This window comes from Shewanella livingstonensis (assembly GCF_003855395.1).
Taxonomy (GTDB): domain Bacteria; phylum Pseudomonadota; class Gammaproteobacteria; order Enterobacterales; family Shewanellaceae; genus Shewanella; species Shewanella livingstonensis.
The window spans coordinates 4,320,966-4,378,636 of record NZ_CP034015.1 but is presented as its reverse complement, the minus strand read 5'-3'; the positions used below and the strand labels follow the sequence as shown (position 1 = coordinate 4,378,636).

Here is a 57,671-nt window from a genome sequence, read left to right as displayed (position 1 = left end):
GCAGAACAATCCGTTTTAGGTGGATTGATGCTAGATGCTGAAGCGTGGGATCGTGTTTCTGAAGCGGTTGTGCCAGAAGATTTTTATTCTCGTTCTCATCGAATGATTTTTACGGCTATGCAGCGTTTAATGGAATCAGGCCAACCGCTAGATTTGATTACCGTATCAGAACAACTCGAAATTGAAGATCAGTTAGATGATGCCGGTGGCTTTGCTTACTTAGGTGAAATTGCTAAAAACACTCCGAGTGCCGGTAACATTTTATCTTATGCTGATATTGTGCGTGAACGTGCTGTAGTGCGCGACATGATTGCAGTTGCTCATGAAATTGCCGATGCAGGCTACAACCCTGAAGGTAGAGACTCTAGTGCATTATTAGATTTAGCCGAAACCAAAGTATTTAAAATCGCTGAAATGCGCACCAATGCCAATGAAGGCCCAGAAAACATTAAAAGCATTCTTGAAAAAACCGTCGATAAGATTGAGCAGCTCTATAATAATCCGCATAACGGGGTTACGGGTGTCTCAAGTGGTTTTAATGATTTAGATAAAATGACTGCAGGGTTTCAGTCTGGCGACCTAATTATTGTCGCCGCCCGTCCTTCTATGGGTAAAACGACCTTTGCCATGAATTTGTGTGAACAAGCAGCGATGAATGAAGATAAGCCTGTGCTTATTTTTAGTCTTGAGATGCCCTCAGAACAGATTATGATGCGTATGTTAGCTTCGCTTGGTCGAGTGGATCAAACTAAAATTCGAACTGGTCAATTAGATGATGAAGATTGGGCGCGCGTATCATCAACAATGGGCATTATGCTTGAACAGGGTAAAATGTACATCGATGATGGCTCAGGGTTAACCCCAACGGAAGTGCGCAGTCGTGCCAGACGTATTGCGCGCGAGCATGGTGGTTTGTCTATGATTATGATTGATTACCTGCAATTAATGCAGGTGCCGTCGTTAAAAGAGAATCGTACCTTAGAGATTTCAGAAATTTCTCGCTCATTAAAAGCCTTAGCCAAAGAATTAGAAGTCCCCGTTATTGCATTGTCACAGCTCAACCGCTCGCTAGAGCAACGTGCCGATAAACGTCCTATCAACTCAGACTTACGTGAATCGGGGGCGATTGAGCAAGATGCCGATTTGATTATGTTTATCTATCGCGACGAAGTGTATAACGATAACTCTGAAGATAAAGGCACCGCTGAGATTATTATTGGTAAACAGCGTAACGGACCTATTGGGCGTATTCGTCTGGTATTCCAAGGCCAATTCTCACGTTTTGATAATTACGCTGGCCCGCAATTTGAAGAAGATTAATCATTGATTACATTATATTTGTTTTTTTAGTATCGTTATTTATGATATTAGCCTATCTCTGTCTGTGAGGTGGCGTTTTAAAACGTTAACCGCCCACCAGGCAGCAAGATGTGGCATGTTATTTATTGTTTAATTAAGGCAACCTATTGAAACCTTTTCCTCGTGCAGAAATCAGTCGTTACGCACTACAAAGTAACCTAGCACAAATGCGCCTTATTGCGCCAAATAGCAAAATTATGGCAGTGGTTAAAGCCAATGGTTATGGCCATGGCTTATTAAATGTTGCTGAAAGTGTCGGCAAATATAGTGGCGGTGCGGATGGTTTTGGTTTAGCAAGACTTGAAGAAGCATTGCAGCTCAGAGAAGGCGGGGTAAAAGGTAAGCTTTTATTATTAGAAGGTTTCTTCCGTCAGTCCGATTTACCCCTATTAGTGACTCATAATATCGATACTGCGGTGCACCATGAATCGCAATTGCAGATGCTTGAAACGATCACCTTAGATAAGCCTGTTACCGTGTGGATGAAAATCGATACCGGTATGCATCGTCTCGGCTTTAGTTTAGAGCAGTTTGACGCCATCTATCAGCGTTTATTGGCTTGTCCGCAAGTGGCAAAGCCAATCCATTTAATGACCCATTTTGCCTGTGCAGATGAACCTGGTAATAAGATGACTCAAATGCAAATGAATGCCTTTGATAAATTGATTAGCGGCTTAGAAGGTGATCGCACCTTAGCAAACTCAGCAGGAACATTATTTTGGCCAACAAGCCAAGCTGATTGGATAAGACCCGGCATTGCGCTCTATGGTGTATCTCCAGTTGTTGGCGATAAAGGCGTTAATCATAAACTGATACCAGCAATGGAATTGGTGTCTAATCTAATCGCTGTACGTGAGCATAAAGCGGGCGATAGCGTTGGATACGGTGCATTATGGACCGCTAAACAAGACACTCGTTTAGGTGTGGTAGCAATGGGTTACGGCGATGGTTATCCCCGTAATGCACCAGAAGGCACACCAGTGTGGATTAATGGCCGTCGAGTGCCAATAGTGGGTCGTGTGTCGATGGATATGTTAACAGTTGATTTAGGCGCCGATGCACAAGACCGTGTTGGCGACAACGTACAACTGTGGGGTAAAACGCTTGCGGTTGAAGAAGTAGCCGAGCATATTGGCACTATTGCTTATGAATTAGTGACTAAATTAACCCCACGAGTGGTGGTGGAGCTACTTGACTAGCGGCTCAACGATTTTTATGTAATGCCCAATATGCAGTTGCGTCTTGGGCATTTTAGTTTATAGCTGTTTAACAGTGTTTTAGCCGGGGCTATTTTAAGCTACTAGTGACAGCCATTAAACCGATTTTACATCCTCAAAACAAATCTCAATAAAAGCATTACCGAATTCATGGGTAAAAGGCATCATGATTTTTTTACCACGCGCTTTATGAGAAATGGTATGATTTTTACCCGACACCACTGCTGGCGTCGCCATATCAAAATCATAGCCTTTTTCACTGAGTATATTTTTAGCACCCCCTGTCACCATGTTGGTGATTTCACCAACTAAATCAGTAACTTCGTCATTAATAATGCCAGGGTTTTCGCCTAGCATTTTATGCATAATTTCAAGAATTAAGGTTTTTTCGAAAGTAATAGAGAGCGACCCGCGGGTTTTAGGGCCCACCATACCAATCAAACCAGACACATCACCTTTAGCAAGGTCATGGTTTTTCAGTTGCGGTTTACCAGGTTCTAAATCCATTGTTGCCATGGTTGAGATAACATTGATCAAAGAAACAAGAAATGGGTTAATGAATTCAACGTTCATAGGCTAAGCGGTCCTTGTAGATTTAAAAAGTAGTGATAGCGTACAGATGGGGCTATAGATAGAGAATAGAGTGCATTACGTTACACGACCCAATCGTCATAAACCATCATAGTTGCTGATTATATCAGCAAAGTGGAATACTGACTCAAGCTTAGAACACAAAAACGAAATTGAAAGAGACATCAGTTACAAAAACAATTTTTAGATAGGTTTAGTGTAACAAGCCTCAAGCCAATGAATGGTCTTAATACATGTTAACTAAACTTAAAGATTTGATATTCAACCTCGAGAATCTGCAAATAACTCCAATTCACGTTATAATATTACATCTTTTTGATGATGCTTTGTTATGGAATACAATCGTGGACCACGATTGTATTTATGTTGAGTCAGCCATTCGATTAGCACATCCTATTTTTTAGTCGCCTTAACAAAGTAACTAATCGTTAAAAGCCGTTAGCAACGTGCACTATTAACCTAGATTATGAGTATAAAGAATTCAGTGAATACAACGCCAAAGCTAGTCATACCAACAGATGCGCTTGATCGCACCTTTTCCATAGCGCCTATGCTGGATTGGACAGATCGCCACTATCGTTATTTTGCACGCCTTATGTCGAGTAAGGCCTTGTTATATACCGAGATGATTACCACGGGCGCCATATTGCAAGGTAAGGGCGATTATTTAGCTTATAACGAGCAAGAACATCCTGTGGCGTTACAGCTAGGGGGTTCTAATTCGGTTGATTTAGCGGCGTGTGCAAAATTAGCTGCTGAGCGCGGTTATGATGAAGTGAACCTCAATGTAGGGTGCCCGTCTGATAGAGTGCAGAATGGTCGCTTTGGTGCATGTTTAATGGCAGAACCTGCGCTGGTTGCGCAATGTGTTGATGCGATGAAGCAGGTAACTGATATTCCGATCACGGTAAAAACCCGTATTGGGATTGACGAGCAAGACAGTTATCAGTTTTTAACGGATTTTATTGAAACAGTGAGCGCCCAGGGCTGTAGTGCATTTACGATTCATGCGCGTAAAGCCTGGTTACAAGGGTTAAGTCCGAAAGAAAACCGTGAGATCCCGCCGTTAGATTATGATCGGGTTTACCAGTTAAAGCGTGATTATCCACACTTGAACATTAGCATTAACGGTGGCATTAAAACCCTTGAAGAATCTAAACTGCATTTAGCCCAGCTAGATGGCGTGATGGTGGGGCGTGAAGCTTATCAAAACCCTTATATATTAGCGCAAGTGGATCAGCAGTTGTGTGGACTCGATACCGCGGTGATTACACGTCAGCAAGTTATTGAGCAAATGTTGCCGTATATTGAGGCTCATTTAGCTCAAGGCGGTCGTTTAAATCACATTACCCGCCATATGATTGGTTTATTCCAAGGTTTACCAGGTTCACGTGGCTGGCGTCGTCATTTAAGCGAGAATGCCCATAAGGCTAATGCTGATATTGGGGTGGTGCTTAAAGCCGCTGAGTTTGTTGATGCCGAAGCACTGGCCAGTGACGAATCTACTTTGATATAATTCTTTCTATTAATAGGTTATATACAGAGGTTATATCAGGTGGTTATGCCGCGAGGTATTTCAATAGGAAACGTTGTGAAATAAACGCTCAGACGGTCATGTTGAAACCGCTGTTAGCCTATAAAAAGCGCCTTTTATTAGGCGTTTTTTGATTTTGACTCCCTTGTAAAATCAACTCAAGAATCCATAAAGCCTGCTAGACGCTAGACAGTAGTGGCTAATACAATTACCTATGATAAGACCTAGTCACTTTTTCTGATATTTTCTTAATAATTGACTCACCCATTATCTCAATTATTAACTCTTTCAGCGTGACGATTAGACCTCACGTCTCACTCACCAACCATTAATCTCGCCGCTAATTCAACCACTAATCCAGTCACTTATTTAAGCTCTTGTTGTGTTGTAGCATCTCAGTGTTGCGCTGATATTGGGTTATTTATGACGACTTTTAGCCTTTCTTAATTACTTATGAAAATCACTGGTCATTTTCACTAACTATATGGTTAATTTTACTACCTGTTGGTTTTTTGAACGTGTTTTTAGTTCAGCCACATAAACTATAGTTAATTTATTTAGTCTACAAATTAAGTGGTTATGGTTATTTTTTAAAGTTGGCACGCAGCTTGTAATACCTATGGTGTAATCAACTAGACGGGTGTTTAGTTGCCATTAACCAACACAAGAAAGGATGCCATTATGTCTACATTAACTTCAACCAACGTGATTCGCCGTAGTGTTCAACTATCAATTGCAGCAGCATTATTGGTTACCGCCAGTGTTTCGGCACAAGCAGATGAAATTTCAATCTCTAATACAGTCGCTGCGCTAGAACAGAATATGACGCAAGCGAGCCAAGAGATGATTTCAAATGTAAAGCAAGAGTTAATGCTGTCGTTGCAAACTCAAATAGCACAACAAGTTTTTGAAATTAATTCAGCTTTAGAGTTTGCTAGCTTTGAACAACCACAAGTGAGTACCGCTGTAGCTGCCGAGAATAAGTAATGGATTGGGCGATGAATATAGGCTTGGTGCTGCCATTAATGTCGTTATTGTTATTGCCAGTTATCAGTTTTGCATTGTGTGCGATGTTAGTCAGCTGGCTGTTTTGGCCAAGCATTAATGACCAAGCTTAATCTTCACTCATTGCTTTTAGAATAAACCTTATTAAGTACGAGAGGATAATATGAACCGTTTAATCAATAGATTACAAGATGAAACTCGAATTGCATGTGGCGTATCTGCGAAGTTAGCGAAACAATATGGCTGGTCATTGCTTTGGACTCGTATTGTGACTGTAGGATTAGTGCTAACCAATCCAAGTATTAGTTTACTTGCGTACTTTGTGATTGCTGTGGTGATGAGCCAAAAAACATCTCGATTTTAAGGCTTGCCCAGTAATGGATAAGCGGGGGAAGTTTGATTACCCCGCAGACAGGTTACATTGAAATATGTGGTTATTTTTTTAAGAAAGCTTGGAAGCGTTGTTTTGCTTCGTCACTTTGTAAGCGTTCAGCAAACTCAACTAATTCTAACTTCATCTGAGCTTTAACTTCTGCCTGGTTATGACGTAAAAGCCGTTTTGATGCTTGCATAGATAAAGGTGGTAGTGCTGCTAATTTTTTTGCCTGGGTTAGACTAAAGCTTATCAGCTCGTCTTGGGCAACCACGCGATTAATAATGGTTAATTTTTCAGCCGTTTCAGCATCAAAGGCTTCGCCTAGTAAAATCAGTTCAGCCGCTTTTTGTTGGCCAACAATTAAGGGTAACAATATGCTTGAGGCTGCTTCTGGTACTAGCGCTAAATTGACAAATGGCATTTGGAATTTAGCATTATCGTCGGCATACACTAAGTCACAATGTAACAGTAAAGTTGTTCCTATTCCCACTGCAGCTCCTGTTACCGCTGCAACCACAGGCTTTTTAAGATCTAATAAACAAAACAAGAATTTAACGGTTGGATGATTATCATCTAACGCACCACTTTGCAGAAAATCGACGATATCATTGCCAGAGGTAAAACAGTTTTCGGTACCATGGAACAGAAAGGCACGAATATCATTGTCGGCTTCACCTTGGATCAGGTATTCTGTGAATTGCTGATACATTTCTAGATTAAAGGCATTGCGCTTTTCTGGACGATTAAAACTGATGATACGTACGCCTTGATCATCTCTTACCTGAATATGACTCATTCGTAGCTTCCTGTGGTGAACACGTGTGGGATTACATGGAGTTTAAGACATTGAAAGTAATATTCAAACATCTGTTTAACTTTTTAGTGTTATCATCGATATCATTCGCAGCCAGTGCTAACGTGGTTTTGGTCGATGGACATGTTAGAGCTATGCCTGCGAGTGTGCCCAATACTGCCGCTTATTTTACCTTAGAAAATCACAACAACAGCGATGTTAAGTTAGTTGAAGTGAAGACGAGTGTGGCAAAAGTAGCGCAGTTGCATACCATTTTAGAAGAAGATGGCATGGTTAAAATGCGCCAAGTCGAAGGGTTTATTATACCGTCTCACGGTTCGTTAACCCTTCAGCCTACTGGCGAACATGTGATGTTATTGTCATTAACTGCGCCATTAGTAATAGATGATAAAGTGGCTTTAGAATTAATTTTTGAAGATGGTCAGCAACTTATGATTGAGCTTCCGGTGCTAAAGCAAGCCGCGACTCAGCATGATGAACATGCAGAACATCATCACCATCATTAAGGAGTAATATTGATGCAAGTAACAAGGAATAAAATTTTAACAGTTGTTGGTGTACTTGGTTTAGTACTTTATGTTGTCGGTGTATGGTGGAGCGTGGCACCAGATCCGATCAAAACAGTATCGCTGCAAACTGACAACGGCAAGCGTATTGTAGGTTATGCCACAACTACTGCATTAATTGACACCATGGAAACCTTGCTGGATAAACCAGGTGGTTGGTTATCTAATGATATTATGCCTCCGTCGATAATGATGGATAACATGCCAGCATTTGAGTTTGGCGCATTAGAACAGGTGCGAGATTTAGCACTGATTATGCGTAAGGAATTTAGCCGTTCACAGTCGCAATCAACTGCCGATAATGATTTGTTAGCAGCACATTCGAAGTTAAATATCGATAACACCAGTTGGTTAGTACCAAGTGCAGAAGGTGAATATCGCGATGCGATTAAATTATTGAAGCTTTATCGCGCTAAAATTAGTGATACTGATAACAATAATGCTCAGTTTTATGCTCGTGCAGATAACCTCAATGAATGGCTTAAAGAAATTCAGAAGCGTTTAGGCAGTATGTCGCAACGTTTATCTGCCAGCGTTGGTCAAGAACGGTTAAATACTGATTTATCAGGTGATGCTTCGGCTCGTCAATCTACACCTGGTTTATCGAGTAATGAAATTAAAACCAGCTGGTGGAAAATTGACGACGTGTTGTATGAAAGTCGTGGATCAGCTTGGGCATTGTTAAACTTTATGCGAGCCATTGAAGTTGATTTTGCCGATGTATTAGAAAAGAAAAATGCTGAGGTTAGCTTACGTCAAATTATTCGTGAGCTTGAAGCCACTCAGCAAACTGTTTGGAGCCCTTTGGTTCTTAATGGAAATGGTTTTGGTTTAGTGGCTAATCACTCGTTGGTGATGGCTAATTATATTTCGCGTGCAAATGCCGCGGTAATTGATTTAACTAATTTAATCTCACAAGGATAATAATGAAAAAGACTCTTCTGGCTGCAGCTGTAGTGGGCCTATTAAGTGTGTCATCGGCTCATGCGGCAACTGTATTAGGTTTTAAAGTAGGCGCTGATTATTGGCAGGCAGACACCACAAATGCCTTTAATGATGATAGCGGAGTTGCACACAGCTTTAATGATGATTCATCACAAGGTAGCGTGTGGATTGCTGTTGAACATCCGTTACCGTTTGTACCTAATATTAAAATTCGTGAAAACCGTCTTGAGTCGAGCACGGATATTAGCAACGCTAACTTTAACTTTAATGGTCACAATTTTACTGGCGCGACCTCGGTGACGAATGACTTAAGTAATACTGACTTTGTGTTGTATTACGAGATCCTAGATAACGACTTAGTGTCTGTTGATTTAGGTGCTGCATATAAACTAATGAGCGGTTCACTTCGTGTTAACGATGCTGGTCACCCTGAAGAAGTGGATATCGATAGTGGTATCGTGATGGGATACGCGAGTGCACAAGTTGGCATGATTGGCTTAGGTTTATTTGGCTTTGCTGATGTTATGCTAGGTGTGGATGAATCTAGTGTATATGATTATGGTGCTGGTTTAGGTTGGCAGTTTGATGGTTTAGCTGTAGACACGGCTATTCGAGTTGGTTACCGTGAGTTTAATTTTGATGTGAGCAATTTCTCTGGTGTGTCACAAAATACTGATTTTAGTGGTGCATTTGCAGGTATTGAATTAGTTTTTTAATTCCATATAGTGCCAAACAGATCGTATAAAATAGTGTGTTAATCATTGTATGCTCATAAAAAAACCGCCAATTGGCGGTTTTTTTGTGGGAGCTTATTTTTGTCTAAGCCCTGTGACTATTGAGCAATGAGTCCACTATTAATCGAGATCACATCATCCTCGTTTAATGTACCAGCAGCCTGTTTTAGAGCTAATATAGAATTAATGTAACCATAACGCGCTTCAGATAATTGGCGTTTCGAATCATACAAATCACGTGTACGGTTCAATACATCGACAATCGTACGCGTGCCCACTTCAAAACCAGCTTGGGTTGCTTTGAGTGCACTTTCAGATGAAATGACTGACTGCTCATATGCTTTGATTGAACTAATAGATGCGGTAACGTTGTTAAAGTTATTACGAATGTTTTTAGTTACACTACGATGAGTTTGTTCTAATTTTTCGCTAGCTTCCACATATTGAAATTGCGCTTGCTTCACTTGGGAGGTCACTTTAAAACCTTCGAAAAGCGGAATGCTTAAGGTTACGCCAATATTGGTATTGTCATAATCTGGCCCTGGAGTTTGATCCATGCCTTTGTTATAACCAGCATTGAAATTTAACGAAGGCATATGACCTGCTTTGTACAATTTAATGGTTTCATTAGCGATATCTTTAGCAATCCGCTGAGTCATTAAATCGATGCTGTTAGTTTCGGCCATTGTTAGCCAATCAGCAGATGATGCAGGTGCAGGTGTACCAGCTGAAAAACGGTTAGTATCAAGAATATTAATTGATTTATGATCTATACCGGTAATTTCACGTAATGCTTCATAGCTGTTATCTAAGGTGTTTTGCGCTAGAATTTCCAATGCTGATGCTAAGTCATATTGCGCTTGTGCTTCATGAACATCGGTAATGGCTGTTAGGCCTACGGCAAAACGTTGCTTAGTTTGTTCAAGTTGACGTTCAATGGCTGCTTTTTCAGCGCCCTGGAATTCAAAGTTATCTTTAGCAGTTAGTACATCAAAATACGCTTTTGTGACACGTGTAATGAGCGATTGTAACGTTGAGGCATAAGCTGAATCAGCCTGAGATGCTGCCATTTCAGCAAGATCTAAACCTACCCATGCGCTATGATCGTAGATAACTTGCGTTAAGTTAACACCACCGATAAGACCATTGCTATCTTCTAAAGGGTCGTTCCACGCTTTAGCGTAGCCAACGTTTGCACTAATACTTGGTAGTAGCGGTGCGCGGTTTTCTTCAATACTTTCGTATAACGCATCACGTTGTGCTTTGGCTTGTAAAACGATAGGGTCGCTAGTGAGTGCTTGCTGATAAATTTGTAGTAAATCGTCAGCCTGCGCTGCCGGTGCTGCGATAGCAAATGCTAACGCTGCGTATAATGAACCAATTTTGAATTTCATTTGCTGCCCTTTTTAGACAATTCCTCGGTAAGATGAGGTGTTGATTAACTTATAAATTTGGTCATGCCATTCGTTAAGTAGTTGATTTAAAAATATTAAATCTTGACGCGGCAATCGGTGATAACACACTTTTTTAATGAGTATTCACAATAGTTTACAGATGATATCGTCGTTCAATATCGATAACCTATAGTCTACTGCATCATATGGCTGGGCACTAAGTGTTTACTTAATATGATGTACTACATATTGTGCACTACTTATACTTAATAATAGTGATTTTTTCTTTTTCAAGTCAAATTTGAAGTGTAACAGATTTTATTTTAATTAGGCCCGTTTTTGCTTATGTAAGCTTAAATGCTTAGTTATTAATTATGTTAATTTAAACTGTCAAAATGAGCAGATTGTTCACGTTTTGATGGACAAGGATAAGTATGTCTGAGCAACCCGTGATAACAACCTTTGACGCTGAGTCTGGTTTTAGTTTGATTTCCAAGAAAGTACTGTACAAAGGTTTCTTTCAATTAGATGAATACACATTTAAGCATAAGTTGTTTAAAGGCGGCTGGAGTGGCGAAGTCACTCGAGAAGTGTTTGAACGAGGTAATGCCGTGGTCGTGCTGCCTTATGACCCTGTACGTGATGAAATGGTATTAATTGAACAAATCAGGGTGCCTGCATTAGCAACTACTAAATCAATCTGGCTTCTTGAGTTAGTGGCAGGTATGATTGAGCCCGGCGAATTGCCAGAACAAGTTGCTGAACGTGAGTTAGCCGAAGAAGCCGGACTAAGTTTATTGGGCTTAACACCTATAAATAGCTATTTAGTCAGTCCTGGTGGCACCACCGAGCGTTTTCATTTGTTCTGGGGACATGTTGATACTACCAAAGCTAGCGGGATACACGGACTTGAACATGAAAATGAAGATATTCGTGTCCATGTTGTTAGTCGTGAACAAGCTTACGAGTGGGTTAACAATGGTCGTATTGACAATGCATCGACAGTATTAGGTATTCAATGGTTGATGCTCAATTATCAAAAAATTCGTGATGCACTTTAGTTTATTGAACATGTTATGAGCAAGATAGGAAAGATCGAGTGGCACAGTTTAACCTCAACAAAAAGCAGAGATATCAACCAAATATCAGCAGCTTCTTAGCTGTATGTGGTCGAAATTATGCGCATATTTTAAAATGGTTACCCGATCAAATCAATATCAATGAACCTTGGCAGGTAGAAGGTGAGTTTGGTAAATTGTCGATCAATCTTATTGAAAATACTAAGTATACTCAATTAGTCGAAATATCGCGCCCTATACCAAATGGACATTTTTTTAAATCTCCAAATGCAACTGTTCGTATTTATCATGACGCTCAATTAGCAGAAGTGTTAACTAGCCAACAGATTTATCGTTTAAAGCCAGTGTATGATTACCCTAATATACATATGCATCATAGCGATGAAAAATTTCAGGTGAATGCATTCCTTGAGGAGCTGTTGAAGATTGGGTCTCGGAGAGTGACTTGCCAATCATAGCTTTTTTATTCTTTTTACCATGTTAGGAATCTTTTGTGCTTAAAGACGCAGTGCATTATTCTGTTGCTGAAAATGAGCCTGTGCGGTTAGTACAAGTTACTGATCCGCATCTTTTTGCTGATCCTGAAGGTCAATTGCTCGGTGTTAATACGGCACAAAGTCTTCAAGCCGTATTAAACACGTTCATCGCAACGCAATATCCAGCCCATATCTTATTGGCCACGGGTGATATTAGCCAAGATTACTCTCCAGAGTCTTATGAGCACTTTGTGCGAAAGATTGAGATGTTAAATTTACCTTGCCATTATTTACCTGGTAATCATGACGACCCTCGCTTGATGAGCTTGCGTATGCAAGGTGAAAAAGTGTTTGGTCAACAACGGATTATTATTGGTAACTGGTTAATACTCATGCTTGATTCAACGGTTCGTGGCAAGCCTGGTGGTTATATGGGCGAACAGCAATTCGCTTTGATCGAGGCAGCAATTAAGGCGACACCAGATAAACATGTACTGTTAGTAATGCACCATAATCCTATTTTAATGCAGTGTGCTTGGTTAGATCAGCATTGCATGATGAATGGCGAAAACTTTTTGCAACGAGCAAGTCGCTACCCACAAGTTAAAGGCGTTCTTTGGGGGCATGTACATCAACAAGTGGATAATATTCATCCAGGGCCACATGGTCCAATTCAACTAATGGCGACACCATCAACATGTATCCAGTTTAAGCCATTATCCTCCTATTTTGCCTTAGATCATCTTCAACCCGGTTATCGTTTGCTGGAGTTAGCAGGCGATGGTAGCATTCGTACTAATGTGTATCGCGTGCCCGGAAATCGATTTGCGCCAGATAATGAGGCCAGCGGATACTAGTTTACTGTGTCAACTTATGTTAATAAGGAGGCGCTTAGTACTAATTAACCGTCTCGCGAGGGAATATGCTGCTTTATATACATGGTTTTAATAGTTCTCCTCGGTCAGATAAGGCCATTCAAACCGCACATCATATCCAGCAGCATTATCCACAAGTCGATTTTTGCCAACCACAATTACCTTCAGCACCCACAGCAGCAATGACTCTATTGTGCAAAATAACAGAACAAGCGAAACAACAAGGGCAAACATTGCGCTTTATTGGTTCGTCACTGGGAGGTTACTTTGCTAGTTATTTAGCCGAAACCTATGGTGGAAGAGCTGTTTTGGTTAATCCGGCGGTAAAACCGTTCGAATTGTTTGAAGAGTTTATCGGGCCTCAATATAATCCCTACACCAATGAACATTATCAAGTGGTGCCACAACATCAAGAAGATGTAGCCCTGTACAATACTCAGGTTATCCGACATCCTGATCGTTTTCTGGTGCTGTTGCAAACTGGTGACGAAGTGTTAGATTATCGACAAGCACTACACAAGTACCATAGCTGTGAATTACATTTAGAGCCCAATGGCGACCACAGTTTTGTCGGCTATGAACAACAATTAGACAAAATATGTAAATTTATTCAGCTGTAACATTACACCGTTACAAACAACGATCAATTTGAGCTAACTTTGGCTCTATTTAACTGCAAATGTGTGGATTATGAGTAACCAATATACTTCTGACGCTATTGAAGTCCTTAACGGACTTGACCCGGTAAAACGCCGTCCAGGTATGTATACAGATACCTCTAGACCTAACCACCTTGGGCAAGAAGTCATTGATAACAGTGTTGATGAAGCTCTGGCGGGACACGCGACTAAAATTGAAGTTGTACTCCATGCAGATAACTCCCTTGAAGTGACCGATGATGGCCGTGGTATGCCGGTTGATCTTCACCCAGAAGAAGGTATTCCTGGGGTTGAATTGATCCTGACTAAATTGCACGCTGGTGGTAAGTTTTCTAATAAAAACTACCAGTTCTCGGGCGGTTTACACGGGGTAGGTATTTCTGTTGTTAACGCCTTATCCACCCGAGTTGAAATCAGTGTCCGTCGTGATGCGCAAATATACGAAATGGCCTTTGAGAATGGTTTCAAGGTTGAAGAGTTGGTGGTAACCGGTACTTGTGGACGACGTAATACCGGTACTAGAGTGCATTTCTGGCCCGATGTAAGCTATTTTGATTCACCTAATTTCTCGGTCAGTAAGTTAATTTACATCTTGCGAGCTAAAGCGGTATTGTGCCCAGGCTTGCGGATTAAATTCACCAATAAACAAAATGGTGAAGTGCACGAATGGTTTTATGAAAGCGGCTTAACCGATTACCTTAAAGAAGCGATAAAAGGCTCGGTTTTATTACCAGAAGAGCCGTTTGTCGGCAGCTTTAAAGGCAAGTTAGAGGCGGCTGAATGGGCCATTACTTGGCTACCTGAAGGTGGGGATAGTTTAAGCGAAAGCTACGTTAACTTAATTCCGACACCATTAGGTGGTACTCATGTAAATGGCTTTAGGCAAGGTTTGCTTGAGTCTATGCGTGAGTTTTGTGAATTTCGTAATTTAGTCCCTCGTGGTATTAAGCTATCGCCTGAAGATATTTGGGATCGTGCTGCATTTATTTTATCGATAAAAATGCAAGACCCACAATTTGCTGGCCAAACTAAAGAGAAATTATCGAGTCGTCAAAGTTCGGCATTTGTTTCTGGCATTGCTCGTGATGCTTTTTCTTTGTGGTTAAACTCCAATACTGGCCTAGCAGAGCAGTTGGCAGAATTGTGTATTGGTAACGCGCTGCGACGCTTAAAGGCGGCCAAAAAAGTGGCCCGTAAAAAAGTCACCTCCGGACCGGCATTACCAGGCAAGCTAACCGATTGTAGTGGCCAAGATCCTATGCGAGGCGAGTTGTTCCTTGTAGAAGGTGATTCTGCTGGTGGCAGCGCTAAACAAGCTCGCGACCGTGAATTCCAGGCCATTATGCCGTTAAGAGGTAAGATTTTAAATACCTGGGAAGTAGACTCCTCGCAAGTGTTAGCTTCGCAAGAGGTGCACAATATTTCGATTGCGATTGGTTGCGATCCAGACAGCGATGATATTTCAGAGTTACGTTATGGCAAAATTTGTATATTAGCCGATGCGGATTCAGATGGGCTGCACATTGCCACATTATTATGTGCGTTGTTTTTAAAGCATTATCGAGTACTAGTGAATAATGGTCATGTGTATATTGCTATGCCACCGTTATTTCGTATTGATATCGGTAAAGAGGTTTTTTATGCTTTAGATGAAGCGGAAAAAACCGGTATTTTGGACCGTATAGCGGCAGAAAATAAAAAAGGTAAAGTACAAGTGACTCGCTTTAAAGGTCTGGGTGAAATGAACCCATTACAATTACGTGAAACCACTATGGATCCTAATACTAGACGCTTAGTACAATTAACCATTGATGATGCCGATGAAACGGTGGCATTAATGGATATGTTGCTTGCCAAAAAACGTGCTCCAGATCGTAAGAGCTGGTTAGAAACCAAAGGTGACCTAGCGTTACTTTAGTCGTGTTTCTTAGTGCCAATAATAATGTATAACATAAGGCAAAAGATAATTAGCATGCAATATTTTAGATTACGATTCTATCTCAATTTTGGCGGTAAATTAGCCTTGCTGGGGGTGGTGTTTTTAAGCCTGTTCCCTGTGATCGCTTCTGCCGCACAATCGGTTATGATTACTGTTACAAAAGGTTTTGGCTTAAGTTTATATGCTTCTGATTTAGGAGATATTAAGCAATTAGCTGTAGGAGATGAAGGCACTCTTTTTGTTGGCTCTCAAAAAAGTGGCACAGTGTATGCCCTAGTTGATAGCGATCAAAATGGGCAGGTTGATAAGCGTTATCTTATTGCCAGAGGCCTTGATTATCCAGAAGCATTAGCCTTCCATGATGGGGCGCTATACGTTACCGAAGACGATCGCATTATTCGTTTTGAAGAAATAGAATCTAGACTGCGTCGCCCTAGTCGTGCGCGTGAAGTTTATTCAAATTTACCCAGTTTAGATAAAAAGTATTCTCGTTCAATGCATTTTGGACCCGATGGTCGCTTATATGTTGCTATTGGTTCGCCATGCAATGTCTGTGAAGCTTCTTCGCCATTTGGCAGTATTTTAGCGATTAACGTTGATACTGGTGCCAGTGAGCAAATTGCTTCCGGCCTTCGCAGTGTTATTGGCTTTGATTGGTCTCCGGACACTAACAAGTTATGGTTTGCTGATTTAGGCCGTGATTGGATGGGCGATAATATTCCCGCTGATGAGATAAACCGTTTAGACATTAAAGGCAGTCATTTTGGCTTTCCATATTTACATGGCACTGATGTGATAGAGCCTGCGTATGACAAGCCGGACAATTTAAATATCACCTTGCCGGAATTTGAATTGCCAGCCCATGTTGCCGCTACGGGTTTAAGCTTTTATCGAGGTGAGCAATTTCCTGAGCGTTATCGCAAACAGATTTTTGTGGCTGAAAATGGTTCGTGGAACCGTTCAAGTAAAGTGGGCTATCAAATTGTGATGCTCGTTATGGAAGATAACAAAATTGTTAAACGTGAAACCGTGGTGAGTTTTTTGGATGGAGAATTTCCGGTTGCACGACCATTTGATGTAATAAATGCGCCTGATGGCGCAATGTACATTTCAGATGATCTAAAAGGTAATATTTACCGCTTGTTTTATAATGCACCCGAACAATCACAGGAAAAGAATAATGAGTGATGCGATTGAATTAAGCCTTGATGGTGTAGAGCAAATGCCGCTTAGGCGCTTTACCGAAGGGGCTTATTTAAATTATTCCATGTACGTGATTATGGATCGCGCCCTACCGCATATTGGTGATGGTCTAAAACCCGTCCAACGACGCATTATCTATGCAATGAGCGAGTTAGGTTTATCTGCGCAATCTAAACATAAAAAATCAGCCCGTACTGTCGGCGACGTATTAGGTAAATATCACCCGCATGGTGATAGTGCATGTTATGAAGCTATGGTGTTAATGGCGCAGCCATTTTCCTATCGATATCCGCTGGTTGACGGCCAAGGTAACTGGGGCGCACCAGATGATCCTAAGTCATTTGCTGCCATGCGTTATACCGAAGCGAGACTGTCAAAGTTTTCTGAAGTGTTACTGTCGGAGTTAGGGCAGGGTACCGTAGATTGGAGCCCTAACTTTGATGGCACCATGAAAGAGCCTGTAACCTTACCAGCACGATTACCGCATATATTATTGAATGGTATTACCGGTATTGCTGTGGGCATGGCAACAGATATTCCGCCGCATAATGTGCGTGAATTAGTGGGTGCCTGTATAGAGCTAATCGATAATCCTAAAGCGGATTTAGCACGACTCATGGAGTTTGTTCCAGGCCCTGATTATCCAACAGAAGCCGAAATAATTACCCCTAGAGCTGATATTGAGCGGATTTATGATACGGGTAAAGGCTCCATTAGAGCTCGTGCAGTTTACAGCGAAGAGCAGGGCGAAATTGTTATTACTTCATTACCGCATCAAGCCAGTAGCGGTAAGATTTTAGAACAAATTGCCAATCAAATGCAGGCGAAAAAGCTGCCGATGGTGTCTGATTTACGTGATGAATCTGATCATGAAAATCCAGTGCGATTAGTGATTGTACCTCGTTCAAATCGCATTGATTGTGATCAGCTAATGACCCATTTATTTGCGACGACAGATCTTGAAAAAAGCTTCCGAGTTAACCTCAATGTGTTGGGGCTCGACGGCCGTCCGAAAGTAAAAGGGCTAAAGCAACTGTTAACTGAGTGGTTGGAATTCCGCCTTACAACGGTCACTCGCCGCTTGCAATATCGACTTGATAAAGTATTAGCACGGTTACATATTTTAGAAGCGTTAATGGTTGCGTTTTTAAACATTGATGAAGTAATAGAAATTATTCGTTATAACGACGAACCTAAAGCTGAGTTGATGGCTCGCTTTCACTTGTCGGATAAACAAGCTGAATCAATTTTAGAGTTAAAATTACGTCATTTAGCCAAGCTTGAAGAATTTAAAATTAAAGGTGAGCAAGATGAGCTTGCGGCAGAACGTGACAAATTAGAGTTATTGTTAAGCTCTGAACGTCGCTTGAAAACCTTGGTTAAAAAAGAATTGATCCAAGATGGTGAGACTTATGGTGACAATCGTCGCTCACCGATTATCGAACGTGTAGATGCCAAGGCGCTCACTGAACAAGAGTTAACGCCAACAGAATCCGTTACTGTAGTATTGTCAGATAAAGGCTGGGTACGCTGTGCTAAAGGCCATGATGTTGATGTCGAAGGGATGTCATATAAGTCTGGTGATAGTTATTTGTGTAGTGTGATGGGGAAAAGTAACCAAGCGGCGGTGTTTATTGACTCAACAGGGCGCGCATTTGCTACCGACAGCCATACGTTGCCTTCTGCGCGAAGCCAAGGCGAGCCGATTACCACCCGCTTTAATATGGCACCTGGCGCGATAATGCAACATGTGCTTATGGGGGAAGATGAACAGTTTTTCTTGTTGGCAAGTGATGCTGGTTATGGCTTTATTTGTGCTTATCCAGATTTGGTCAGCCGTAATAAGGCTGGTAAGGCACTACTCAGCCTACCATCCAACGCCTTAGTTATGCAGCCAAAGTTAATCAATAAAACGACTGAGCAATCGCTGTTAGCGATTACCTCTGAAGGCCGAATGTTGATGTTTAGTTTAGATGCCTTGCCACAGTTATCAAAAGGTAAAGGCAACAAGATTATCGGTATTCCAACCGATCGTGCTAAGAATCGTGAAGAGTTACTTTTGCACTTAAATGTTGTGCCACATAATACTGCAGTAACGTTGTGGGCTGGTAAGCGCAAGCTAACCTTGAAACCAAGCGATTTAGAGCACTATCGTGGTGAGCGTGGTCGTCGTGGTGCTAAGTTACCAAGAGGATTACAACGCGTAGACAGTGTTGATGTCGAAATGGGACCATTGGCAGAAGACGGCTTGCAAGACGATAATCTGGATGTACACGAGTAAGATTGCTGGATTGTCGAATAAAAAAATGCTGCTCATATGTCATATGAGCAGCATTTTTTTATGGAAGCAGAGTCGACTTATATATTAATGCGACTAGGCAACTTCATAGAAATTAGGTTCGTACTCAAGCTGTGTTTGAATTATTTGACTAGCCATGCGGGCACATTTGCCGCATTGGTCTGCAACGCCAAGACGTTTCTTTACATCAGCCAACGAACTGTCACCTAAGCTAACAGCAGCTTTGATTTGAGTGTCGGTAATAGCATGACAAAGACAAACGAACATAGGGAAAGCCTCTTCATTCAAAAAAATGGTCTGAGCTAGAAAGTAATCTAATTCTAAATGAAAACAGTTATCATTGGCAATAACTATTTTGCTTATGTAGCGATCATTTTTAATACAGTTTGATCTAGCTCATCTTTTTCCGATAAATCAACTCCGGTGCATTAGGGCCTGTTGATCTTTCAAGGTTATTTTTGCAGCGAATTGTTGGCCATTTGTACAAGGCAGAGACTTTGAGGTGTAGTTATTCTACATAAAAAGTCGATAACACAGTAAAAATGGCCAACAAACGCTGCCCGAAGGGTTCGGCTAAAAACGTTTTACTCTTTGTTGAATGCATTTTGCTTAGATGACTAGGCATCAATCCATTCGCCTCGATTAAAACGTTTTTAACTCGAACAAAATTCAACCAGCAAAGATCAACAGGCCCTAGTGTAGGCACAAACAAATTTATCGTTAACTTATTGATAATGCTAGATTTAGATTAATGAATGCAACAATTTGTGAAAGCGGTTAATATTAGGTGTTAGCCGGATCAGATTAAGTGCATGTCTGATGCTGTACACCAAAGTGATCAATACCCTCTTGAACCATATTTGTGAATATTAAGTTGATTGCAGCTTTAGTAACCTTGGTTAACGTCGACCACATACTGTAATGGTTTGGATTGTTGCCATAGCTGATAGTTGTGATTGAATACCTGTATTACTTGCTCTGGGAAGCTTGGTGCGGCGATATGTGGTGTAATAATGACGTTATCATAATGCCATAGTGGATGATCAGCAGGTAAGGGCTCTCGTTCAAATACATCTAATATGGCTTGGCGTTGTGGCTGTAAGGTTAATTCAGCTTGTAGCGCTTCTAATTCAATAGTGCTACCTCGGCCAATATTAAATAACATAGCATCTGCTTTTAATAACGTAAGATTAGCCGCATTTAAAATATATTTGGTTTGAGGTGTATTGGGCAATACGCTAACAATCACATCTGCTAGCGGTAAATAGTCGGTTAGTTTATCCATTGTGTCGATGCTATCAAATTCACTAACATGACCACCTTTTCGATTAAGCCCGCTGACGGTCATACCAAAATGATGGGCGGTTTTAGCAAGGTGTTGAGCAATAGAACCTGTGCCTAAAATGAGTAGCTGTAAGCCTTGCAAGGTTCGGTAACTACCTGGCTGCCAAAGTTGTTGCTGTTGCTGCTGAGTATATTGAGTATGGTGGCGATAATGACTTAATAGGTAACCAAACACATATTCGCTCATAAGCGGGCCAAACACACCGCGAATATTAGTCAGTAAATAATCATGTGGTAACGAAGGATGCATTAATGCATCGACACCGGCAAAGGTAGATTGTAACCATTTGGGTGCCATTGCATGCGGCAATAATGAAGCGGCTAGATGAGGTTCTGCTAACCAAATATCGGCATCGCTACTATTGCCACCAGTGTAATGGCCTGAATCATCAACCATCAGATCGTCAACAATTTCGAGGTTCGGCAAGCAAAGCGTTGTTAATAGTTGCCGATATCGGTCGTTTTCTCTGGTCAGTAATAACAGTTTATGTGTCACATTAACCTCATTGTCAAACGTTGGATAAATAATCTGAGCTTGATTTACATGCTGATGTTAAATAACTACATGCCTATGCATCTGAGTCAGTTTTGGCCTATTCTTATAGTATAAATCAAGACTAGAAGTGAGATTTGCTATGAAAATGCCTGAAGCGAGTTTTTTTGAATGGCAACGTCAATTCAGCTCTGAAACTGATTGCTTAAATCACATTAAGAAAATGAGATGGCCTAATGGCTTTGTTTGTCCTAGATGCTCTTGTGAGCATGCTTATGAGCTTGCAACCCGCAATGTATATGAATGCAGTCAATGTCATAAACAAACATCGGTCACAGCGGACACTTTATTCCACGGTAGCCGTATTCCTATCACTAAGTGGTTTTGGGCTATCTACTTTTTAGGCTCAGATAAAGGCAGTATTTCGGCATTAAGACTGAGCAAGCACATTGAAGTTAATTGGCGAACGGCACGTTTAATATTAAGTAAGCTGAGAACGGCTATGGGCCATAGAGACAGCTTATATAGACTGTCAGGCGTCATTGAAATTGATGATGCGTTAGTGGGTGGCAGAAGGAAGGGCAAGCGTGGACGTGGAGCAGAAGGTAAAACACCTGTTTTAGTTGCCGTTGAAAGCAAAGGAAAAAGAGCTGGATTTATTGCTATGCAGGCTGTGAATAGCGTTTGCCATGATAGTGTTGAAAAGTTCGTTGCCAAACACTTAACGAGACAGCAAGAAGTGCATACAGACGGCTTACCTGCGTTGAACATTATAGATAAGACTCAACAACATGAAGCGAGGGTTACCCCCAGTGAGCTTGTTGATGAATGGCTGCCTTGGGTTCATATTGCCATTGGTAACTTAAAGGCATTTTTACTTGGGACATTTCATGGTATTTCAGGAAAGTACCTACAAGAATACCTGAGTGAGTTCTGTTATCGGTTCAATCGTAGACAAATGGAAAGAGAAATACCTAACAGATTGTTAAATTTGGCAATGATTCACACGCCAATACATTCTTACTGAGCCAAGTGCATAGGCATGAATAACTAAGTTCATCCCTTATCCCTAGTTCAGGTTAAATAGATTATTCAAACCAACCACTATAATCGGTTGTTATCGGCATCATTGCTGCTGCGATGGCTTTATCTGGGTAATTACTGAATATACCGTCCACGCCCATGGCTTTTAACGCTTGAATATCTTGTGGGTTATCAACCGTATAAACAAACACTTTGCCACCTCGCTGGTGGGCATCATCAACAATGGCTTGATTAATAAAACTAATATCAAGATTGATTGAATAAGCATGTAGTGTGGTCATTATTTTAGCTAAATCGAGCGGGATCCCTGCTAATAATGGTGCAATCACCGCTTGCGGAAAAGACTGTTTTATCTGTGCTAGATAGGGATGATTAAAGGATGATATTAACAGTTGTTCTGGGATGAAACTAAGTTGTTCTAAGGCTTGGGTATATAACGCAATAAAGGGTTGTACACAGCCAATACCTTTTAATTCAATGTTGATAGTACACGAGCCTTTGCTGCTAACACTGACTCGTTCGAGTACTTGCCACAATGTGGGTATTGCTTGTCCGCCAACTGTAAATTGAGCTAATTCCGCTTTGGTCGTTAAATGAATTAGCCCCGTTCCAGTGGATTTACCTTCTAAGCGGCGATCATGAAACACCACTAGCTCACCTTCAACGCAATGCACATCTAACTCAATGGCACTCACACCCAAGTCGAGGGCTTTGTCCATTGCGAGTAAGGTATTTTCAGGTTCATAACCGCTAGCGCCGCGGTGAGCAAAAACGAGCATAGCTGTCCTTAATTATTACCTAGATTAGCCTTTGTATAATCCAGTGGATTCTTTAGGCGTATGATTAATATGAACTTCCATTTGTGGGTAGGCAAGTTCGACATTGTTTTCTTTGAGTTTTTTATTAATCAGTTTATGTAAGCTATGGCGTAGCGGCCAACGAGCCGACATGTCTTTGGCATAGGAGCGAATTTCGTAATCTTGAGTGTGTTGCCCAAAACCGGCAAACCATACCTCTGGTTCTGGTATGGCTAATGATAATTCACATTCACGCACCGCTTGATGCAGCAACATTTCCACTTTAGTTGGGTCCGCATCTCGAGATACCGATACCGTGACAATCACGCGAGTTATTGGATTGGATAGCGACCAGTTAACCAATTGTTCAGTAATAAATGCTTTGTTTGGCACGATAATTTCTTTGTGATCCCAGTCGACAATAGTCGTTGCTCGAATTTGGATTTTACTGACCGTTCCAGAGAGGTCGCGAATAGTAACGGTATCACCAATCCGAATGGGTTTTTCGAACAAAATAATCAAACCAGAAATAAAGTTAGCAAAAATCTCTTGTAAGCCAAAACCTAAACCAACGGACAATGCCGCAACTAACCACTGTAATTTAGACCATTCCATACCAAGGGTTGAAAAACCAAAAAGTATGCCAAAAAATACCACTAAATAACTGCTAACCGTAGTAATAGCAAAGCCGGTTCCGGGTGATAAATCTAATCTTTGTAATAACGTAAGTTCCAATAAACCAGGAAGATTTTTAGCAATAACTAACGAAAATCCGACTAACATAATACCAAATAAAATCGACTTTAATGTAATAGGCACTTGCTGTTCAATGCCATTAACGTTGCTGTTGGTGGTCCATAAGGTAACGCCATCTAAAAATGAGAATACAGCAGTATGAGTTTGCGCCAAAATACCCAATAAGCTGGCGAAGAAAGCAATAATTAAAATGGATCTTACTAAGCCTAATGACTGGCTGGAAATGGTTTCTAAATCAACAATAGGTTCTTCATAAGTTTCTATTGGTTCATTATTTTGTAACTCACCTCTTTCCCGTTGTGCAAGTCGCTCTGCACGTTTGGCTTTAGCGCGATCAAAGGCGATTAGACGCCGCTCAATCAGCATCCAGCGTTTAATTAACTGGTAAGTCAGTAAGAATCCTAAGCCTAATAATACTGATATTTGCAGTTGTAATAGCAATTGAAAAGCGGTGAAGTAGTAGCCAATTGCTGCCAATATGGCGCTAAAAATAGGCGTAACAATGAGAATTGCCCATACAGATTTTTGAATGATCGCCATATTAGTCGCGCTAGGCTTATTTTTGCGATATTGGCCAATCAGTAACATGACATCTTTATACAGCAGAAATAACACCACACAGAAAACGATAAATGCGCCACGACCCAAGCTATTACGTACCAATGAAGTATCTAATGCTTCGGTAAAACCCATTAGACCAATTAACGGTGCTGATATGATGACAAAGGAGGCAAGTGTTTGTTGTGCTTGTTTAACTATTTTTTTAGGCCGCCTAAAATGGCTGATTAAAATACCTTTTTCAACGGTTAATAAGAAAAAGAATTGATAAATTAGATAACTGACGCCAATGGCTAAAATGCCCACTCCTATGGCATAAACCATGTTTTGCTCTGAACGGGAGAAAATGAGTCCTGCCACAATAACCGGTAAAGGTTTTATCAAGGCGTACACTAAGCTGATAATTAGGGTTTTGATGGTGTACTTAAATTTATCTTGAGTCACGTTACCGACAAAGACGGCATAACGACTAATGGCTTTATTAAACTTAGGTGTGAGCATGTCTTGTGCCATTAAACAGCATAATAATAAAATGCCCCACCAAGCCCAATAATTACTTTTTTCAGACCAAGCTTGCTGTAAAGATTGCCACTGGCTGGGTTGCAGTAACCATACACTGCTATGGCTCAAATCGATTAACCATAATGGACCAATGCTAGGGGCATTAGGCACCCAAAATAAATGCTCGTTAAGGGTGTTTTTTAAGGTGTTATACAGCTGGTTTAACTGTTCATAGCCAATACGTAACTTAGCGAACTCAGCTAAATACTGGTCATAGCTTTGTAATAGTTGCTCTATGAGTACTTGCTGTGACTGCAATAGCTTTATCTGAGTTTCATTAAATATCTCACTGTCATCAAGTTGCTGACTATTTAATGCTTGATGTTGCTCTAATTGATAGCGTTCAAGCCGTGCATCAGCTAATTCTGTTTGCAATTTGTCTAGGTTGGGCGGTTTAGGTAATGATTGCAGCATTTGTAAGAAACGATCGCCAAATGCCGAATTAGTTTTAACCCAAGTAATTTGTTCAAGTACATTTGAAAGTTGTGCATTTTGAGATTGATAACGCTTTTCAACTCGTTGTTGTTTTTCTATAGCCGATTTTATATTGCTGGTCAGTGTTTGCAATTGCTCAGCATAGCGCTGATTTAATTTGCTTAATTCTTGAGATAAAGGATCGGCCAACTCTTGGGCATCAATTAGGTTATTAGCAATAGTTTCAGCAGTTTGTTGTTGGCGAGACTCAATATTATGTTTATTAATTAGCTCAATAAAAGTTTCTTGTTGGCCTAAGGATAAGCGATTGAGCTGTTGTTGAAGCTGAGTGATTTCTAATTGTTTAGGATTAGCTAAACGTTCTGCCTGCAATGTTGCAATATGTTGAGTAAGCAGTTCGGCTTGTAGCTTGTTACGTTGGCCTAATGGAGTCTCAATCGGTACCTGTTGGGTTTTATTATGCTGAGTTAATGCATTTTCTGCTTGAACAATCAAATCGGGTAGTTGTTTTTGCCGTTGTAAAATCAGCCGTAGTTGATCATTAAGGTTCGACTCTGTCTCTTTTAATTCTGATAAATGAAAATAAGCCATTGAGGCTTGCTGATCAAGATCGATATCTTCATCAAGGCCTAATGTTATTTGCGCTTCACGTAGTTGGCCTGTCAGTGACAATTTGGTTTCGTTGTTAGAACGTTCAATATTAGTATACGTTTGCTGTTCTATTTGCAATTTTTCAATACTGCTTTCGAGTTCTGCAATTTGTGATGGCATATCAAGCGGCTGATTTTCGGCTTGGTCATTTAGCCCCAATCGTTTATCAAGGGTTAGGGGTGTGTTGGCAAATACAGAAACCGACAGTGTATTAACTATAAGGAAACACAAGAATAAACGCGCTAAACGTAACATAATACTTTGCCCAGATTGGAGTCAGGACATGGTAGCAAATTTGGGTGATTATGATCTATATTTTTGATGACTTTAGGCTGTTTCAAATGAAGTTGTCACCACAATGATTAATTCACCTGTAGGCGCGTTGGTATTATGTTCATTGTATCGATTTACGTCGCGATGAATACTGCCGTAATGAGGGCTGTTAGTCCTATGGCTGTAATGTTACTGGCAAACATTAGCTCGCGCTTAAAAGTGGGATGAGCTCATAAAATAAAACCGTACTGCCCAAAAACAGTACGGTTAGATACGACTAAACGATACCTATTTAGGTGCCGTCAAAATTATATTGGTTACGCTTTAGACAGCATAGCGAAAGGCTGGCCCATACGCGTTGTTTCACCCGGCTCTACACCATCTGCAAATGTTTCTATGGCATCTTGTGCAAATAGCATCACTACAGTGCTACCTAATTTAAAGCGCCCCATTTCAGCGCCCTTTTCTAAGGTAACCGCATCTGGACCTGTAGTTGGGTAGTCCCAGCTAAACACTTGTTTACCACCTGGCGGTGTTACCGTGCCGGACCATATGGTTTCAATACTGGCAACTATGGTTGCACCAACCAGTACCATTGCAAGTGGACCTACTTCTGTTTCAAATAGAGCCACTACACGTTCATTACGGGCAAACAATCCTGGTACATTTTGCGCGGTAAGTGGATTAACCGAAAACAAGTCACCTGGGACATAAGTCATTTTCGATAATGTGCCGGTGATTGGCATGTGAATGCGGTGATAATCTTTTGGTGCTAAATAAATGGTGGCAAAATCACCACCATCAAAACGTGCAGCATCAACCTTATCACCACCTAATAACGCTTCAGCGGTGTAGGTGTGACCTTTGGCTTGGAAAATATTACCAGCTTCAATAGGGCCACACTGACTAACTGCTCCATCTACCGGATGTGCCATCATAGTACCGTCTTGGTTTATCGGTCTAAGTTCAGGCTTTAGCGCACGAGTAAAAAAGGCATTAAAGGTTTTATAGGCTTCGGGCTCAGGTTGCTGTGCTTCTGACATATCAATTTTGTATTTTTTGATAAACCATTTGATCCCTACTGTGGTAATAATGCCTGCTTCAGCAGCAGCAAATTTACCGACTAAACGCGACAAAAAGTGTTTTGGCAGCATGTACTGCAAGGCAATTTTAATTGAGTCCAATGTGTTTCCCTTTTCTCTAAGCAGGTTTAACTAGGATTATTATTCCTACGGAGTACTATTTTCTACAGAGTATTATTTCAACACAGTATTGAAATACAGTCCTGATTTTACGAATCTAAATCATCAATAGCACGGAAGTGTCGTGCATGGCGTTGTTCATCTAAACTGGCAATAATGCGCTGATAATTGCTAAAGCGGTCTTGAGTGATTTTTCCATCTGCTAACGCTTGCTGTAAAGCACAACCTGGGTCATCGCCATGTTTGCAATCACGGAACTTACAGGTTCCTAAAAAGTCTCTAAATTCGATAAAGCACCAACCGACTCTGATAGCATCTAAATGCCATAATGCAAATTCGCGTATACCCGGTGAGTCAATTAAATCACCGCCGCTAATAAAATGCAGTAATTTGGCCGTAGTGGTCGTATGCTGGCCTAAACCTGAATTGTCAGACACATCGCCAATTAATAGCTCCGCTTCTGGCATTAGTGCATTGATCAATGACGATTTACCCACGCCAGATTGACCTGCAAAAACACTGACTTTGTTATTGAGTAAGTCTTTTATATCATCTACGCCTTCACCTGTGTGGCTACTGATCCGATAAACCGGATAACCAATATCTTGGTAGCGTTTCAGCGCGCGCTCGATGTCATCCCGATTGCTATCATCTAATAAATCAATTTTATTTAAAATAATGATAGGTCGAATATCGGTATCTTCAGAAGCGACTAAATATCGATCAATAATTTGGGTGGTAAAGCTGGGTAACACCGATGAAACTATTAATATTTGATCAATATTGGCGGCAATAATTTTTACGCCATCATATAAATCAGGTCGCGTTAAAGAAGATTTTCGCGGGTGAACGGCAATAACAATACCACCGATACTGGAGCCCGATTGGACTTCAGTTGCGAGTCTTACCACCACTTTATCACCAGTAACTAAACTGGTTACTGCCCGGCGAATATTACACCGCGATACAGTACCGTCAACTGTTTCGATATCAGCATGCTGACCAAAACGGGAAATAACGACACCAGCTTGCTCTGGACCTAAGAGATTGTCCTGCAACTCGGCATGTTGAGTGTTATCGTCACTGCGCTTTAATCGCTTAGTCTGATTAGCGCGCATTCGGCGTAATTGGCCCTGACTTAGGGGTTTCTTTTTACTCACAGGCTTATCTTCATTAAATAGGTGTTTTTTTGTGTGTCAAAAAAACAGTATGATACACACTCTTTTATAAAAATGCCTGAATTTAGGCGACAGATAATATAAGGCGGCATAAATGGCTGTTGATGCGAATAATCTAATTTGGGTAGATTTAGAAATGACAGGCTTAGAACCTGCTGTCGATCGAGTCATTGAAATTGCAACGTTAGTGACCGACCAAGACCTTAATATCATTGCTCAAGGCCCTGTACTAGCCATTTATCAAACTGATGATGTTCTAGCTGGGATGGACGATTGGAACCAAAAACATCACGGAGAGTCAGGATTAGTTGACCGTGTGCGTGCCAGTAAATGCTCAGAACAAGATGCTATAACACAAACGATTGATTTTTTAGCTCAGTACGTGCCTAAAGGCGCATCGCCAATGTGTGGTAATAGTATTGGTCAAGATCGTCGCTTCTTGAATAAGTATATGTTGGAGCTTGAAGAGTATTTTCATTATCGCAACATTGATGTCAGCACCATTAAGGAATTAGTTCGTCGTTGGAGCCCTGAAACAATGAATGGTTTCAGTAAGAAAAATACTCATCAAGCACTAGAAGATATTAAAGAGTCTATTGCTGAAATGCAGTTTTATCGCAAAGAAGTATTTAAAATTTAACCAATCGAACAATTTTTTAAAAAAAGGGGTTGCAGCATAGTAAAATTTACCTATAATGCGGCCTCAACTTTCTACAGAGCGCCAAACTCTGAGTCATAGAAAGTTGTATTGAAATTTGAAAGTATGCGACATTAACTCAGTTGACGTAGGTTGAAAGACGATACCTTGTTGATTGTTACAATGAAGCAACCAGTACGCGACATTAGCTCAGTTGGTAGAGCGATACCTTGCCAAGGTATAGGTCATCAGTTCGAACCTGATATGTCGCTCCAAATTTCAGATGATGTTAGAGAATTGCTAGAGCAATACCTTGCCAAGCTAACAGAGATAACAGCGTCATCGGTTCGAACCTCTCTTTGTTTAAAAGAAAGTTCGCTCCAAATTTTAGATAATTTGATATGCGACATTAGCTCAGTTGGTAGAGCGATACCTTGCCAAGGTATAGGTCATCAGTTCGAACCTGATATGTCGCTCCAAATTTCAGATGATGTTAGAGAGTTGCTAGAGCAATACCTTGCCAAGCTAACAGAGATAACAGCGTCATCGGTTCGAACCTCTCTTTGTTTAAAAGAAAGTTCGCTCCAAATTTTAGATAATTTTGATATGCGACATTAGCTCAGTTGGTAGAGCGATACCTTGCCAAGGTATAGGTCATCAGTTCGAACCTGATATGTCGCTCCAAATTTCAGATGCTTTTTGATTTGCGACATTAGCTCAGCTCAGTTGAGTTAATTGTAAGAGTTGATACCAATCTTTTTTGCAAAGGTATAGGTCATCAGTTCGAACTTCTCTTTATTTAGAAAAGATAGCTCCAAATTTCAGATGCTTTTTGATTTGCGACATTAGCTCAGTTGACTTAATTGTAAGAGTTGATACCAATCTTTTTTGCCAAGGTATAGGTCATCAGTTCGAACCTGATATGTCGCTCCAAATCACCTTTCTTACTTCAAATCTCTCTTATTGTTTCAACATCCCAAACTTTAAAATCTCCAGCTTCAAAGTTATCAAATTTTGCGATTTGCAACATTAGCTCAGTTGCGCTCTTAGAAAATGCGATACCTTTTTGCTTGCCAAGCTAGACGTCATAAAGCGGTCATCAGTTCGAACCTCTCTTTGTTAAAAGAAAAGTCGCTTCAAATCACCTTTCTTGTTAGGGCCTGTTGATCTTTCAAGGTTATTTTTGCAGCGAATTGTTGGCCATTTGTACAAGGCAGAGACTTTGAGGTGTAGTTATTCTACATAAAAAGTCGATAACACAGTAAAAATGGCCAACAAACGCTGCCCGAAGGGTTCGGCTAAAAACGTTTTACTCTTTGTTGAATGCATTTTGCTTAGATGACTAGGCATCAATCCATTCGCCTCGATTAAAACGTTTTTAACTCGAACAAAATTCAACCAGCAAAGATCAACAGGCCCTAGCAATCGCTATTATTTTTTCAAAATCCCAAAATCCCAAAATCCCAAAATCCCAAAATCCCAAAATCCCAAAATTTAAAATTTAAAATTTAAAATTTATAGCTTCAAAGTTATTAAATGCTGCGATTTGCGATCCGTTGCGTTAATTGTAAGAGCCGATATCTCAGTCAAGCTAAAAGAGATAACAGCGTCATTAGTTCGAACCTCTTTTTGTGAAAATAAAGGTCGCGCTAAATCAATCTTCAATTCAAAAACGCCTGCTTAAATGCTTTATTTACTCTCTATTCCCATGAGTTAATCCAATTTCTGCGTCACATCAGTTTTCAAAATTTCTTCAGTTGTTATTTATTGCCTGCTGATGGGAAGAAAAATACTGTGCAATCAACAAAACAAGTGATCTATCACTCACTTCTTCATGAATCTCTAAATTAGTAGTAATTTGAGGATTAAAAACATGACCTAGTTCAAGTAATTTGAGCTCGCGATCTTCGATAATCAACTTAAGATAAATTTTACTAAGATGTTAATGTTCTAAACGAGGTGAGTGTTATGCGGATCCAACAGCTAAGTGAACTACTTGATTATGTCGCTAATTGCCATCTCGATATGGAGAAATTGTATAAGCGCTTAGATCGTAATGCTGACTCTTCTCGAGTGAAAATGATGTTGACCTATTTTCAACAACACCAAAGACATATTTACGAAACGTTAGAAAGCTATCTTGAAGATGCACCATCAAGAATCTTAAATACTTGGTACAAAGACATTACTTTTGAAGATTTTAGTAAGCGTTGCAATGAAACTTCACTCCCTGCCAATATGAAAGAAGACGAAGTACTTGAGCTGCATTTAGACTTAGAAAATCGCTTAATCGCTTTACTTGAAAAAACAGCTAATAGTAGCCCAACTGATGAAATTAAAAGTGCCTTAATGGATTTAGTCCGAGTGGCACAAACTCAACAGAAACGTTTAGTTCACAGTACAATTCGTATGGATGACATTTAAACAACCCTTGAAACTTTGACATAACTTCCTGAAGTGTGAATTTGCCAGCTATTCCCAGTAGCTGGCTTTTTTTATTAACAAAAAATAACCGTATAACATTGGGAGTTCCCCGGTAACTTCTGGTATATTTAGTATTCTTGTATCTCTTTTTTATGGAAGCTGACTATACACATGACATCGTTGCTTAAAATCCTTGAAAATGAACAAGCTACTGTCGCTCTTGGTCAACAAATTGCGCAGTGGATTGTGCCGCCATTAACGCTTTACCTTACGGGGGATTTAGGCGCAGGTAAAACGACGTTTAGTCGAGGCGTTATCCAAAGTTTGGGCCATCAAGGTGCGGTGAAAAGTCCGACCTATACCTTGGTTGAACCTTATGAGTTTAACGATATGGATGTATACCATTTTGATCTCTATCGATTAGCCGATCCAGAAGAGCTCGAGTATATGGGTATCCGTGATTATTTTACTGACAGAAGTGTATGTCTAGTTGAATGGCCAGATAACGGACATGGATTACTCCCTGAGGCTGATATCCATTTGCATTTGCGTTATAACGAATCTCAAAGACAAATTGAATTACAAGCCTTATCCCCTGCAGGGCAGGCAATTTTAGATAACATAAAATAAATAATAATGATTTTAAAAAATATGTTTTTGACCCGTGTAGTTTTCATGCTGTTGTTTTTGCTGCCTAACCTAGCTGTTGCGGCTAATCAACTTGATAGCGTGCGTATTTGGGCTGCCCCAGAATCGACGCGAGTGGTATTTGATTTAACTCAAGTACCCAAATATGACAGTTTTACCTTAACTGGCCCTCATCGCCTTGTCGTCGATATTCAAGATACCGGCGCTAAGGTTAATTTAGATAAAATAGCCAATAATAGTAAGTTTATTAAAAAAATACGGTTTAGCTCTCCGCCTAAAAAAGGCATATTGCGTCTCGTTATGGATTTAACTAAACCGGTAAAATCAAGTTTATTTACTCTGCCTCCAACAGCCCCTTATGGAAATCGTCTTGTGGTTGATTTAGAAGACACAGATGGTCGATCGTCAGCTGAACCAACGGTGCGTCGATCTGCTAATCAGTCATCTAGAGATATTGTGGTTGCCATTGATGCAGGCCATGGCGGGGAAGACCCTGGATCGATTGGGCCCTCTGGCATGCATGAGAAACGTGTAGTGCTTGAAATTGCTAAGCGTCTGGCGCGTAAAGTCGATTCAACTCCGGGTATGCGCGCGGTAATGACACGCAGTGGCGATTATTTTGTTAATTTGAATAAACGCTCTGAGCTGGCGCGAAATAGTAAAGCAGATTTACTGATATCTATCCATGCAGATGCCTTTACGTCACCACAACCTAACGGTGCTTCTGTTTGGGTGCTTTCAATGCGTCGAGCCAACAGTGAAATTGGTCGTTGGTTAGAGCAAAAAGAGAAACACTCAGAGTTGTTAGGCGGTGCTGGTGAGATCATTCAAAATACCGATAATGAACAATATTTAGCCATGACGTTACTCGACATGTCGATGAACAGTTCTATGGCGATAAGTCATTCTATCGCAGGCGATATTCTACGTGATTTAGATTCTATTACTCATTTGCACAAAAGAAAGCCTGAATCAGCCAGTTTTGCAGTACTGAAATCTCCTGATATTCCGTCTATTTTGGTTGAAACTGGCTTTATTTCTAATCCAGGCGAAGAACGGTTATTGTCCAATGGCAATCATCAGGAAAAACTGGCCAATGCTATCTATAAAGGTGTACTTCGTTATTTTCAGAGTAATCCGCCCGCAGATACTTTACTGGCTAAATCATCAAGTACTAAACACAGTGTTAAACGCGGCGAATCTTTATCCATTATCGCGCAGCGTTACAGTGTGTCGGTTAACAGTCTTAAACGGGTGAATAATCTTAAATCAGACGTTGTTCGTATCGGACAAACACTTGTGATCCCTGGGGCATAAGATGACCATTCAACTGTTACCGCCTCAACTAGCAAACCAAATCGCAGCAGGCGAGGTGGTTGAACGCCCGGCATCTGTGGTTAAAGAGCTGGTTGAAAACTGTCTTGACGCTGGCGCGACCAGAGTCGATATTGATATCGATAAAGGCGGCAGCAAGCTTATTCGTATCCGTGACAACGGTGCGGGTATACCTAAAGATGAGTTAGCATTGGCGTTATCGCGTCATGCTACCTCAAAAGTACATACACTAGACGATCTTGAAGCTATTTTAAGCTTTGGGTTTCGTGGTGAAGCCTTAGCCAGTATAAGTTCGGTATCGCGGTTAACATTAACCTCAAAAACCGCTGAGCAATCTGAAGCTTGGCAGGCTTATGCTGAAGGTTCGCAAATGGATGTCAAAGTTACACCTGCCGCACATCCTCAAGGCTCGACAATTGAAGTGGTGGATTTATTTTTTAATACTCCTGCCAGACGCCGCTTTTTAAAAAGTGACAAAACTGAATTTACCCATATTGATGAGTGGTTAAAACGGATTGCGATTGTTCGAAGTGACACTCATTTCACTCTGACACATAACGGTAAATTAGTGCGTCAGTATCGGCCAGCTAACACCGAGATTCAAACTCAACAACGGTTGGCGCAAATTTGCGGTAGAGCTTTTGCTGAGCAAGCGTTGAGTATTGCCTGTGAACATGAAGGTTTGTCATTAAGCGGTTACTTACAGTCACCACAAGATACTGTCATCATAGACACTAATTTCTTTTATGTTAATGGGCGCTTAATTCGAGATAGATTAGTTAACCATGCCGTAAAACAAGCCTTTGCTGAATATGGTATTGAACATCAGCCGGGATATGTGCTGATGTTATCACTTGATCCACATCAAGTTGATGTCAATGTGCATCCCGCTAAGCACGAAGTGCGCTTTCATCAATCACGTTATGTACATGACTTTATTTTACAGGCGGTGCAGTCAGCGCTAGAACAAATACCATTGTTGCCTTTAGTTGACGAATTAGACCATCATGAACATGTTGCGCTAATGCACAACAAGCCAACATTGATGCATGAAGATAATATTGTCGATGCGACTGAAGATGATTTCACACTTAACCGTGACGCTAGTAAAGCCATTAACAGTGTTAGTCCATTTGGCTCAATGCATGTGCCGGGAAAGAATAATAGCTTATCTGGTGGCTATTCAGCTGCAATTAAGCCTAGTTATGATAAAAAGCCTGCTGTTGCATTATCTTCTGTGAATACTAAAACGGCCATTGTTAGTTATGGGCAGTTGTTGCACACTCCAATGAATGACGCGATATCATATGTTAATGAAGTTGCTACTCAACTTGTCATGCCGCCCTTATTAGCGGGAGAGCATTGGGTGATCTGTAAAGATGATAAGCTATCATTACTGCCAATAAAAAAGGTGTTATTAGCAGTAAGAAAGCATCAAATTGAAATCAAATTTGCTAATGGTCTAGTGTCGCAACCCTTATTAATGCCAGTTTCTATAGCAGCAGATATAGATTGGACAGAAACCTTAGTCGTTCGTGATCAATTACTGCGCCAAATGGGTATTGAATTAACAATTCGCTTCCAGCAGTTGATTATTAAAAAAGTGCCCCCATATTTGAGGGAAAGCCAACTTGCTATTGTGATCCCAGAATTATTGCAGTGGATACAATTAGAGCAACCAACAGATGGTGCTATTGTAGGCTGGCTGGCGCAACAAAGTTTATCGCAATTTGAGCCAGTCCAAGCTTTATGGCAGCAATTTTGTTCTCTTGACGATGAATCGAAGCAAACTTGTTACGACCAGGAACATATATTACCTTGGCAAAATTGGATGAAAGATAATTAACGTGAATAGTGTCGATAAGCCGAAAGTGATTTTTTTAATGGGGCCGACAGCCTCAGGCAAAACCGCATTAGCCATTGAAATGGCAACGAAGCATAATTGCGAAATTATCTCTGTAGATTCAGCGCTTATCTATCGCCAAATGGATATAGGTTCTGCTAAACCTACTGTGCAAGAGCTGGAAATGGCGCCGCACAAATTAATTGATATTCTGGATCCTAGCGAAAGTTATTCAGCGGCAGATTTTCGTCGTGACGCATTATTGGCTATCGAAGACATTATTAGCCGTGGTAAGACACCTTTACTCGTAGGTGGCACCATGATGTACTTTAAGGCATTGTTGGAAGGTTTATCGCCCTTACCCAGTGCAGATGAAGGTATTAGGCAGCAAATATTAGCGCAAGCTCAAACTGATGGTTGGGATGCATTACACCAGCAATTGTGTGAAATAGATCCGGTTGCTGGAGCAAGAATTCATCCTAACGATCCACAACGATTGTCGCGGGCATTAGAGGTTTATCGGATCAGTGGTAAAACAATGACTGAATTGACGCAAACTAAATCAGTCGCTTTGCCGTATGATGTAGTGCAATTTGCTATTGCACCTAACGATCGAAAAGTATTACATGAATTAATTGCTAAGCGATTTACTATCATGCTTGAGCAAGGCTTTATCGATGAGGTATCACGCTTAAAGGCGCGTGGGGACTTAGATTTAGACATGCCTTCAATGCGTTGTGTTGGTTACAGGCAATGTTGGCAATACCTAGATAAAGAATTTGATCATGCGACTATGGTCGAAAAAGCTACCGCAGCCACTAGGCAATTGGCCAAACGTCAATTAACATGGTTGAGGAGTTGGCCTGAATTACAGTGGCTCGAAAGTGGTGTAGAAGGGAATTTAGTTACGCTTATGCGACAAAGCCGCTAGCTTATTAGCTGTTGCTGTATAATACTAAAACTAAACAATAAAACTTAATTCAACATATTTTAAAATAAAAAAGGAAATTGAAATGGCTAAGGGGCAATCTTTACAAGACCCATTTTTGAACGCATTGCGTCGAGAGCGTGTACCAGTCTCTATCTATTTAGTGAATGGTATTAAATTACAAGGTCAAGTTGAGTCATTCGATCAATTTGTTATCTTGTTGAAAAATACTGTAAGCCAAATGGTTTACAAGCACGCTATTTCAACCGTTGTACCAGCACGCCCATTTAACGTTACAGCTCACCAGGGTACTGCCCATGGTGAAGAAAGCGATGCTGAATAATTTGAGAAGGAATACAATTTTTGTTTGATCGTTATGAAGCAGGTGAAACAGCGGTATTGGTTCATATAGAGTTTTCTGACGAAGAACGTCGGGAAGATCTTGTTGAGTTGCAGTTGTTAGTTGAATCTGCTGGTGCTCGCTCTGTTGGAGTGATTACTGGCAGCAGGCGCTCGCCGGATCGTAAGTTTTTTATTGGTACCGGCAAAGCAGAAGAACTTGCTGCTATGGTCGCTGCTACTGAGGCCAATGTAGTGATTTTTAATCATGCATTGAGTCCTGCTCAAGAGCGTAATCTTGAGTTGGTATGTCAGTGTCGAGTATTAGATCGAACTACGTTAATTCTTGATATTTTTGCTCAACGAGCGAGAACTCATGAAGGTAAGTTGCAAGTGGAGCTAGCGCAATTGCGCCACATGTCGACGCGCCTAATTCGTGGTTGGACTCATTTAGAGCGCCAAAAAGGCGGTATCGGGATGCGAGGGCCGGGTGAGACCCAGCTTGAAACAGACCGACGTTTATTACGAGGCAGGATTAAGAATATTAATCGTCGTCTTGATAAAGTAGATAAACAGCGTGAGCAAAGCCGTCGAGCTCGTAAGCGTAGCGACTTAGCGACAGTGTCTTTAGTGGGCTATACCAATGCGGGTAAATCGACACTATTTAATGCGTTAACGTCATCGGACGTTTATGCTGCCGATCAGTTGTTTGCAACATTAGATCCAACATTGCGTAAATTATCGTTACCTGATGGTGCGGTGATTTTAGCCGATACAGTAGGGTTTATTCGTCATTTACCTCATGATCTCGTCGCTGCATTTAAAGCCACATTACAAGAAACTCGACAAGCAGAAATTCTTTTACATGTCGTTGATTGTGCTGATGACAATATGACTGAAAATTTTGATCAAGTACAAAAAGTACTGAAAGAAATTGATGCAGATGAAATCACTCAACTGATTGTGTGTAATAAAATTGATTTACTTGAAGATTTCGCGCCCCGTATTGATTACGGAGAAGATGGTAAACCTGAAAGGGTTTGGGTCTCTGCGCAAAAACGCATTGGATTTGATTTGCTGCTTAAAGCGATAACCGAGTTAATCGGTCAAGTGATTTGCGAGCTTACATTGAAAATACCTGCATCAGCAGGACATTATCTTGGCCAGTTTTATCGACTGGATGCAATACAGCAGAAAGAGTATGACGATCTGGGGAACTGTATTTTGTCTGTTCGTTTATCGGATGCCGATTGGCGCCGATTAGCTAAACAGAGTCAGGGGGAATTAGAGACATTTATTTTTGAATCTTCAGAAGTAGACGTTTCTTGTTAATCTCATTTATTTCATCCAATTATGGAGTGCTAAATGGCTTGGAATGAGCCCGGTAACAAGGGGAAAAAAGACCCTTGGGGAAATAAAAGTGGTAACGATAAAGGGCCACCAGATCTTGACGAAGTATTTCGTAACCTATCAAAACGTTTCGGCGGCAAGGGCGGTAATAGCGCCTCAGGTTCAGGCCAGCCGTTTAATTCATCTTTATTGATTGTGATTGCCGTTATTGCCTTAATTATTTGGGCGTTATCTGGTTTATACACAGTTAAAGAAGCTGAGCGTGGTGTGTTACTCCGTTTTGGTCAGCATATTGGTGAAGTGAGTTCCGGTTTACATTGGAAAGCCACGTTTATTGATGAAGTGACAACTGTCGATGTGGAAACGTTCCGTTCGATTCCTGCGTCTGGCAGAATGCTGACATCTGATGAAAATATCGTCAATGTTGAACTTGTGGTTCAATATAGCGTGTCAGATGCATATTCATATTTATTCAGTGCGGTTGATGCCAACTCAAGCTTACGTGAAGCTACCGATAGTGCGTTACGTTATGTTATCGGCCATAATCGTATGGATGACATTTTGACCACAGGTCGTGATGCTATTCGTCGTGATACATGGACCGAGTTAGAACGTATTATTGAGCCGTATAAACTAGGCTTACAAATTCGTGACGTTAACTTTTTACCAGCGCGTCCTCCAGAAGAAGTGAAAGATGCATTTGATGATGCTATTTCTGCTCAGGAAGATGAACAGCGCTTTATTCGCGAAGCTGAAGCTTATGCTCGTGAAATAGAACCCAAAGCGCGTGGTACTGTTGAACGCATGGCACAACAATCTAATGCTTATAAAGAGCGTGAAGTGCTTGAAGCTAGAGGTAAAGTCGCTCGATTTGAAAAGTTATTACCAGAGTATAAAGCTGCTCCTGGTGTAACCAGAAATCGTTTATACATAGATGCAATGCAATCTGTGTTGGCTGATACTAATAAAGTGCTTATCGACACTAAGAGTAGTGGTAATCTGATGTATTTACCTTTGGATAAGCTGATGGACTCTTCTAAGAGTCTGCGCAATCAAGTAGAACCTGAGGTCGAGCGTCACATCAACTCTGTGTCTAGTAGCGGTGTGAACACGCCTATTACTAGTATGCCGTCTGATGGTCGTCTCAGCCGCGAAGATCGTGTTCGCGAAGGGAGGAACTAACAATGGGTAGATTAGCTCTGATTATTCTCGTGATCATTTTAGGGGTGAGTTTTTCCTCTTTAATGGTGGTAAGCGAAGGTGAACGTGCGATTGTTGCGCGTTTTGGTAAGGTACTTAAAGAAGATGGCGAAACAACCGTCTTTGCACCTGGCCTTCACTTTAAATTACCTTTAGTCGATAAAGTTCGTTATTTGGATTCTCGGATCCAGACATTGGACGGTGCAGCGGATCGTTTTGTGACTTCTGAAAAGAAAGACTTAATGGTCGACTCTTATGTTAAGTGGCGTATTCGTGATTTTGAAAAGTACTATCTTTCTACCAATGGCGGTATTAAAGCCAATGCGGAAAGCTTATTACAAGCCAAAATTAGTAACGATTTACGTACTGAATTTGGTCGTCGTACGATTAAAGAAATTGTTTCAGGTAAGCGTGATGAATTGCAAACCGACGCATTGGAAAATGCTTCTGAAAGTGCTGAGAATCTTGGTATCGAAGTAGTCGATGTGCGCGTTAAGCAAATTAACTTACCTGCTAACGTCAGTATTAGTATTTACCAACGTATGCGTGCCGAACGTCAAGCTGTGGCGAAAGAGCACCGTGCACAAGGTAAAGAGCAAGCTGAAATTATCCGTGCAACTATTGATGCTAATGTGACAGTAAAGATTGCTGAAGCTGAACGTAAAGCGCTTACCATTCGTGGTGAGGGTGATGCATTAGCGGCAAAGATTTATGCTGATACTTACAGTAAAGATGCTGAATTTTATAGCTTTTTACGTAGTTTAGAAGCTTACAAAGAAAGCTTTGCTGGCAAAAATGATATTATGGTTTTAGAACCTGAAGGCGATTTCTTCAAATATATGAAATCATCAAGCGGTAAATAATACTCATCATTGTTTAGCTTAAAAAAGCTCGGTTTTTACCGAGCTTTTTTATGTCTATAATTTGAATTCAGTTTTTCCAAAAAACTTTCGAAAATGATAATTATAAGTCTTTGGGCGGCTTTTTATCATCTAATGTCGATAAATAATAGATTTAACAGAGTGTTAACTCAATTTATTTAGCTAATCAAGTCACGTCTAATTGTTAATGTGTGGTTGATTTGTAAGCTTTTTTGAAAAAAATGTTAATATCCTCAACATAGATGTGTGTTTTCTCTATGATCTGGTTCTAATTTTTCGCTATAATGAGCACCGCCTCAAAGTATGATTTTAGCGTTTACCATTTTGGGTCGCTAAAGTATTGAAATATAAAAATTCCAACACCCTCTGGGAGATAAGTGGATGAGCAATGCGCCAGTCGATACCGGACGTCGCAGATTCCTGACAGCTGCAACCGCCGTAGTAGGTGGTGCTGGTGCCGTCGCTGTAGCGGTTCCTTTCATCAAGTCATGGAATCCGAGCGCCAAAGCGAAAGCTGCAGGTGCGCCGGTCGAAGTAAATATTAGTAAAGTAGAACCAGGTCAGTTAATTCGTGTCGAATGGCGCGGAAAACCGGTTTGGGTCGTTCGTCGTACAGAGACTGTGCTAAATAATCTTAAAACATTAGACAGTCAATTACGCGACCCTGCTTCAGAAGAAATGCAGCAACCAGAATATGCAACTAACCCTGCTCGTTCTATTAAGCCTGAATTCTTTATTGCAGTCGGTATCTGTACTCACTTAGGTTGTTCACCAACTTATTTGCCTGATTCATTCGGTGAGCAGGTTGAAGGTGTTACATCTGGTTTCTTCTGTCCTTGTCATGGTTCTAAATTTGACATGGCTGGTCGTGTATTCCAGGGTGTTCCTGCGCCATTAAACCTAGTGATCCCACCGCACAAATATATCGATGATGCTAATGTTATCATTGGTGTAGATACAGGAGCGGCGTAATGGTTAAGAATATTATTGATTGGATTGATGCACGCATCCCAATGACGGCAACTTACAACCGTCATGTGGGCCAGTATGCAACTCCAAAGAACTTTAACTTTTGGTATTTCTTTGGTTCATTAGCGCTTTTAGTGTTAGTTAACCAGTTACTGACTGGTATTTGGTTAACCATGAACTACGTACCTACAGCAGAAGGCGCATTTGCTTCTGTTGAATACATCATGCGTGATGTTGAGTACGGCTGGTTACTTCGCTACATGCACTCTACTGGTGCGTCGGCGTTTTTCTTTGTCATTTATATGCACATGTTCCGTGGGTTAATTTACGGTTCATATCAAAAACCAAGGGAGCTATTATGGCTGTTTGGTATGTTGATTTTCCTTGTGCTAATGGCTGAAGCCTTCATGGGTTACTTACTGCCTTGGGGACAAATGTCTTACTGGGGTGCGCAGGTAATTATCTCTTTGTTTGGTGCCATTCCTATTATTGGTGATGACCTTACATTGTGGATCCGGGGTGACTATGTTATTTCTGGCGCAACGCTAAACCGTTTCTTTGCACTGCATGTTATTGCGTTACCACTTGTACTGGTTGTTTTAGTGTTCTTACACTTAATCGCCTTGCATGAAGTGGGCTCGAATAACCCTGATGGTGTTGAGATTAAAAAGAACAAAGATGAGAACGGATGGCCTATTGATGGTATTCCATTCCACCCTTATTACACTGTAAAAGATATTATGGGTGTAGCGGGCTTCTTAATCGTGTTCTGTTATGTGTTGTTCTTCATGCCTGAAGGCGGCGGATACTTCCTTGAAAAGCCAAATTTTGAAGCGGCTAACCCAATGAAAACGCCAGAACACATAGCGCCTGTTTGGTACTTCACACCTTTTTATGCCATTTTACGTGCTATCCCTGATAAGTTAGTGGGCGTTATTGGTATGGGTCTGTCAATTGCAGTGTTATTCCTACTGCCTTGGCTTGACCGTTGTAAAGTGAAGTCTATTCGCTATCGCAGTATGATCCACAAGATTAATATTGCACAATTTACTGTGTCGTTCATTATCCTTGGTTATTTAGGTGTGGTTCCTGCAACTCCTGAGTTAACTATTGCGGCACGTGTATTCACTTTCACTTACTTTGCTTTCTTCGTAGCCTTATGGGTTTACAGTAAGAATGAGAAAACAAAAGAAGTTCCAACGAGGGTGACACACTAATGAAAAAGTTATTAATTGCATTAGTTACATTGCTGCCATCTCTCGCAATGGCAGCAAGTGGACATAGTGTTCACTTAGAAAGTGCTAACGTTGACTTGCATGATAAAGCGTCATTAGAGCGTGGTTTGGATTCATTCCAACATTACTGCTCTGGTTGTCATAGCACTCAATACCAACGCTACGAGCGTGTTGCAACTGATTTAGGCATCTCTAACGATGATATGCGTAACAAGTACATGTTCACCGGTGCAAAAATCGGTGATTTAATGGAAAACGCAATTCCTACTCCAGATGCCGCTAAATGGTTTGGTGCTGCGCCTCCTGATTTAACCTTGGTTGCTCGTGTTCGTGGTGCTGATTGGGTATTCTCATACCTAAAAGGTTTCTACGCAGATGAGACTCGTCCATTTGGTGTGAACAACACAGTGTTTCCAGCAGTGGGTATGCCACATGTTTTACAAGACTTACAAGGTCTTGCTGTAAAACAAGACGATGGTACTTATGTCACTACTGGTGGCAAAATGAGTGCAGAAGAATACGACCAAGTCGTTCGTGATATCACGGGTTTCTTAGTTTATTCAGCTGAACCAGTTCAGTTAGAGCGTGAAGCTTTAGGTTGGTGGGTACTTGGATTCTTGTTTATTTTCTTCATCATTGCTTATTTGTTGAAGAAAGAATACTGGAAAGATGTGCACTAGCCATCAATAACGGTTAATATACATTATCCGCATATTGTAAACGGGGGGCTTAGCCCCTCGTTTGTTTTGTTTTTTTAAGATTTTGGAGGGTATCAATGGCTGTTGCTGCCAACAAGCGCTCTATCATGACACTTTTTTCTGGTGCCGATGATTTATATAGTCACCAAGTACGTATCGTATTGGCTGAAAAAGGGGTTACCGTTGATGTTTTACAGGTGGACCCAAGTGAGATGCCTGAAGATTTACTTGAAGTAAATCCATACAACTCTGTACCGACTTTAGTTGATCGTGAACTAGTGTTGTACGAGTCACGCATTATTATGGAATATTTGGATGAACGTTTTCCACATCCTCCATTAATGCCTGTTTACCCGGTATCTCGCGGCCAAAGCCGTTTAATGATGCACAGAATCGACACCGATTGGTATGCGCTTGTTGAGCGTATCCGTAAAGGCGAAAAGGCTGATGCAGCGCGTAAAGAGTTAATGGAAAGCTTAATTGCTTTAGCGCCAGTATTTGCTGAAATGCCATACTTCATGAGCGAAGAGTTTGGTTTATCTGATTGCTATTTAGGCCCATTATTATGGCGTCTACCTGTATTAGGCATCCACTTAGACCCACGTACATCGAAAGATATCAGTGCTTACATGACACGTATTTTTGAACGTGAGTCATTTAAAGCATCGTTAACTGAGGCTGAGCGCGAAATGCGCATGGGCATGTAATGAAACCAATAACAGCTAATCGTCCGTATTTGTTACGTGCTTACTATGAATGGTTGATGGATAATCATTTGACGCCGCACGTGGTTGTGGACGCATTTGTTAACGGTACGCAAGTTCCGCAGCAATTTGTTAAAGACGGTCAAATCGTTTTAAATATTGCTACTGGAGCTGTGGCTAATCTTCACATGTCTAATGATGCCGTTGAGTTTAATGCTCGTTTTGGTGGTGTACCACAGAATGTGTATTTACCTATGGCATCTATCGTGGCTATTTATGCTCGTGAAAACGGTGCTGGCACGGTGTTTGATATAGAAGATGCATATATGATCGAAGGCGAACATGATGAGTTATCATCCGTACCGCCATCAATGAAATCTGTTGATGATACTTCGACATTGCCATCATCGTCTAAATCGACAAAGCCTGATGATAAAACTAAACGTAAAAACCATTTAACTGTGGTGAAGTAACAATTAGTTGCCATTACATAAAACCAGTCGTAAGGCTGGTTTTTTTTAAGCTAAAATTACAGTGCCAGCAATTTCTATCGCCTAAGTGGAACCCATAATGTTGTTGATGATTGATAATTATGACTCTTTTACGTTTAACTTAGTTCAGTATTTCCAAACGCTTGGGCAAGAAATACTGGTTAAACGTAATGATGAAATCACCATTGAACAAATTGAAGCTTTAGCGCCTACTCATTTAATCATTTCTCCAGGCCCATGTACTCCAAATGAAGCGGGGATTTCACTTGCGGCTATTACGCATTTTGCCGGTAAATTGCCTATTTTGGGTGTTTGTTTAGGGCATCAGGCCATAGCACAAGCGTTCGGTGTTGATGTGGTGCGCGCAAAACGGGTTATGCACGGAAAAACCAGTTTAATTGAGCATAATCAGCAGGGATTATTCCGTCAATTAGCATTACCTCTGCAGGTGACTCGTTATCATTCATTGTTGATTAATGATGTTCCTGAGGGATTTACGCTGGATGCGTGGTTTGATGATCCCGTTCATGGTCGTGAAATTATGGCAATGAGCCATCTTGATTTAGGTCTATACAGTGTTCAGTTTCATCCAGAGTCTATTTTGACCTTACAAGGCCATGAACTATTAGATAATTTTTTACATCTATAAAGTGTTAGAAACAATCCTTATTCGAGTTCATTATCACTTATTCTGTTACAACTTCTGCACTTAATCTGGCTAAATTCTCACGTCTATTTGTGCTATAAATAGCGTCTAAAACAATAAAAGGGATAACCATGACAAGCTTTATGCGAAACTTTGCGGTGAGCGCACTTTCTTTGGCGATGCTCAGTGGCTGTGCTGCTACTGCAAAAAATGACGATACAATGGTTGTCGCCAAATCTACTGGTAGCACATTAATAGTGCCATTAGCACAACCTCCAAAAGCTAAGCAGCAGCTAACGCTGAATCAAATTATGGCAAATCCAGATTGGATGGGAATATTTGCCCAAGGAGCTTATTGGAGCGATGACAGTCAATCAGTATATTTTAGTCGCCAAGCGCATCAATCTCCAGTTCGTGATTTTTATCAACAAGTTATTGGACAGTCTGATGCCAATAAGTTGCCATTGGATCAGTTACACCTTGCCGATCAACGTAATGGCATATTGAACCAAGCTAAGACTCAAAAAGCCTATATTTATCAAGGTAACGTATTTGTAAAAAATTTATTAAACGGTGAAATAAAACAAATTACCCGTCAAAATGATGCGATTAATGGCGTACGTTATTTAAATGGTGACGACCTTGCATTCTGGCAAGGCAATAATATTTTTCGTTTGCATCAGTCTAGTGGGCTAGTGGAGCAAATTGTCGCGATCAAAATGGAAAATGAGCCTAAAGGTATACAAGAGCCAAGTAGTTTTATCGCTAAACAACAACATAGGTTAATTCAATATGTTGCGATGGAGCATGATAACAGCCTGACGCGTGATGAATACCGTGACTCATTGGCTAAAGTCGATCCTACTTTTTCTGCTAAACCTTGGTATTTAGGTGATGCGGAAGTGGTATCAGAAATGAGCTTGTCGCCGGATGGACGTTACGTGATATTGGCGTTAACAGATAAAAATTATGATTGGCGTGCAGAACACGACATTATGCCTAATTATTTGGGCCAAGAGGGCTATGTCGATCCTGTACCAGCACGTTCTCGTGTTGCAGAAGATGCTTTTCCTGGTCAACGTTTAGTGTTACTTGACCTTGCTGAACACAGTAAAAAAGACATTACCATTGAAGGCTTAACAGGTTTTGATGAGGATGTACTGGCGAGCGTTAAAGCTGAGAATGCTCAAGCTCAAGGTAAAACCTATAAAAGCGAAAAAACCCCACGTTTAGTGCAGTTAATGCAAGACTGGGAATGGAACCAGAGTGCGATTCAATGGCATGAGTCTGACGATAAATTATTAGTGATGCTCGAAGCTGTTGATAATAAAGATCGCTGGATCGCCAGTGTTGATCTGCAAAAAGGCAAGTTCTCAACTGAACATCGTTTGCATGACGATGCTTGGGTGAATTATAACTTTAATCAATTCGGCTGGATAACCGGTACAGATACCATGTACTACTTATCTGAAGAATCAGGTTTTTCGCAGTTATATACTAAAACCACAGCAGGTAAGGTATCGGCATTAACCAACGGTAAATTTGTAGTTGATAATGTCACCTTATCTCCAGATGCCAAATACCTTTATTATCGTGCTAATAAAGACCACCCAGGTAGCTATAATGTTTACCGCGTAGACATCGCCAGCGGTAAATCAGAGCAATTGACCCAGTGGTTAGGTACATTAGATTACAGTTTAAGCCCTGATGGACAATCACTATTATTAACCGCTTCATCTGCGATTCATCCTGATGAGCTATATATTCAACCTATTGGCGGCGACATAAGCCAATTAACCGATTATACCAGCACAGCATTTAAACAATATCCATGGCAAGTACCACAAGTTGTCGCGCTAAATTCAACTCATGGCGCTGAGCCAATTTATGCACGGGTTTATTTGCCACAAGGTTATGATCCTAAACAAGCTGACAAATATCCCGCAGTGATGTTTAACCATGGTGCGGGTTACTTACAAAATGCCCATTATGGATTTTCGGGTTACTTCCGTGAATTTATGTTCAATAACTTACTCACTCAACAAGGTTATGTAGTGATGGACATGGATTATCGTGGCTCGAAAGGTTATGGACGTGATTGGCGTACGTCTGTTTATCGTAATATGGGCCATCCAGAAGTTGAAGATTTGAAAGATGGTGTAGCTTGGATGGCAAGTAATGTGAATGTAGACCCCCAGCGAGTAGGTACTTATGGTGGTTCATACGGCGGATTCCTTACTTTTATGGCGCTGTTTAATGAACCTGAGCTATTCCAAGCAGGGGCCGCATTACGCCCTGTAGCTGATTGGGCTCATTATAATGCGCCATATACCTCTAATATTTTAAATACGCCTGACGTTGACCCTATCGCTTATGAGCGTAGTTCTCCGATAGAGCATGCTCAAGGTTTACAAAAACCATTACTGATCATGAGTGGTGTGTTAGATGACAACGTATTTTTTCAAGACAGTGTGCGTATGGTGCAACGTCTTATTGAATTAGAAAAGCCGATGTTTGAAACCGCTATCTATCCTGTCGAGCCTCATGGATTTAAGCAACCTTCTAGTTGGTTAGATCAGTATCGTCGTATTTATAAATTATTTGAACAAGAGCTGAAATAGTCAGCGCTAGGTTCAAAAAAACAAATAAATACCTATTAAGGCTTCCTTTGAGAGGCCTTAATTTTTATGATTAAGCGATTAAAACAGTAAAAGGCAATGTGAGTGGCAATATCAATAGCAGGCGGTGTTCGGCCCGGAAAAGTTATCGAGATTGAGCGTCGACTCTATAAACAGCTTATTGTCGGTAAGCATAAAGCGCATGCTATGCCCGATGAGATGAGCGCTGAATTAGAAGAAAGCGCCAATAAGCTTGATATAGAGCGTCAAGCATTAAAGCTACGCATTGATAAACAAGTAAAAGAAAAAAATGTCTACCTTGAGGTATCTGCATTATTAACTCGTACCGTTAACAATGCAATAGAACATCAATTAGCTCATCCACAAATGATATTAGAAGTATCGGCAATTAGCGAAAGCCAAATTTTACTGCTTGATTTGTTGTTAGATCCCGATCTTAACCTTAATCGATTGCGGCCTATTATTGAAAGTATTAGCTGGTTATCGCGTGATTTAGTTAACCTCATTAATAGTCCTGCGTCAGGTCATCGACGCCCTAAAAACGCAGATGTACAAGTGACCGACATAAAGCTGGTACTTAATTATATAGGTATTGAAAATTTACGTTTGTTGATCCCTTATTTTTGCTTACGTAATTGGTTGCCTTCAGGTAATGCTAACTTATTATGGATAACTCGAAAACTGTGGCGATATAGTATGGTCAGTGCCATAGCGGCACAAACCTTAGCTGAACTACATAATAAAGAGTCAAGTTTGGTTTATAGTTGTGCCTTAATGTATCAATTTGCAACCTCTATTATACTCAGCCAAAGTGGACGAATATTTGATAATACTTGGGGTACTTGGTTACGAGAGGCGAGTTATAGCCGTGAAAAGCAAGTATACGATGCTATTATGGCCACAGACTTTCCTGTTGAATCGGTTTTAGAGCAAGTGATGCAACATGGCCATCGATTAAATTGGCAACTATTAAGCTTACTTAAATTTGACGAATCATCCATTACTCAGGTTTTAAAAGAGCTCGATCACGATTACCATTTTACTGAATTGTCTGTTGATGCTGCTATTGTGGCTAAAGCCAGTTGTTATGCCAAAGTACTTTTATTAGAAGAACAACAGCAAATCGATCCACAAGAAAAGAGAATTATGTTTGATTATTATCAATTTTCAGCTCAAGAATTGATTCGGCTAAAAGGGCAAAATTTTCGTAAGCTTGATTTACTGTAAGCAGGCTTTTTTGATTGAAGTCGTAAATGTTAAATCTGTGTAATTATTCACTTTTGATGAATAGCTACACAAATTCAACTGAAATAACTTTTTTTATGACTATTTATGCTTTAAATCCCCGCCATAACCGCATTTTTCAGTCATATTTTTAACTCTTTATGCATAATACTAATCAAGGCCACACAAGTTAATTGTACTGAACTGGTATTTTGATCACATTTTAGCTAATAATGTCGCATAAGTAATACAAACTTCCGCTAATGCACTTACAAAATATAAAGCAAACAGCGGAAACAGCGGCTTTAAAGCCGTTTACAACCTAAAGGATAAAATGCAATGAGTGTAGAAATGAACTTAACCCGAGCCCAATTCGATGAAGTTATGGTGCCTAATTATGCGCCTGCCGCCGTTATTCCTGTTCGTGGATTGGGTAGCCGAGTCTGGGATCAAGAAGGTAAAGAATTCATCGATTTCGCTGGTGGTATTGCAGTAAATTGTTTAGGTCATTGTCACCCAGCTTTAGTGTCTGCATTAAAAGAGCAAAGCGAAAAGTTATGGCATTTATCTAACGTTATGACTAACGAGCCAGCACTGGAACTAGCCACTAAATTAGTTAATGCAACATTTGCAGAACGTATATACTTTGCAAACTCAGGTGCTGAAGCGAACGAGGCGGCTCTGAAATTAGCGCGCCGTTATGCGCTGGATAACCATGGTGCAGATAAAGATCAAATTATCGCATTTGACAAAGCTTTTCACGGCCGTACATTCTTTACGGTAACTGTTGGCGGTCAAGCAGCTTATTCTGACGGTTTCGGCCCTAAGCCACAAAGTATTACTCACGTCCCTTTTAATGATATCGCAGCTCTTGAAGCGGTTATTTCAGATAAAACTTGCGCCATTATGCTTGAACCTCTTCAAGGTGAAGGCGGTATTATCAATGGTGACCCTGAGTTCTTAAAAGCCGTTCGTCGTTTAGCTGATAAGCACGATGCATTGGTTATTTTTGACGAAGTACAAACTGGCGTAGGCCGTACTGGTGAGCTTTTTGCTTACATGGGTACCGATATTGTGCCTGATATTTTAACTAGCGCTAAAGCGTTAGGCGGTGGTTTCCCTATTGCAGCAATGCTTACAACTGCCAAAATTGCCGCTCACTTAAAAATTGGTACTCATGGTTCTACTTATGGCGGTAACCCACTGGCTTGTGCGGTAGGTAATGCGGTAATGGACGTAGTTAATACCAAAGAAGTTTTAGACGGTGTTAAACATCGTGAACAGTTATTCCGTGATGGTTTAGCGGCAATTAACGCCAAATACAACGTGTTCAGTGAAGTCCGAGGTAAAGGATTATTACTTGGTGCAGTATTAAATGAACAATATGAAGGTCGTAGTCGTGAATTTTTAGTGGCTTCTGTTGCTGAAGGTCTAATGAGTTTGATGGCCGGTGCAAACGTAGTGCGTTTTGCTCCTTCATTAGTTATCCCAGAAGCTGATATCGCAGAAGGCTTATTGCGTTTTGAACGTGCAGTAGCAAAAGTGGTTGCGGGTTAATTAACAAAAAAGTGCAAGTCTAGCTTGCACTTTTTTGTTTGGGTACGCCAAAAAAGTGAACAGCGCCGAAAACTATTTCAGCGCGGTTCACTTGTGGCGCAATGAGGAGATTAAGATGTTAATCATACGTCCTATCCGTGCAAGCGATTACGATGCACTTTATGGTATCGCAGTTGAGTCAGGCCACGGTTTTACATCTTTACCAGTTAACGAAGAGTTACTGCGTTCAAAGATTGCTAGGGCAGAGGCATCTTTTATCAAGCATGTTGATAAACCTTTCGACGAAGGTTATTTAATGGTGCTTGAAGACATGAAGACTAATGAGGTTGTTGGCACTTGTGGTATTGAAGCTGCTGTCGGCATGGAAGATGCTTTTTATCATTACCGTTTAGGTACTGAGGTTTACCACTCTCAACAAATCTCGGTTCGTAATGAAGTTGAAACCCTGACGTTATGCCACGATTACACCGGCGCAGCAGAATTGTGCACCTTATTTTTAAAGGACGATTATCGCAAAGGTAATAATGGTCGCATGTTGTCTCGCTCACGTTTTTTATTGTTGGCACAACATCAGCATCGTTTTGGCGAAACCGTTATAGCAGAAATGCGTGGTGTGAGTGATGATCATGGCGACTCACCCTTTTACGAATGGTTGCAGCATCACTTTTTAGGTATCGACTTTGTTGAGGCCGATTATTTATCAGGCTTAGGCAAAAAAGCGTTTATGGCCGAAATGATGCCACGTAATCCTGTTTATGTATGTATGCTGCCTAAAAAAGCCCAAAAAGTGATTGGTGAAGTGCATAAAAACACTAAGCCAGCACTGCGGTTACTGCAAGCGGAAGGATTTAAATTCCGTAATTATGTCGATATTTTTGATGGTGGCCCAACGGTTGAATGTTCAATCGGTGATATTCGCTCAGTAAAAAAGAGTCGTTTACTCACAGTGAGCATTGGCAAAATGCCACATGCCGATCACCATTTTATTATTTCCAACACTTCGCTAGCTGATTATCGCGCATCGGCGGCAAAACTGTTGGTCTTTGATGAACACGACAATGTTGTGCTCAGTCCTGAAATCGCTGCCGGTCTTATGGTTAGCGACGGTGAGCAAATTCGTGTTTTAGCAATGTAGGAGCAAGAAATGACACAATATATTCAAGGTCAGTGGTTAGCTGGTGAAGGTCATGAAATTAATTCAAAAAACCCTGCCAATGGTGATATTATTTGGCAAGGTAATACAGCAACTTCGACTCAAGTGAATGCCGCTGTAGATGCCGCTCGTGCAGCGCAGTTTGATTGGTTTATGCTGGGTTATGAAGCCCGCTTGACCATTGTTGAAGCTTATCGCACACAACTAGAAGCTAATAAAGTCGAGATAGCTGAAACCATCGCTCAAGAAACAGGTAAGCCACAATGGGAAACCGCTACAGAAGTCGGTGCCATGATTGGCAAGATCGCATTGTCAGCCAAAGCGCACGACAAACGTACCGGTACCGAAACTAATGATTTACCAGCTGGACGTGCAGTATTACGTCACAAGCCTCATGGTGTTGTAGCGGTATTTGGTCCGTACAACTTTCCTGGGCATTTGCCAAACGGTCATATAGTGCCAGCATTACTCGCGGGTAATACAGTGGTATTTAAACCATCAGAATTAACGCCTAAGGTAGCTGAGTTAATGCTGAAGTGTTGGGACAAAGCTGGTTTACCACAAGGGGTTATTAACCTAGTGCAAGGCGAGGTTGAAACCGGTAAAGCATTAGCATCACATCCGCAAATTGACGGTCTATTCTTTACCGGTAGTTCACGTACTGGGCATATTTTACATGAACAATATGCTGGCCTTCCGGGTAAAATCCTAGCCTTAGAAATGGGTGGTAATAATCCACTTATCGTTAAAGGCGTTACCGATACCAAAGCTGCGGTCCATGACATTATTCAGTCTGCTTATATTTCGTCAGGGCAGCGTTGTACTTGTGCCCGTCGTTTATATATTGAAGAGGGCGCACAAGGCGATGCGTTAATTACAGAACTAGTAAAGGCTATTAAGCAAATTAAAGTGGGCGCTTGGAACGTTCAACCCCAACCTTTTATGGGCTCGATGATTTCTGAAACCGCAGCGCGTGGAATGGTTGCCGCACAGGCTACACTTCAGTCATTAGGTGGTGTTTCATTAGTTGAGTTAGTACAAGTTGAAGCGGGTACTGGTTTAGTCACTCCAGGCTTAATTGATGTCACTAAAGTCGCAGAGTTACCTGATGAAGAATATTTTGGTCCATTATTACAGTTGGTTCGCTACAGCGATTTTGACCAAGCGATTCATTTAGCTAATGCGACTCGTTATGGTTTATCTGCTGGTTTGCTTGCTGACAGCCGTGAAGATTACGATTACTTCCTTGCTCGTATTCGTGCTGGTATTGTTAATTGGAATAAGCAAATCACTGGCGCATCAGGTGCAGCACCGTTTGGTGGTGTTGGCGCTTCAGGTAACCATCGTGCAAGTGCATTTTATGCCGCGGATTACTGTGCTTACCCAGTCGCTTCAATGGAAGCCGATGCCGTAAGCTTACCTGCTACTTTAAGCCCTGGTTTATCAATTTAACTGATAAATTCATCGCATGATCCGTGCTGGTGAGTTTGTTCACCAGCCTTATTTTAGAAGGATTTAACCATGCATACTGACGTTAATGCTTTATTTTCTGCTCTATGGCAAGACTACATTAAGATGACGCCTTCAGCGGCGAAAATTCATCAGCTATTAGGCCATGGCGCGCCAATCATCAATGACCATATTGCTTTGCGTACTTTTAATATCGCTAAAGTGAATTTAAGCGTATTGGCTAAACATTTCACCTCTATCGGTTATGTCGACAGTGGTGATTATAAGTTTGAGCAGAAAAAGCTGATAGCTAAGCACTTTGAACATCCGGATCCAAAACAGCCAAAGGTGTTTATTTCTGAGTTGTTAGTGGAAGAATTTAGCCCTGAGTTGCAAAAGAGCATTCATGGTTTAATCGATCAGGTTGATGTTTCGGCGACCACTGCAGATAATTTTATTTATTCTGGTCGTCATTGGGACGTAGATAAAGCGACTTACCAAGCCTTACTTGTCGAAAGCGAATATGCTGCGTGGGTTGCTGCGTTAGGTTACCGTGCCAATCACTTTACGGTGTCAATTAACGATCTGCCTGAATTTGAGCGTATTGAAGATGTAAACCAAACCTTAAAGCAGGCTGGGTTTGTACTAAATAGCTCTGGCGGTGAAGTTAAAGGATCGCCAGAAGTCTTGTTAGAGCAGTCTTCTACCATGGCTGATAAAGTGGTAGTGAACTTTACTGATGGTGATGTGGAAATTCCAAGTTGTTTCTATGAATTTGCCCGTCGTTATCCAATGGATAATGGTCAGCTTTATACTGGCTTTGTTGCAGCATCGGCCGACAAGATTTTCGAAAGTACCAATGCAATGATGTAATGTTTATGCATTGACAGAAAAGACCTAATTGATCGCTCAGTTGGGTCTTTTTTACGTTAAGATTAAAGTTAAATGATCTTAAGTCGAGTAACAAATACTGATTAACCCGAGTTGAAGTTAAATAGGCATTAACACACTAACGCTAAGACCTTGTAAGGCATCACTGCGATTAAATTGTAGAGAAAATCCATATTGGTCACAGATTTCTTTAACGATAGACAGCCCCAAACCGTGGCCTATTGTTGCCTCATCTAAACGGGTACCTCTAGCGGTCAATAAGGCCATTTGTTCTTGCTTTACGCCGCAGCCATTGTCTTCTATTTGTAGTAAAATATCACCGTTTGGCTGCAGGTAAATATTAATGTTCACCTGAGAATGAGCCCATTTAAAAGCGTTATCAAGCAAATTGCCGAACAGTTCCATACCATCTTCTCGGTGGATTGGGATCCGGCTGATCTGATTGAAATTTACAATGGTGCAATTGATATTACGTTGATGGTGCACTTTATGTAGGGTATGAATTAAACTGTCAAAGTCTTTAGGCACTGCTAATTGTGCTGCTGGTAACATGTCGCCAGTAATTCTCGCAGCAGCCAATTTACGTTCAATCATTTTATGAACTAAATCTAATTGTTGCTGCATTGCTATTGCCGCATCAGGATGGCTTAGACCCAGTGCTTCAACTTGTTGTTGCATCACTGCTAATGGGGTTTTTAAGCCGTGACTTAAATTACCTAGGTTATTACGGCTACGTTCAATTTGTTTGGCGGTGTAGTCTAATAGCTCATTATAGGTTTCTGCTAGCGGGCGGATTTCTGCTGGAATTTGTGAAATGGTTAATGAGGCTATTTCTCCCTCGCGTAATTTAGCCAGTGCCCCTTGGATTTGATTCACTGGTTTAAAAGATTGACGTAAAATAATAAAGATACCGGCTATCATCGCCAATAGCATCCCAATATTAATCGCTAACTTAGCACCAAATACTTCACTAAAAACCCGTCTGCCAATACTGAGATCTTGAGCGACGGTCAGGGTGGCAGTGTTGATACTATTTGGCGCACCAATGCCAATAGATAACAGCTGCATATCATTATTTTTTGGCCCTTTAGCCTGCCAAACTCGTTTTTGTTGCGCTTGTAAATGATCAATCTGTAACTCTGCATCCCATAATGAGCGCGAGCGAATAATACGGTCAGGTAAATTTAATTGGAAGTAACGGCCTGAATAGGCAGGTTTATAGAAACTGGATAACTGGCTTTGATCGATGACTAGCTCACCATCATCGAGCCTGGTGGCGATAATAATATGTTCTAAATCTTCTTCTAAACGATTAATAATCGAGTCATGAAACGCATCTCTTAACATCGATTCAAATAAGAATAAGCCTATAAGAGTGGCAATGATGATTAACCCACTGAGCCATAGGCTTAATTTAAAGCGAATCGAGATCATTCAATAATGCCATGAAAAATATAGCCTTGTCCTCGACGGGTTTCGATTGCCGTTTTACCGAGTTTTTTGCGTAAATGTGTCACGTAGACTTCAACGACGTTACTTTCTTTTTCATCATTAAATTGATACAGCTTATCTGTTAGCTGAGTCTTTGATAGTAGTTTTTTTGGCGACATCAAAAATATTTTTAGTAACCTAAATTCCATAGATGTCAGCTCGTATTCTTGGCCACCCACGGTCACTTTCTGTTCGTTTTCGTCTAGATTAACACCAGCGTAACATAGTTGTTTTGATGATGAATTAACTCGTCCATGGGCACGATGGATCAGTGCTTGAACTCGTGCAAGTAGCTCTTGGGTATGAAATGGCTTACCTAAGTAATCGTCCGCTCCAGCATTGAAGCCTTCAACCTTTTCGTGCCACTGACTGCGGGCTGTTAACATTATTACCGGGGTACTGATGCCACGTTCACGCCATTGGGTGACTAATGATAAGCCATTGCCGTCAGGTAGGCCGATATCGAGAATGACACAGTCATAATCAGTTTCTTTCATCAAGTAATCAGCTTCAATCGCCTTGTCTGTGACATCCGTAATATAACCTGCTTGCTTGAGTTGTTTTTCAAGTTCGGCAACCAGTAATGGGTTATCTTCAACGAGTAACAGTTTCATGTTTAGTACATTCGCTCGGTAATTGAGTCAATGAATCTTGAATGCCATTAGCTGCATCTAATTGCAGATTAACAACATGCCCTTGTTTCAGCTTAAATTGTAGGTCATAGCGCCATTTATCTTGATGTTGGTATAGCTGTGCATCGATTAAGTGACCATCACAATATTGGGATATCCAGATTAAGTAATCATCTAATGAACGTATACTACCAGAAGATACCAATTCTTGGACGTTATCATGATCCAGAGCGAGTTCTTGTGCGGGAATATCTTGTTGGTTAATGGTGATGGCCATTAAGCTGCTTATTGCTGTAAAGAACAAGCTATTCATGGTCGCTCCAAAATAAAAAAGTGGCGTTCAGAGTATGAACACCACTTTAAGTAACTTGGCTTAAATCAAGCTGAAGCCTATATAAATAGGCGTAAACATTTAGTTTTAGTCATAATTAACTGTCGTTATAATTAACAACAGTTATAGTTAACTACGGTCGTTTAGCGAGTGCCGTACACCACAATAGTTTTACCGTGCGCTTGGATCAAGCTTTGTTCTTCAAGCATTTTTAAAATACGGCCTACTGTTTCGCGTGAACAACCCACAATTTGACCAATTTCTTGACGAGTTATCTTAATTTGCATACCGTCAGGATGTGTCATTGCATCAGGTTGTTTCGCAAGGTGTAATAACGTTTGTGCAATACGACCCGCTACATCAAGGAACGCTAAGTCGCCCACTTTTTGGCTAGTGCTGTGTAAACGATATGCCATTTGCGCTGATAGCTTCATCAGAATTTCAGGATTAACCTGAATAAGTTGCTTAAACTTCTTATAAGAAATTTCTGCAATTTCGCATGCTTGTTTAGCACGAACCCAGGCAGTACGCTCAGATTGCTCTTCAAACAAACCAAGCTCACCGATAAAGTCGCCTTGATTAAGATAAGACAGGATCATTTCTTTACCTTCTTCATCTTTGATCAATACTGCGACCGAACCTTTGACGATGTAGTATAAAGTGTCAGATTCTTCACCAGCATGAATTAAGGTGCTTTTTGCTGGATACTTATGAATGTGACAATGTGAAAGAAACCATTCTAATGTTGGGTCAGGTTTTGGCTTACCAATCAGAGCCATATGATATTCCTCGATTGATGAAAAATGAAAGTAAGTAATGTCTAATTAAGCATTCTACGCTATTGAAACGGTGAAAACTTTGATAGAGATCGTATTTAGAAGTGTGCGTAGTGTATATTAACTTGTTAAATTTTAGATTAAATTTATCTCGTTTGTGATGGCGGTCGACTTTTTTTGTGAATTTGTCTCAATCATCACTACGATTGAATTATTGTAACTAGCATTTGTCTATGGTATTGGTTCCATCAATTAGCTAATGTTATTTAACCAGCATCGTAAATAGTTGTCGAGGTATGCGTGAAAAAAATGAGTCAAATCGCAGTTGTTGTCTGTGTTGTTCTATTGAGCGGGCTAAGTTTATCTGTAAAAGCGTTTGTTATTCCGCCCACTATGGAGTCTCAGGCGGCGACTAAACTGGTTCATATTCAGATTAAAGCGACACAGGGAAATGCAGATGCACAATTTTTATTGGGCTTAATGAATCTTTCCGGACGATTTGTTGCTCAAGACACTAAACAAGGATTGAGTTGGGTTAATCTTGCTGCACAACAACAGCATCTAAAAGCACAACAAACATTGGCCGATTTAGCCTTTGAAGGTAAATTATTACCGCGTGATTTGGCTGTAGCTGAAAAATGGTACCTGCAGATGGCTGAGCAGGGAGATAAATGGGCTCATTTTCGTTTAGGATTTATTTATTCTGCAGGTGGTGATGGCGTGGTTCGCAATTGTGGCAAAGCAATGGAGCAGTTTACTGCTACAGGTGATGCGGTTTCATTGGGCAATATTGCGTGGATATTAGCAACGTGTCCAGAAGCTGAATATCGAGATGGTTCGCGC

52 protein-coding genes and 4 tRNA genes (2 of these 56 cut by a window edge) are annotated in these 57,671 nt (G+C 40.8%); 43 read left to right on the top strand and 13 right to left on the bottom strand.

Features of this window, described 5'->3' with window-relative positions:
- On the top strand, positions 1 to 1,320 hold the 3' portion of the coding sequence (gene dnaB / locus EGC82_RS19050; protein ID WP_124732148.1) for a replicative DNA helicase. Its footprint begins 87 nt before the window's first position; only the last 1,320 of its 1,407 coding nucleotides appear in the window; the start codon falls outside the window, past its left edge; its stop codon occupies positions 1,318 to 1,320.
- A gap of 146 nt (positions 1,321 to 1,466) precedes the next feature.
- A complete protein-coding gene (alr, locus tag EGC82_RS19045; protein WP_124732147.1) occupies positions 1,467 to 2,558 on the top strand; it encodes an alanine racemase in 1,092 nt (363 codons plus the stop codon).
- A gap of 114 nt (positions 2,559 to 2,672) precedes the next feature.
- Here the strand turns inward: alr and EGC82_RS19040 are convergent, their stop codons facing one another.
- Positions 2,673 to 3,149 carry a chemotaxis protein CheX gene (locus EGC82_RS19040; RefSeq protein WP_124732146.1) on the bottom strand — a complete coding sequence of 159 codons (477 nt, stop codon included), beginning with the start codon at positions 3,147 to 3,149 and terminating at the stop codon, positions 2,673 to 2,675.
- A 484-nt stretch (positions 3,150 to 3,633) separates the two neighbouring features.
- On the opposite strand from EGC82_RS19040, the gene dusA reads away from it, so the two are divergent.
- From dusA to EGC82_RS19025, 3 genes are all read left to right on the top strand, one after another.
- A complete protein-coding gene (gene dusA / locus EGC82_RS19035; RefSeq protein WP_124732145.1) occupies positions 3,634 to 4,683 on the top strand; it encodes a tRNA dihydrouridine(20/20a) synthase DusA in 1,050 nt (349 codons plus the stop codon).
- Between the two features lie 699 nt (positions 4,684 to 5,382).
- Entirely contained in the window at positions 5,383 to 5,688 is a 306-nt protein-coding gene (locus EGC82_RS19030; RefSeq protein WP_124732144.1) for a hypothetical protein, read from the top strand.
- A 181-nt stretch (positions 5,689 to 5,869) separates the two neighbouring features.
- Complete coding sequence (locus tag EGC82_RS19025; RefSeq protein WP_124732143.1) at positions 5,870 to 6,070, top strand: PspC domain-containing protein; 201 nt, start codon at positions 5,870 to 5,872, stop codon at positions 6,068 to 6,070.
- A gap of 70 nt (positions 6,071 to 6,140) precedes the next feature.
- Here the strand turns inward: EGC82_RS19025 and EGC82_RS19020 are convergent, their stop codons facing one another.
- Positions 6,141 to 6,878, bottom strand: a complete 738-nt coding sequence (locus EGC82_RS19020) for an enoyl-CoA hydratase-related protein (RefSeq protein ID WP_124732142.1) — start codon at positions 6,876 to 6,878, stop codon at positions 6,141 to 6,143.
- A 35-nt stretch (positions 6,879 to 6,913) separates the two neighbouring features.
- Between EGC82_RS19020 and EGC82_RS19015 the strand changes: the two genes are divergently transcribed.
- From EGC82_RS19015 to EGC82_RS19005, 3 genes are read left to right on the top strand one after another with little or no spacing between them, the layout of a single operon-like run.
- On the top strand, positions 6,914 to 7,402 hold the full coding sequence (locus tag EGC82_RS19015; protein ID WP_124732141.1) for a copper chaperone PCu(A)C: 489 nt from the start codon (positions 6,914 to 6,916) through the stop codon (positions 7,400 to 7,402).
- A 12-nt stretch (positions 7,403 to 7,414) separates the two neighbouring features.
- Positions 7,415 to 8,386, top strand: coding sequence for a DUF2333 family protein (locus tag EGC82_RS19010; RefSeq protein WP_124732140.1), 972 nt, complete (start codon positions 7,415 to 7,417; stop codon positions 8,384 to 8,386).
- A 2-nt stretch (positions 8,387 to 8,388) separates the two neighbouring features.
- Positions 8,389 to 9,123: a TIGR04219 family outer membrane beta-barrel protein gene (locus tag EGC82_RS19005; protein ID WP_124732139.1), complete on the top strand. Its 735-nt coding sequence runs from the start codon at positions 8,389 to 8,391 to the stop codon at positions 9,121 to 9,123.
- A gap of 116 nt (positions 9,124 to 9,239) precedes the next feature.
- Here EGC82_RS19005 and tolC read toward each other — a convergent pair whose 3' ends face one another.
- On the bottom strand, positions 9,240 to 10,535 hold the full coding sequence (tolC, locus tag EGC82_RS19000) for an outer membrane channel protein TolC (protein ID WP_124732138.1): 1,296 nt from the start codon (positions 10,533 to 10,535) through the stop codon (positions 9,240 to 9,242).
- 434 nt (positions 10,536 to 10,969) lie between these two features.
- Here tolC and nudF point away from each other — a divergent pair, with 434 nt between their 5' ends.
- The 7 genes from nudF to parC all read left to right on the top strand — a co-directional run bounded on the left by nudF (position 10,970) and on the right by parC (position 19,047).
- The gene (gene nudF, locus EGC82_RS18995; protein ID WP_124732137.1) at positions 10,970 to 11,596 is read left to right on the top strand and encodes an ADP-ribose diphosphatase; all 627 of its coding nucleotides are present in this window, start codon (positions 10,970 to 10,972) and stop codon (positions 11,594 to 11,596) included.
- 38 nt (positions 11,597 to 11,634) lie between these two features.
- Complete coding sequence (locus EGC82_RS18990) at positions 11,635 to 12,072, top strand: DUF1249 domain-containing protein (RefSeq protein ID WP_124732136.1); 438 nt, start codon at positions 11,635 to 11,637, stop codon at positions 12,070 to 12,072.
- 35 nt (positions 12,073 to 12,107) lie between these two features.
- A complete protein-coding gene (gene cpdA / locus EGC82_RS18985; protein WP_124732135.1) occupies positions 12,108 to 12,947 on the top strand; it encodes a 3',5'-cyclic-AMP phosphodiesterase in 840 nt (279 codons plus the stop codon).
- Between the two features lie 65 nt (positions 12,948 to 13,012).
- Positions 13,013 to 13,585 (top strand): YqiA/YcfP family alpha/beta fold hydrolase, encoded by a 573-nt coding sequence (locus EGC82_RS18980; protein WP_124732134.1) that lies wholly within the window; start codon positions 13,013 to 13,015, stop codon positions 13,583 to 13,585.
- Between the two features lie 70 nt (positions 13,586 to 13,655).
- Positions 13,656 to 15,542: a DNA topoisomerase IV subunit B gene (gene parE / locus EGC82_RS18975; RefSeq protein ID WP_124732133.1), complete on the top strand. Its 1,887-nt coding sequence runs from the start codon at positions 13,656 to 13,658 to the stop codon at positions 15,540 to 15,542.
- Positions 15,543 to 15,596: 54 nt separating this feature from the next.
- Complete coding sequence (locus tag EGC82_RS18970) at positions 15,597 to 16,751, top strand: PQQ-dependent sugar dehydrogenase (RefSeq protein WP_415837628.1); 1,155 nt, start codon at positions 15,597 to 15,599, stop codon at positions 16,749 to 16,751.
- Positions 16,744 to 19,047 (top strand): DNA topoisomerase IV subunit A, encoded by a 2,304-nt coding sequence (parC, locus tag EGC82_RS18965; protein WP_124732131.1) that lies wholly within the window; start codon positions 16,744 to 16,746, stop codon positions 19,045 to 19,047. Before EGC82_RS18970 ends, parC begins: the two co-directional genes overlap by 8 nt.
- Positions 19,048 to 19,140: 93 nt before the next feature.
- Here the strand turns inward: parC and EGC82_RS18960 are convergent, their stop codons facing one another.
- Positions 19,141 to 19,332, bottom strand: a complete 192-nt coding sequence (locus EGC82_RS18960; protein WP_011638763.1) for a bacterioferritin-associated ferredoxin — start codon at positions 19,330 to 19,332, stop codon at positions 19,141 to 19,143.
- Positions 19,333 to 19,951: 619 nt separating this feature from the next.
- Positions 19,952 to 20,905 (bottom strand): D-2-hydroxyacid dehydrogenase, encoded by a 954-nt coding sequence (locus EGC82_RS18950; RefSeq protein ID WP_124732130.1) that lies wholly within the window; start codon positions 20,903 to 20,905, stop codon positions 19,952 to 19,954.
- A 139-nt stretch (positions 20,906 to 21,044) separates the two neighbouring features.
- Between EGC82_RS18950 and EGC82_RS18945 the strand changes: the two genes are divergently transcribed.
- Positions 21,045 to 21,929 carry an IS1595 family transposase gene (locus EGC82_RS18945; protein ID WP_124732129.1) on the top strand — a complete coding sequence of 295 codons (885 nt, stop codon included), beginning with the start codon at positions 21,045 to 21,047 and terminating at the stop codon, positions 21,927 to 21,929.
- Between the two features lie 61 nt (positions 21,930 to 21,990).
- On the opposite strand, the gene EGC82_RS18940 is transcribed toward EGC82_RS18945, so the two are convergent.
- The 4 genes from EGC82_RS18940 to rsgA form a co-directional block, all read right to left on the bottom strand.
- The gene (locus tag EGC82_RS18940; RefSeq protein WP_124732128.1) at positions 21,991 to 22,725 is read right to left on the bottom strand and encodes a glycerophosphodiester phosphodiesterase; all 735 of its coding nucleotides are present in this window, start codon (positions 22,723 to 22,725) and stop codon (positions 21,991 to 21,993) included.
- Between the two features lie 24 nt (positions 22,726 to 22,749).
- Positions 22,750 to 25,959 (bottom strand): mechanosensitive ion channel domain-containing protein, encoded by a 3,210-nt coding sequence (locus EGC82_RS18935; RefSeq protein ID WP_124732127.1) that lies wholly within the window; start codon positions 25,957 to 25,959, stop codon positions 22,750 to 22,752.
- 335 nt (positions 25,960 to 26,294) lie between these two features.
- Positions 26,295 to 27,161, bottom strand: a complete 867-nt coding sequence (gene asd / locus EGC82_RS18930; RefSeq protein WP_124732126.1) for an archaetidylserine decarboxylase — start codon at positions 27,159 to 27,161, stop codon at positions 26,295 to 26,297.
- A gap of 107 nt (positions 27,162 to 27,268) precedes the next feature.
- Positions 27,269 to 28,339 carry a small ribosomal subunit biogenesis GTPase RsgA gene (rsgA, locus tag EGC82_RS18925; RefSeq protein ID WP_124732125.1) on the bottom strand — a complete coding sequence of 357 codons (1,071 nt, stop codon included), beginning with the start codon at positions 28,337 to 28,339 and terminating at the stop codon, positions 27,269 to 27,271.
- 112 nt (positions 28,340 to 28,451) lie between these two features.
- Here rsgA and orn point away from each other — a divergent pair, with 112 nt between their 5' ends.
- The 26 genes from orn (at position 28,452) to EGC82_RS18795 (ending at position 53,580) form a co-directional block, all read left to right on the top strand.
- Positions 28,452 to 28,997, top strand: coding sequence for an oligoribonuclease (gene orn, locus EGC82_RS18920; protein WP_124732124.1), 546 nt, complete (start codon positions 28,452 to 28,454; stop codon positions 28,995 to 28,997).
- A gap of 196 nt (positions 28,998 to 29,193) precedes the next feature.
- Positions 29,194 to 29,269, top strand: a tRNA-Gly gene (locus EGC82_RS18915).
- A gap of 128 nt (positions 29,270 to 29,397) precedes the next feature.
- Positions 29,398 to 29,473: transfer RNA gene (locus EGC82_RS18910), tRNA-Gly, on the top strand.
- 129 nt (positions 29,474 to 29,602) lie between these two features.
- A tRNA-Gly gene (locus EGC82_RS18905) sits at positions 29,603 to 29,678 on the top strand.
- A gap of 155 nt (positions 29,679 to 29,833) precedes the next feature.
- Positions 29,834 to 29,927 (top strand) — tRNA-OTHER (locus EGC82_RS21290).
- 1,035 nt (positions 29,928 to 30,962) lie between these two features.
- Positions 30,963 to 31,418: a ferritin family protein gene (locus EGC82_RS18895; protein ID WP_011638755.1), complete on the top strand. Its 456-nt coding sequence runs from the start codon at positions 30,963 to 30,965 to the stop codon at positions 31,416 to 31,418.
- Between the two features lie 171 nt (positions 31,419 to 31,589).
- Complete coding sequence (gene tsaE, locus EGC82_RS18890; RefSeq protein WP_124732123.1) at positions 31,590 to 32,048, top strand: tRNA (adenosine(37)-N6)-threonylcarbamoyltransferase complex ATPase subunit type 1 TsaE; 459 nt, start codon at positions 31,590 to 31,592, stop codon at positions 32,046 to 32,048.
- Between the two features lie 45 nt (positions 32,049 to 32,093).
- A complete protein-coding gene (locus tag EGC82_RS18885) occupies positions 32,094 to 33,383 on the top strand; it encodes an N-acetylmuramoyl-L-alanine amidase (protein WP_244212493.1) in 1,290 nt (429 codons plus the stop codon).
- Between the two features lies 1 nt (position 33,384).
- Entirely contained in the window at positions 33,385 to 35,247 is a 1,863-nt protein-coding gene (gene mutL / locus EGC82_RS18880) for a DNA mismatch repair endonuclease MutL (RefSeq protein WP_124732121.1), read from the top strand.
- Positions 35,248 to 35,284: 37 nt separating this feature from the next.
- On the top strand, positions 35,285 to 36,175 hold the full coding sequence (gene miaA / locus EGC82_RS18875) for a tRNA (adenosine(37)-N6)-dimethylallyltransferase MiaA (RefSeq protein ID WP_425272669.1): 891 nt from the start codon (positions 35,285 to 35,287) through the stop codon (positions 36,173 to 36,175).
- Between the two features lie 82 nt (positions 36,176 to 36,257).
- On the top strand, positions 36,258 to 36,515 hold the full coding sequence (hfq, locus tag EGC82_RS18870; RefSeq protein WP_124018311.1) for an RNA chaperone Hfq: 258 nt from the start codon (positions 36,258 to 36,260) through the stop codon (positions 36,513 to 36,515).
- A 20-nt stretch (positions 36,516 to 36,535) separates the two neighbouring features.
- Positions 36,536 to 37,843, top strand: a complete 1,308-nt coding sequence (hflX, locus tag EGC82_RS18865) for a ribosome rescue GTPase HflX (protein WP_124732119.1) — start codon at positions 36,536 to 36,538, stop codon at positions 37,841 to 37,843.
- Positions 37,844 to 37,876: 33 nt separating this feature from the next.
- Entirely contained in the window at positions 37,877 to 39,043 is a 1,167-nt protein-coding gene (gene hflK, locus EGC82_RS18860) for an FtsH protease activity modulator HflK (protein WP_124732118.1), read from the top strand.
- A 2-nt stretch (positions 39,044 to 39,045) separates the two neighbouring features.
- The gene (hflC, locus tag EGC82_RS18855) at positions 39,046 to 39,924 is read left to right on the top strand and encodes a protease modulator HflC (RefSeq protein WP_124732117.1); all 879 of its coding nucleotides are present in this window, start codon (positions 39,046 to 39,048) and stop codon (positions 39,922 to 39,924) included.
- 399 nt (positions 39,925 to 40,323) lie between these two features.
- Entirely contained in the window at positions 40,324 to 40,914 is a 591-nt protein-coding gene (gene petA, locus EGC82_RS18850) for a ubiquinol-cytochrome c reductase iron-sulfur subunit (protein WP_124732116.1), read from the top strand.
- Entirely contained in the window at positions 40,914 to 42,128 is a 1,215-nt protein-coding gene (locus tag EGC82_RS18845) for a cytochrome b (protein WP_124732115.1), read from the top strand. Before petA ends, EGC82_RS18845 begins: the two co-directional genes overlap by 1 nt.
- Positions 42,128 to 42,826 carry a cytochrome c1 gene (locus tag EGC82_RS18840; RefSeq protein ID WP_124732114.1) on the top strand — a complete coding sequence of 233 codons (699 nt, stop codon included), beginning with the start codon at positions 42,128 to 42,130 and terminating at the stop codon, positions 42,824 to 42,826. The genes EGC82_RS18845 and EGC82_RS18840 overlap by 1 nt, the downstream gene beginning before the upstream one ends.
- 95 nt (positions 42,827 to 42,921) lie before the next feature.
- On the top strand, positions 42,922 to 43,551 hold the full coding sequence (sspA, locus tag EGC82_RS18835; protein ID WP_011638743.1) for a stringent starvation protein SspA: 630 nt from the start codon (positions 42,922 to 42,924) through the stop codon (positions 43,549 to 43,551).
- Positions 43,551 to 44,021: a ClpXP protease specificity-enhancing factor gene (locus EGC82_RS18830; RefSeq protein ID WP_124732113.1), complete on the top strand. Its 471-nt coding sequence runs from the start codon at positions 43,551 to 43,553 to the stop codon at positions 44,019 to 44,021. Before sspA ends, EGC82_RS18830 begins: the two co-directional genes overlap by 1 nt.
- Before the next feature lie 97 nt (positions 44,022 to 44,118).
- The gene (locus EGC82_RS18825; protein ID WP_124732112.1) at positions 44,119 to 44,688 is read left to right on the top strand and encodes an aminodeoxychorismate/anthranilate synthase component II; all 570 of its coding nucleotides are present in this window, start codon (positions 44,119 to 44,121) and stop codon (positions 44,686 to 44,688) included.
- 128 nt (positions 44,689 to 44,816) lie between these two features.
- Positions 44,817 to 47,306 (top strand): S9 family peptidase, encoded by a 2,490-nt coding sequence (locus tag EGC82_RS18820; RefSeq protein WP_124732111.1) that lies wholly within the window; start codon positions 44,817 to 44,819, stop codon positions 47,304 to 47,306.
- Positions 47,307 to 47,408: 102 nt separating this feature from the next.
- A complete protein-coding gene (locus tag EGC82_RS18815) occupies positions 47,409 to 48,551 on the top strand; it encodes an HDOD domain-containing protein (RefSeq protein ID WP_124732110.1) in 1,143 nt (380 codons plus the stop codon).
- Between the two features lie 336 nt (positions 48,552 to 48,887).
- Complete coding sequence (locus EGC82_RS18810) at positions 48,888 to 50,105, top strand: aspartate aminotransferase family protein (protein WP_124732109.1); 1,218 nt, start codon at positions 48,888 to 48,890, stop codon at positions 50,103 to 50,105.
- A 115-nt stretch (positions 50,106 to 50,220) separates the two neighbouring features.
- The gene (gene astA / locus EGC82_RS18805) at positions 50,221 to 51,240 is read left to right on the top strand and encodes an arginine N-succinyltransferase (protein ID WP_124732108.1); all 1,020 of its coding nucleotides are present in this window, start codon (positions 50,221 to 50,223) and stop codon (positions 51,238 to 51,240) included.
- A gap of 9 nt (positions 51,241 to 51,249) precedes the next feature.
- The gene (gene astD / locus EGC82_RS18800; protein WP_124732107.1) at positions 51,250 to 52,710 is read left to right on the top strand and encodes a succinylglutamate-semialdehyde dehydrogenase; all 1,461 of its coding nucleotides are present in this window, start codon (positions 51,250 to 51,252) and stop codon (positions 52,708 to 52,710) included.
- Positions 52,711 to 52,779: 69 nt separating this feature from the next.
- Positions 52,780 to 53,580, top strand: a complete 801-nt coding sequence (locus EGC82_RS18795; RefSeq protein ID WP_124732106.1) for a DUF1338 domain-containing protein — start codon at positions 52,780 to 52,782, stop codon at positions 53,578 to 53,580.
- A gap of 117 nt (positions 53,581 to 53,697) precedes the next feature.
- Here EGC82_RS18795 and EGC82_RS18790 read toward each other — a convergent pair whose 3' ends face one another.
- The 4 genes from EGC82_RS18790 to crp form a co-directional block, all read right to left on the bottom strand.
- Positions 53,698 to 55,032, bottom strand: coding sequence for a sensor histidine kinase (locus EGC82_RS18790; protein WP_124732105.1), 1,335 nt, complete (start codon positions 55,030 to 55,032; stop codon positions 53,698 to 53,700).
- Positions 55,029 to 55,703, bottom strand: coding sequence for a response regulator transcription factor (locus EGC82_RS18785; protein ID WP_124732104.1), 675 nt, complete (start codon positions 55,701 to 55,703; stop codon positions 55,029 to 55,031). The genes EGC82_RS18790 and EGC82_RS18785 overlap by 4 nt, the downstream gene beginning before the upstream one ends.
- Complete coding sequence (locus EGC82_RS18780; protein WP_244212492.1) at positions 55,684 to 56,034, bottom strand: PepSY domain-containing protein; 351 nt, start codon at positions 56,032 to 56,034, stop codon at positions 55,684 to 55,686. The genes EGC82_RS18785 and EGC82_RS18780 overlap by 20 nt, the downstream gene beginning before the upstream one ends.
- Before the next feature lie 161 nt (positions 56,035 to 56,195).
- Entirely contained in the window at positions 56,196 to 56,831 is a 636-nt protein-coding gene (crp, locus tag EGC82_RS18775; RefSeq protein WP_124732103.1) for a cAMP-activated global transcriptional regulator CRP, read from the bottom strand.
- Between the two features lie 306 nt (positions 56,832 to 57,137).
- Between crp and EGC82_RS18770 the strand changes: the two genes are divergently transcribed.
- Positions 57,138 to 57,671, top strand: partial view of a tetratricopeptide repeat protein gene (locus tag EGC82_RS18770; RefSeq protein WP_124732102.1) — the 5' portion only. The gene runs 237 nt beyond the window's last position; the window shows 534 of its 771 coding nt (coding positions 1-534); it begins with the start codon at positions 57,138 to 57,140; its stop codon lies off the right edge, out of view.

Excerpts from the sequence above, each read along its gene's own strand:
- EGC82_RS19040 (WP_124732146.1), bottom strand. The coding sequence starts at position 3,149 with ATGAACGTTGAATTCATTAACCCATTTCTTGTTTCTTTGATCAATGTT.
- dusA (WP_124732145.1), top strand. The coding sequence starts at position 3,634 with ATGAGTATAAAGAATTCAGTGAATACAACGCCAAAGCTAGTCATACCA.
- EGC82_RS19030 (WP_124732144.1), top strand. The coding sequence starts at position 5,383 with ATGTCTACATTAACTTCAACCAACGTGATTCGCCGTAGTGTTCAACTA.
- EGC82_RS19025 (WP_124732143.1), top strand. The coding sequence starts at position 5,870 with ATGAACCGTTTAATCAATAGATTACAAGATGAAACTCGAATTGCATGT.
- EGC82_RS19020 (WP_124732142.1), bottom strand. The coding sequence starts at position 6,878 with ATGAGTCATATTCAGGTAAGAGATGATCAAGGCGTACGTATCATCAGT.
- EGC82_RS19015 (WP_124732141.1), top strand. The coding sequence starts at position 6,914 with ATGGAGTTTAAGACATTGAAAGTAATATTCAAACATCTGTTTAACTTT.
- EGC82_RS19010 (WP_124732140.1), top strand. The coding sequence starts at position 7,415 with ATGCAAGTAACAAGGAATAAAATTTTAACAGTTGTTGGTGTACTTGGT.
- EGC82_RS19005 (WP_124732139.1), top strand. The coding sequence starts at position 8,389 with ATGAAAAAGACTCTTCTGGCTGCAGCTGTAGTGGGCCTATTAAGTGTG.
- tolC (WP_124732138.1), bottom strand. The coding sequence starts at position 10,535 with ATGAAATTCAAAATTGGTTCATTATACGCAGCGTTAGCATTTGCTATC.
- nudF (WP_124732137.1), top strand. The coding sequence starts at position 10,970 with ATGTCTGAGCAACCCGTGATAACAACCTTTGACGCTGAGTCTGGTTTT.
- EGC82_RS18980 (WP_124732134.1), top strand. The coding sequence starts at position 13,013 with ATGCTGCTTTATATACATGGTTTTAATAGTTCTCCTCGGTCAGATAAG.
- parE (WP_124732133.1), top strand. The coding sequence starts at position 13,656 with ATGAGTAACCAATATACTTCTGACGCTATTGAAGTCCTTAACGGACTT.
- EGC82_RS18970 (WP_415837628.1), top strand. The coding sequence starts at position 15,597 with ATGCAATATTTTAGATTACGATTCTATCTCAATTTTGGCGGTAAATTA.
- parC (WP_124732131.1), top strand. The coding sequence starts at position 16,744 with ATGAGTGATGCGATTGAATTAAGCCTTGATGGTGTAGAGCAAATGCCG.
- EGC82_RS18960 (WP_011638763.1), bottom strand. The coding sequence starts at position 19,332 with ATGTTCGTTTGTCTTTGTCATGCTATTACCGACACTCAAATCAAAGCT.
- EGC82_RS18945 (WP_124732129.1), top strand. The coding sequence starts at position 21,045 with ATGAAAATGCCTGAAGCGAGTTTTTTTGAATGGCAACGTCAATTCAGC.
- EGC82_RS18940 (WP_124732128.1), bottom strand. The coding sequence starts at position 22,725 with ATGCTCGTTTTTGCTCACCGCGGCGCTAGCGGTTATGAACCTGAAAAT.
- EGC82_RS18935 (WP_124732127.1), bottom strand. The coding sequence starts at position 25,959 with ATGTTACGTTTAGCGCGTTTATTCTTGTGTTTCCTTATAGTTAATACA.
- orn (WP_124732124.1), top strand. The coding sequence starts at position 28,452 with ATGGCTGTTGATGCGAATAATCTAATTTGGGTAGATTTAGAAATGACA.
- EGC82_RS18895 (WP_011638755.1), top strand. The coding sequence starts at position 30,963 with ATGCGGATCCAACAGCTAAGTGAACTACTTGATTATGTCGCTAATTGC.
- tsaE (WP_124732123.1), top strand. The coding sequence starts at position 31,590 with ATGACATCGTTGCTTAAAATCCTTGAAAATGAACAAGCTACTGTCGCT.
- EGC82_RS18885 (WP_244212493.1), top strand. The coding sequence starts at position 32,094 with ATGCTGTTGTTTTTGCTGCCTAACCTAGCTGTTGCGGCTAATCAACTT.
- mutL (WP_124732121.1), top strand. The coding sequence starts at position 33,385 with ATGACCATTCAACTGTTACCGCCTCAACTAGCAAACCAAATCGCAGCA.
- miaA (WP_425272669.1), top strand. The coding sequence starts at position 35,285 with ATGGGGCCGACAGCCTCAGGCAAAACCGCATTAGCCATTGAAATGGCA.
- hfq (WP_124018311.1), top strand. The coding sequence starts at position 36,258 with ATGGCTAAGGGGCAATCTTTACAAGACCCATTTTTGAACGCATTGCGT.
- hflK (WP_124732118.1), top strand. The coding sequence starts at position 37,877 with ATGGCTTGGAATGAGCCCGGTAACAAGGGGAAAAAAGACCCTTGGGGA.
- hflC (WP_124732117.1), top strand. The coding sequence starts at position 39,046 with ATGGGTAGATTAGCTCTGATTATTCTCGTGATCATTTTAGGGGTGAGT.
- petA (WP_124732116.1), top strand. The coding sequence starts at position 40,324 with ATGAGCAATGCGCCAGTCGATACCGGACGTCGCAGATTCCTGACAGCT.
- EGC82_RS18845 (WP_124732115.1), top strand. The coding sequence starts at position 40,914 with ATGGTTAAGAATATTATTGATTGGATTGATGCACGCATCCCAATGACG.
- EGC82_RS18840 (WP_124732114.1), top strand. The coding sequence starts at position 42,128 with ATGAAAAAGTTATTAATTGCATTAGTTACATTGCTGCCATCTCTCGCA.
- sspA (WP_011638743.1), top strand. The coding sequence starts at position 42,922 with ATGGCTGTTGCTGCCAACAAGCGCTCTATCATGACACTTTTTTCTGGT.
- EGC82_RS18830 (WP_124732113.1), top strand. The coding sequence starts at position 43,551 with ATGAAACCAATAACAGCTAATCGTCCGTATTTGTTACGTGCTTACTAT.
- EGC82_RS18825 (WP_124732112.1), top strand. The coding sequence starts at position 44,119 with ATGTTGTTGATGATTGATAATTATGACTCTTTTACGTTTAACTTAGTT.
- EGC82_RS18820 (WP_124732111.1), top strand. The coding sequence starts at position 44,817 with ATGACAAGCTTTATGCGAAACTTTGCGGTGAGCGCACTTTCTTTGGCG.
- EGC82_RS18810 (WP_124732109.1), top strand. The coding sequence starts at position 48,888 with ATGAGTGTAGAAATGAACTTAACCCGAGCCCAATTCGATGAAGTTATG.
- astA (WP_124732108.1), top strand. The coding sequence starts at position 50,221 with ATGTTAATCATACGTCCTATCCGTGCAAGCGATTACGATGCACTTTAT.
- astD (WP_124732107.1), top strand. The coding sequence starts at position 51,250 with ATGACACAATATATTCAAGGTCAGTGGTTAGCTGGTGAAGGTCATGAA.
- EGC82_RS18795 (WP_124732106.1), top strand. The coding sequence starts at position 52,780 with ATGCATACTGACGTTAATGCTTTATTTTCTGCTCTATGGCAAGACTAC.
- EGC82_RS18790 (WP_124732105.1), bottom strand. The coding sequence starts at position 55,032 with ATGATCTCGATTCGCTTTAAATTAAGCCTATGGCTCAGTGGGTTAATC.
- EGC82_RS18785 (WP_124732104.1), bottom strand. The coding sequence starts at position 55,703 with ATGAAACTGTTACTCGTTGAAGATAACCCATTACTGGTTGCCGAACTT.
- EGC82_RS18780 (WP_244212492.1), bottom strand. The coding sequence starts at position 56,034 with ATGAATAGCTTGTTCTTTACAGCAATAAGCAGCTTAATGGCCATCACC.
- crp (WP_124732103.1), bottom strand. The coding sequence starts at position 56,831 with ATGGCTCTGATTGGTAAGCCAAAACCTGACCCAACATTAGAATGGTTT.